The sequence below is a fragment of the Halopseudomonas nanhaiensis genome (assembly GCF_020025155.1).
GTDB lineage: Bacteria > Pseudomonadota > Gammaproteobacteria > Pseudomonadales > Pseudomonadaceae > Halopseudomonas > Halopseudomonas nanhaiensis.
Genome location: NZ_CP073751.1, coordinates 1095167 through 1151366, shown reverse-complemented (window position 1 = coordinate 1151366; position 56200 = coordinate 1095167). Strand labels below are relative to the sequence as shown.

Here is a 56200-nt window from a genome sequence, read left to right as displayed (position 1 = left end):
GGCGTCCATTGCGGCGATCAATCCCTCGACCAGAGCGTTGAAATCGGCCTCGCTGATATCGAACCCGGCGTGACTGTCCTGCATGCTGTCGCCGGTGTAGGTGCAGGGCCCGCCGCTTTCCACGCAGATCTGCTCGATAAGCTTCTCGTTGAGTCGGTCGATATCCGTTTCAGCGAAGTGGTGAACGATTCGCTCATCTTCCGAAATGTTGATCAGCAGACCCTCGACGATGCGGGTAATGCCATCCATTTCGCCGAGCTGCTCGTAGAGCGTCGTATCGCCTGCCCGCGCCGCAAGATGCCACGGCGGCGCTGGCGGCGTGGTGCAACCGGCCAGACCGGTGATGAGCGCGAATGCCAGAATCAGATTACGCATGGAGCGGCCTCAATAGGAAAACTGCGCGGAGAGGTACAGCCCGGATTGCCCATCCAGCGTGGCAATCTCGCCCAGGTCGGCCCAGGCCGCGACAAGCGCTATTCGCTTGTCCGGGAAATAGCCGATGAACACATCCTGCCAATCCGATTCACCCGCGAAGGACAGGTTGTCCGGCTTCTCCCGGTATTCCACGCCGACGGCCCAGTGCGGGTTGAGGAGCACCACCGCGCTGCCCTCTTTCAACAGTCGATGGTGGTCATGTCGATCGCCGCCGAACCCGAGCAAGCCGGTTTCGTTGGCCCGGCTGTAGCGAAGCGTGCCGTTGAGCAACAGGTTGTATCCGAACGCCTGACCCAGCATCAGCCTGCTTGCGGCCAGGTAGGCCTCGCTGTCTGCGTCGCGCTCGGCGCCGATCAGCGAGGGAATCAGGAAGTTGCGCTGGCGCTTGTGCTGCAGGCCCAGCGATACCTGAGGCAGCCGATCGTAGACCAGATCGCCGAACAGCTTGAGCTTGGCGCCGAACACATCCTGATTAAGGCTGCTGTCCGGCAATGCAGCGCGACCGGCCAACTCGCCAATATCGAGACGCTGCCGCGCGAAAGAGAGCTCCACCCGGTTGGCCCAGGCCAGGCTGACGCCGGCGGTATCCAGCCGATAATCCCCCGTATCGACACGGCTGGCGAATGCGTCACCGCCCCATTCATCGCGCGTTCCGTAGCCGGCCATGACGGCCCAGGGTACTAGGCCGCCACCGGCATTGCCTTCGATTGTCGTCGCGCCCCCGGTGGCAAGCAGCCGCCCGCCGGGTTCGGCCACGGCCGGCAGCGGCGCAACGCACAACAGACCAGCCACTATCAGTCGCTTCATGAGGTTTCCTTCGACGTCGGGGCCGTGCGCGTCTGCAGCCAGGCGAGCAAGGCGTCGGCTGCCAGCGGGCGGCTGACGAAATAGCCCTGGACTAGATCGCAGCCGTGGCTGCGCAACCAGTCCAGACTGGTCGCGTCCTCGACGCCCTCGGCAACGATGGTCAACCCCATGTTGTGGCCAAGCTCGATCGTCGAATGCACGATAATGGCGTCATCCTGGCTGGTCGCCAGCGGCAGGACGAAAGACTTGTCGATCTTCAACTCCTGCACCGGCAGGCTCTTGAGCGTGGCGAGTGACGAATAGCCCGTGCCGTAATCGTCAACAGCCAGATGGATCCCGTGGTCGCGCAGGCGACGAAGACATCGCAGACTGGTTTCCGGATCCTTCATCAACGCGCTCTCGGTGACTTCGAACGAGATGCTCGAGGCGTTCAGGCCGGCTGACTGCAGGGCAAGGATGACCCGCTCGGGAAATGCCTCGTCGTCCAGATCGTGGGCGGACAGATTCATCGCAGCTTGCAGGTGGACGCCCTGCCGTTGCCAGACGGCCAACTGATCCAGCACCGTATCGATCAACCAGCGCGTCAACAGCGAGATACTCCCGGTCTGTTCGGCCAGCAGGATGAATTCGTCCGGCGGAACGAATCCGAGCAGCGGATGATTCCAGCGCATCAGCGACTCGACCTGCTGTACACGCCCGGTCCGCAGATCCAGCTTCGGCTGATAGACGATGGACAGCTCACCCTGGGCGGCCGCGTGGCGAATGTCGCGGATCAACCGCACGCGGCGCATGAATGCCGCGTCACGCTGGGACTGGTACACCGCTGCCCGCTCCCGTCCTGAACGCGCGTCGGCGTAGGCGATGCCCGCCTGACGTATCAGCTCGTCCGGATCACTGGCGTGGCGCGGCCACTCCGTCAGGCCTGCTGCCCAATCCAGCCGCAGCGTCTGCCCATCGACGCCAACCGGTTCCCCGAGCCGTTCGAGAACAGCTTCGACGACCACAATGGCGTGTTCGAGATCCAGCCGGTCCAGAAGCAGGATGAAACCCATCCCCGGCTGGTAGGCCGGCAGTGCATCGCGTCCGACCTCGGCCTGCAGTAAGCCCGCCATCTGAACGATGATCGCCTCGAAATGCCCCTGGCCGCCCGCGTTGATCAGCTGCTCGGCCTCGGCCATGTTCAGCAGAGCCAGCGTTCCATTGCCGGACCGCTCGAGGCCGCTACGCAACGCCTCACGGATCGTCGACAGATTCGCCAGAGCGGTCAGCGGATCATGCGTGGCGCTGTAGCGAATGCGCTGCTCGCGCGTGGATATCTCCTCGCGCATCGCATCGATACTGCGCGCCAGATGGCCCAGCTCGTCGTCGCGATCCAGCGACAGGCCACTGGTGTAATCGCCAAGACCTATTTTGCGGGCGGCTGCAGCGAGCAGCGTGACCGGCTGCGCGATGCCCACCGCAAGCCACCACGCCGCCAGCGTCGACAGGGCCAGGGCTGCGAGGGTGATCAACAGCAGATTGCGTTTGAGGACGTCGAACATCGCCAGCGCCTGATCCAACGGGCTGTACAAACTCGACGTCACTGTCAGCCCGCCAGCATCGAGCAGGGTGACGCGGGTGGTCAGGTAGTCATCGGACACCTCGACGTCTGCCTGCGTAACCTCGTCGGCCAGGGGTGCGGCGGGTGTGGCCACTGAAGAAAGCAGCTCGCCGCCGCGAAAGGTGGCGAAGCGTACCGCCAGGCCGGTCAGCCGCTCCATCTCCGCGGCCACCTCGTCATCAAGGGCGAAGGCCATGGCCACCTCACCGATCGGCATGGGCGCCCGCACGACGGAGCTGACCAGAATGTATGGGCGGTCATCGATGACCGCGAGCAGCAGGCTATCCTCCAGCGCCGTGGCTGCCTGCAGCTCCGGCAACGACTGGGAGGCTATCCGTGAGGAGGCGATCAAAGCACCGTCGGCATCGAACAGCATGGCCTCGTCAGCCCCGATACGATTGGCCTGATTGATCAGGGCCGAGCCGATGGTGGGCAGATCGGCCGAGGACACCGCCGCGCGAAATCCGAAGTCGGCAATCAGCACATCAGTGGCCCCTGCAAGCTCGCGACCTCGCAGTTCCAGCAGACGCAGCAGGACCTTCGAACCGACTTCCAGCTGCTGTCGAGCCTGCCGTTCGGCTGACAGTGTGGTCGATGTGTACACCGCCAGGTAGACCGCAGATAACACCAGCGCGAACAGTGTCACCAGGGACACCAGCAGCCGGGTGCGCAGCCGCTTAGTGCGCATCATGCCCGGTGGCCTTGCGAAAACGCTGCTGAAGCGGTGACAGCAGCTTCCCGGCTTCACCAGAAGCATTCGTCACCGGCAGCTTGAGCGTGACGTGCGGCGCTGACAGATCCACCGAACCCAGGGCGCGGGGCGCGCCTTCGCCCAGAGAGGGATGCCACCAGGAGACCGCCTGGGCCCGCGCTTCGATGCCCGCAGTGTCCACCTGCCCGTCGCGGTCACTGACGCGCGCGCCCTGCTCATTGACCAGGATATGGCCGATCATGTCATCGTGGATGTTGCAGCCGAGTACCACCACGCCTGCGGTATCGAACAACACCGGTGGCGCGTCGGTCCCCTTGAACAGTTTCAGTTCGAAGCGCCTGGCAGTTGAAAACGAATAGACGTGATGGCGCACATCATCGCTGTTGGGGAAATTGACCAGCGTGCCGGGTGGGATGGACAGGACTCGAGGCGCGAAGCTGCGATCGATCTGGTCCATGACAGCGACCGGGTGTGGCGTGGCCGGTACCTCGTCGAACAGCAGCACGACGTCGGCCAGGGGAACGCCAGCCATGTCCTGTACGGAGAGTTGCGCCGCCCCCAACGCGTGCGTGGCCCACAGCGACGCGCCAAGCAAGGCGAGCCCGAATGTCCGACGATACTGCATGGCAGAAAACCTGTTCTAGTTATGAGCAAGGAACGTCACAGCAGGTAGGCGCTCGTATGCTATGCCGTTAGCATAGCGGCATCCGAATCTCTTGCGGAGGAAATTTCATGGCCGCCCAAGCCGTATCCCTGTCCGTCCTTGACCTGTGTCCCGTACCGCAGGGATCGAAGCCCGCCGACGCCCTGCACAACAGCCTGGCGCTGGCCCGGCATGCCGAGTCGACGGGTTACCGACGCTTCTGGGTCGCCGAGCACCACAACATGACCGGCATTGCCAGCGCCGCTACGTCGGTGGTGATGGGCTATCTCGCTGGCGGTACCGAACGAATCCGCATCGGTTCGGGCGGCATCATGCTGCCCAACCACGCGCCGCTGCAGATAGCCGAGCAGTTCGGCACGCTGGAATCGCTTTATCCGGGGCGGATCGATCTGGGACTCGGTCGTGCCCCCGGGACCGATCCTGCCACCGCCCAGGCGCTGCGCCGCGGCCGTGCCGACGGCGAAGATTTCCCGCACATGCTCGAGGAGCTGCGACGCCTGTTTGCCGAGCCACAGCCCGGGCAACGACTGCGCGCCGTCCCGGGCGCCGGGCTGGAGGTGCCCATCTGGTTGCTCGGCTCCTCCACGTTCAGCGCGCAGCTGTCCGGCCGCCTCGGCCTGCCGTTCGCATTCGCCGGTCAGTTCTCTCCCGATTACATGCTCGCTGCGCTGCGCACCTACCGCGACAACTTCGAGCCCTCGGCACAACTGCAGGCTCCCCATGCCATGCTGGGCATCAACGCTTATGTCGCCCCGAGCCGGGACGAAGCGCACTACCTGGCCACGTCACACCAGCAGGCCTTTCTCAAGCTGATACGCGGCAACCCCGGACCCCTGCCCCCTCCGGTCGATGACATCGAGGCGCTCTGGCAGCCCCATGAACGCCACAGCGTGATGTCGACACTAGCCGGTACGCTGGTCGGCGAGCCAGTCACCGTAGCCCAGCAGCTGGCTGATCTGATCGACCGCACCGGGGTGCAGGAGCTCATCGTAAACAGCTCGATCTACGATCAACCGATGCGCCATCGCAGCTACTCGCTGCTGATGCAGGCCATGCGGGAAATGCAGTAGGACATCCGAGCATTGGCCTGCCACCGGCCCGGCGCCCATGCGCCAGTCCTGCGTGGGCCGGTCCATGTGTGTCATGGGTGAGAGGTCTGGAGTGGCGAACCGGAACAAATATAACCCGGCCGCGTATTTACCCGGCCAGGCCTGCCTGCGTAGAATGCGCAGCACGCGGGTGTAGCTCAATGGTAGAGCAGAAGCTTCCCAAGCTTACGACGAGGGTTCGATTCCCTTCACCCGCTCCACTTCTGCTTCGCCCTCTTCGCATGTACAGTTTGTCACCCGGACTTGCAGGGACGAATGCCGATTGTGTATCGTCTGGCCTTTGGCGCGAAACGTTGGTCCTACAGGGACAACGATGCTTGAACGGGACTCAAGTCTGACGCTCGCGGCGAATTTTATCTGCAAGCGATGCCGACATGACCCGAAGTAGCGAACCATCCCCTGCGCTAGCCGCGTTACGCGATGCTACCCGCGCACTGCACGCCGACCTTGACCAGCACTCTCCGCTGGCACAGGAACATCTGCATTCTGCCAGTTATCTCGACCATGCCGCCCGGGTGCTGGGGTGGATGCGTCCGCTGGAGCAGGCCGTTTGGCTCACGCCGCTGTCTTGCGCCCTTGAGCCACAGTTGATGATCGAGAAACGCCTGGGCAAGAGCAGTTGGCTCGAGCAGGATCTGGCTGAGGGCGGCTTCTCGCCGATGCGTCTTGCCGAGATACCCCGCTGCCCGTACATCCCCGCCCCCACCAGCCAGGCCGAACTGCTCGGCATGGCCTACGTGACCGAAGGCGCCACGCTGGGCGGAGCCTTCCTCAGCAAGCGCTGGGCTGGCCGACTCGATGGTCTTTCTCTGCGTTGGTTGAAGGGCTACGGCGCTGAAACGGGCGCGCTGTGGAAATCGTTCCTCGATGTGCTGGCCGTCCATGTGGTCACAAGCTCTGATATCGCCGCTGCGCAGCACGCCGCGCAATCCACTTTCCTTTCGTTTCGTTGCTGGGTCATCGACGAAGCCCCTGAACTGCCGAGGTAACTGATGGGTTCACATGTTGTTCCAACCGTCACGCTGGACAACTGCGACAAGGAACCGATTCACATCCCAGGCGCGATTCAGCCGCATGGTGCCCTGCTCGCTCTGGATCTGCAGGGTCGCATCCTGGCCTGCAGCGACAACTTCGAGACCATCACCGGCGTCGCCCTGAGCGCGGGCGATGGCGTGCATGAAGCTCTGTTTGGTGCGACGCTCATGGAGCTGCTGGACGAAGCGCTCAGCGCGGTCGGTCCCTGGACCAACAGCGTCGAGGCACATCTGGGCGAGACCCTGTTCGATGTCATCGGGCACACCCACGACTCGGTGTGCTATCTCGAGTTCGAACCGCGCACCAGCGGGATAGCCTCCTTTACCCAGTTCGCCATGTACGCCCAGCGGATCATCAGCCGGGTCCAGTTGCGTGACGATGTCGATGTGTTACTCGACAGCGTGACCAATGAGATTCGCCGCATGACCGGGTACGATCGGGTCATGGCCTACCGCTTCCGTCCAGACCTCTCGGGCGAGGTGGTTTCCGAGGCGCGTCGCGATGATCTGGAAAGTTTTCTCGGCCAGCGCTACCCGGCCTCGGACATTCCGGCCCAGGCGCGGCGGCTGTACATACAGAACCCGATTCGCCTGATTGCGGACGTCGGCTACGTCGGCTCGCGTCTGGTTCCGAGCCTCAACCCGCTTACCGGTCATCCCTTCGACCTCAGCCACAGCACGCTGCGTAGCGTGTCGCCGATCCATTGCGAATACCTGTCGAACATGGGCGTGCAGGCGTCGATGAGCGTATCCATCGTCGTGGGCGGCAAGCTATGGGGGTTGTTCGCCTGTCACCACATGTCGCCCAAGACGCTCCCGCACCCTGTACGCATGTCCTTTCAGGTGTGTTCGCATGTGTGTAGCGCCATGGTCGAGCGCCTGGAAGCCAACCGGGAGAGCGAGCTGAGCCACCAGAGCACGGAGCGGCGCGCCGCATTGATGCGTCAGGTCCGCGAGTCCGAAGACCTGCTTTCTGCACTAGCCGATCCCGGCCTGAACGTCGCGGGTCTGATGGCCTGCGACGGTGCGGCGGTGATGATGGGTGGCAGGGTCCAGAGTATCGGCGGGGATTTTGCGTCGCTGGCTGCGCTGGTCGCGGCTCGTCTGGGGGATCGGGAAGAGGACGAGTTCGTCACCGACCGCTGGCAGCACGACGACGCTTCCGGCGACGATTCGCGTTATTGCGGCGTGGTCGCCATTCGCTTCCACCGTGCCGATGCCGGCTGGATATTCTGGTTTCGTCTCGAGGAAGTACACAAGATTCGTTGGGGCGGCAAGCCGGACAAGAGCATGTCGGTCGGCCCTTCCGGACCTCGACTGACTCCCCGCGGCTCATTCGACGCGTGGGAGGAGGTGGTCCGCGGCACGTCTGCTCCGTGGTCGGCCGGGGATCTGGCGATGGCCGGACGGCTGCGCACCGACATGGTCGAGCTGTGCCTGAATCGGGCCGGCGAGATCGACCGTATGCGCCAGCGTCTGATCGCCACCCTCGGGCATGACTTGCGTACGCCTCTGCAGTCGATCTCGATGGCCGCATCGTTGCTCTCCAACGACAGCGGACGCACCGGTGAACTGCGCGAACATATCAACTATTCGAGTAGCCGCATGGAGCGGCTGATCAGCCAGATCCTGGAGATGAGCCGGCTGCAGGCCGGGTCCGGGATTGCCGTGTATCCGGTTGCAACCAACGTATCCGAGCTGTTGCAGGGCGTGCTGCAGGAAACCAGTGTTGCCTATCCCGGCTACCCGATGGAGGTGGACATCGAGCCATCGGTCCGTGCAACCATCGACCCCGACCGTTATGCCCAGGTTGCGGTAAACCTGCTCAGCAATGCCCGCCACCACAAGAAGCTGGGTAGCTCGGTACAGATCGAGCTGACGCAGCGTGCGCAGGATGTGGTTCTGCGCATAAGCAATCAGGCCGAAACGCTCAGTCCACAACAACTGTCGACACTGTTCGTACCATTCAAGCAGCAGAACAGTTCACCCGAACGCAACCGCACGGGTCTGGGCATCGGTCTCTACATCTCGTCGGCGATCGCCGACGCGCACAGGGGACGGCTTGAAGTGGCGCAGGATCAGGGGCTGATTACCTTCAGCCTGATCCTGCCATTGCAGGCAGCGTAGCGAACGCTACGCTCGCCTCGCGGCATCAGGCCGCCATACGCTCGCACTCTTCGGCGCATTTCCGGCACGCCTCGGCGCATTCCTGACAGTGATCATGCTCGTGCTTGCCACATTCCTCGGCGCAGGCGCGGCAGATTTTCGCGCACAGCTTGCAGAACTCCTTCGCATATTCACTACCGCGTGCCATGAAGGCAGCAGCCATGGCGCACATGTCGGCGCAGTCCATGTCCAGCGCGATGCAGCGCGCCATCATCTTGACGTTGTCTTCGCGCAGACAGGCCGTGGCACAGGTCTGACAGACGATCGCGCAGTTGCTGCAGGCTTCGATGCAGGCTTGGTATTGGCTGTTCATGGTGGTCTCCTGGTGGTTGGCCATTAGGAGCCGCCGATCGCTACGGCGACTCCCTTTGGACACACCTGCACAGCGAGGTTCCAGCATCGATGATTTTTAGCCCGCCTCGGCGAACAGTCTGGGAAGCCAATACCCTGCCGCACCGAGCAGGCACCAGTCGCGCTCGCAAACAACCGGCGGGCGCTCGGGATTGACGTGAATTACCTGCGCGCCATTGTCATGCGCGAGTTTGGGCAGCTCTGCCGCCGGATAGACCATGCCGGACGTACCGATCGATACCATCAGATCGCAATGCAGCGCCGCGTTGTAGGCGCGGTTCATCGCCTCCTCCGGAAGCATCTCGCCGAACCACACCACGCCGGGCCTGAGCGGTCCGCTGCAATGATCACAGCGCGGAGGATCGAGACGACCCTGCTCATCCGGCTCACCGGAGCCGGGCAAGTGATCATGCGGTTTGTCACACTCGAAGCAGCGAGAAACAAGAAGCTCGCCGTGCAGATGGGTCACTCTGTCGCTGCCGGCCCGCTCATGCAGATTGTCGACGTTCTGCGTGACGACTTCCACGCGCGGCCTCTGTCTGGACAGTTCGGCGATCGCAACGTGCGCCGGGTTGGGCCTGGCCTGAAGCACCTTCTGGCGCCGAGCCGTATACCAGCCCCAGACCAGCGCCGGATCACGCCGAAACCCATCTGCCGTCGCCAGCTGCATGGGATCGAAACGACTCCACAGACCGTCGCACCCGGCGTCGCGAAAGGTCGCGATGCCACTTTCGGCGGAAACGCCAGCCCCGGTGAAGGCTACGACATACGATGCCTGGCGCACCGTATCGAGAAGTGATTGGGGTATCGGCTCGTCCACGCCGATCTCTTGTTGCCGCGTCATCGGTACTCCGGTTGCTACGCTCGATGGACCCAGCATAGCAACCGCAGGACTATATGATGCGCGAGAAGCGCTGATTCGAGTCGACACTCTGATACGCGTCAAACACCATGCAGATTGAACGCACCAGTAGCCTACCGGCCGGCAGCACATCGATGCCGGCGTCACCGAGACGTATCAGACCGTCACGGTCCATCTGCTGCAGCATCGGAAAACAGTCAGCGAAGTAATCGCGGAAATCGATTCCGAAGCGCTGCCCTATAGCCTCGAAGCGCAGGGTGAAGTGACATATGAGCTGGCTGATCACCGCCCGACGCAGGCGGTCATCAGCGTGACACACCAACCCGCGACGCGTCGCCAGCTGGCCGGCGTCGAGACTTTCCTGATATTGCTTGATGTCTACGGTGTTCTGGCAGAACAGGTCGCCAATCTGGCTGATCGAGGACACCCCCAGGCCCACCAGATCGCAATGGCCGTGCGTCGTGTAGCCCTGAAAATTGCGCTGCAGCTGGCCGGTTTCCTGGGCGATGCTCAGGCTGTCGTCCGGCAGGGCGAAATGGTCCATGCCGATGTAGCGGTAACCGGCCTGGATCAGTTGGGCAATGCTGTTCTCGAACATCTCGAGTTTGGCGGCTGCACTGGGCAGGTCCGCTGCGTTGATTCGCCGCTGCGGCAGGAATCGCTCCGGCAGATGCGCGTAATTGAATACCGACAACCGGTCGGGTTTGAGGGCGATGATTGCTTCGACGGTCCGCGCGAAGCCGTCCGTGGTCTGCTTGGGCAGGCCATAGATGAGATCGATATTGATCGAGCGATAGGCGAGCGCCCGCGATGCTTCCATCACCGCCTGGGTCTGCTCCAGGCTCTGCAGCCGGTTTACCGCACGCTGCACTTCCGGATCCAGATCCTGTACACCGAAGCTGGCGCGATTGAAGCCGATCTCGCGCAGCATGCCCATGGTCGACCAGTCCGCCTCGCGCGGATCGATCTCGATGCTGTAGTCGCCGATGTCGTCGTCGTGCAACCGGAAGTGCGTGCGCAACGTGGCGAGCAGGTCGCGCAGCTGATCATGGCTGAGGAACGTCGGCGTTCCACCACCGAAATGCAGCTGCTCGACCATCTGGTCGGAACCGACGTGGCGGCTGATGATCTCGATCTCGCGATACAGGCTGTCCAGATAGGGCTGCGCGCGGCTGCGATCCTTGGTGATCACCTTGTTACAGGCGCAGTAGTAACAGATGTTGGCGCAGAACGGCACGTGCACGTAGAGCGACAGATCGCGGTTGGCCGCACGGCTCTGATCCAGCGCGTGCAGCAGATGCATCGGCGCGACACCGTCGTGGAACTGGACGGCAGTCGGGTATGAGGTGTAACGCGGGCCAGCCTTGTCGTATCGGCGGATAAGGTCGGCATCCCAGCGGGGTGAATTGAACATATCGGGACGCTCCGGATAGTGGGTATGGAAACAAGCGTATCGCTCGGGACCGGGGTAGGTTTTGACTCAGGTCAAGTTCGCTCCGACGTACCTCTTTATTGCTGTCGGCTCCAGGCGGCACTTCGCTACTTGACGCCCAGCCGTCGAGCCAGCTTGTGCAGGTTGCTGGCATCGATCTCCAGCATGCGCGCGGCCCTGGCCCAGTTGCCGTCCGTTTGCTCCAGCGCCAGCCGAACCTGTTGCCGTTGACAGGCATCGGTAGCCAGGCGCAGAGGTAGGAGCTGTGGCGGGCTTTCGGGAATGATGGCCGTGGGCTCCGGGGCGCCGCCGACCGGAATGGACAGGTCAAGCTGCTCCGGTTCAAGCGTGAGCAGGGACTGCCTTGAACCGCTCTTGCCCAGCGTCTTCAATGCCGCGCGGCTGATGACATGTTCGAGCTCGCGCACGTTGCCTGGCCACCCGTAGGCGAGCAACGCCTGCTCCGCCCGGGCAGACAGGCGCAAGCTGCGCACGCCGAGTCGCGCCCGGTTGAGCTCGATGAAGTGACCGGCCAGCAACAGGATATCGGCCCCGCGCTCGCGCAACGGCGGGATCGGCACCGGGTAGACCGACAGGCGATGGTAAAGGTCTGCGCGAAAGGACCCGGCGGCCACCGCTTCGGCCAGATTGCGATTGGTCGCGGCAATGATGCGGACATCAACCTGCAACGGCTTGTCGGCGCCCAGTCGCTGGATTTCTCCATTCTGCAGCGTGCGCAGCAGCTTGGCCTGCACGCTGAGTGGCAGCTCGCCGACTTCATCGAGAAACAGCGTACCGCCGTGAGCGGCATCGAAACGTCCGCTGCGATCGACCGTGGCGCCGGAGAAAGCACCCTTGACGTGACCGAACAGCTCGCTTTCGGCAAGCGACTCGGGAAGCGCTGCGCAATTGACGTGGATCAGCGGTTTCTTGGACCTCGGGGAATGGCTGTGCACCCACCGCGCGAACACGTCCTTGCCCACGCCTGTTTCGCCTGTCAGCAGGACGGGCAACTCTGAGTCGGCGACGACACCGAGCTCTTCCATCAACCGTGTGATCGCCGCGCTGCGGCCGATAACGCCGCCCTCCTCGGCTCCGCCGATGACCGGCTTCTCATCAGCCCGCGAAAGACGCAGCGCGCGGTTTTCCTGCTCCAGGCGGGTGATCCGCACAAACGCCTCGATCAGCGGAACCAGCCGCTGCAATCTCAACCGCGCAGCCTCATCGAATGCGCCGGACTGCAGCGCGTCCAGCGTCAGCGCGCCCCACAACCGACCTTCGACATGCAGGCTCACACCCATGCAATCGTGCACCGGCAACGGCTCTCCAGGGGAGTCGTCGAGCAGCCCATCATAGGGATCAGGCAGAGGACTGTCCGGGTCGAACCAGGTCGGCTCGCGACGCGATAGCAAAGCGGCCAGCCGTGGATGGCGCGCGACTTCGAACCGCCGGCCCAGCGCATCCGACACCAGCCCTACAGCCGCCTGCGGCACCAGCGTTTCATCATGCTGTTGCAGCAGAACGACGGCACCGCAACCAAAACCTTCGCGAATGACGTTGACCAGACGCTGCAGCCGGACTGCGGTGGGCAGTTCGGCGACCAGGTCGGGCAGCAGCAGTGACTCGATCATGGTTGTTCCTACCATTTGAGGTGATTACTACCTGATTCGCCCAGGGTCGCAATGACCCTGCTGGAACGAAAATTCTTATAAAACAGTCACCTGCAGACTGGCATGAGGCTTGCTCAGAGACTCCTGAGCCCTCCTGCATACAGGTGCAATCATGCCAATCGACTATCTTCACTCGCCCCTGGGTGATCTCGCCCGGGACATTCCCGGCGCCACCCGCGTGTTCCACGACTTCCGGCTGGACTTCTGCTGCAACGGCCATCGCACGCTCGCAGAGGCCGCCAGGCTCAAGCACCTCGACCCGCAGCAGGTGGTCGACAGCCTGCATGTGCTGTGCAGTGACGCCGACGCGGACCGAGACTGGACCAGAGCAACCCCGGCCGAGCTCATCGACCACATACTGCGGCGCTTTCATGCGCGCCATCGTGAGCAACTGCCCGAGCTGATACGGCTGGCCCGCCGCGTCGAGCAGGTACACGGGGGGCGCTCCGATTGTCCGATCGGACTGGCAGATCACCTTGCCGACATGTTGCAGGAGCTGGAAAGCCACATGCTCAAGGAAGAACAGATCCTGTTCCCGATGCTTGCGCGCGGCATGACCGCCATGGCCGGCGGGCCGATCAGCGTCATGCGCTACGAGCATGAACAGCATGGTGATGCGCTGGAAGGTGTCATCGCGCTGACCAACGACATCACCCCGCCCGCAGCCGCGTGCAACACCTGGCAGGCGCTCTACCGTGGTCTGGAGGAGTTGCGCCGGGATCTTATGGAACATATCCATCTGGAAAACACCGTGCTCTTCGCGGCCGCGCTCGCTCCACCGGAGCCGGAGTCTCCCTGCTGTGGCGCCTGTTCATGATACGAACAATGCCTTGGCGCAGATGACCACCAGTACGGCGTGCATCAGCAGACTCACGTTCAGCAGATGCATGCCTTGCGGCCCGATACGATGGGTCTTGCGCAGATAGATCAGCGCCACGTAGTGCAGCACGATCAGCAGGGCGAGCGTGATCTTGACCGTCAATACCGCGGAGAAATGGCTGGAAAAAGGTTGCGCCAGCACACTGCGATACTGCCAGCCGAGCGCCAGCCCGGCGCCATAGAGCACCAACGCTACCCAGTGCACCACGCGACGGGCACGCTGGCCCAGAGCCTCTGACAATCGGGCACGCTCCTGCTCAGGCAGCTGCCGCATGACCGGTCCGAGAATGAACACCTGTACGAACAGCGTGCCGACGAACGCGATGGCGCCGAGCAGGTGCAGGGTCTTGATGAGCGAATAGGACATACCGCCTCCAGTGAAGAGGGCGCAGAATAGCCAAACAGGCCGGCCGACCCCAAGCGCGCAGGGGGAGTACCCCTAATGGCTTATTGTCTGCCCCACGCCAGCCGTCCAGCATGAAAAGCCTGCTTCGCGCCCGGTTCCTGGCGTGCTTACGAGTGAACGATGATGCAACGCGACACGCTTCCCCCTGCCCTGTTTCGTCTGGGCTTCCGTCCATTCTTCATCGCCGGTGCGCTGCTTGCGACGCTGGCCATTCCGATATGGATCGCCGCTCTGACAGGTGCGATCGCATGGCAGCCGGCCGGTGGCTGGCTGGGCTGGCACCGCCATGAAATGCTGTTTGGCTTCGCCGGCGCGATCATTGCCGGGTTTCTCCTCACTGCGGTGCAGAACTGGACGGGTGTGCCCGGACCGCGCGGTAAACCGCTGATGGCGCTTGCGGGGCTGTGGCTGGCCGCGCGAGTGGCGTGGCTGGGCAGCGCGCCAATGTGGCTGTTGCTGCCGCTGGAATTGGCCTTCCTGCCGGCGCTGGCTTTTTTCATCGGCCGCAGCCTGATCAGCGTTCGCCAGTCGCGCAACTATCCGGTGCTCGGCGTACTGGTGTTGCTGGCGGTTGCCGATCTGCTGGTCATGCTCGGCCTGACGCTGGGGGACGACAGCCTGGCGCGCCAGGGCAATCAGGGCGCGCTGTGGCTTATCGCAGCATTGATAGGCATCGTTGGCGGGCGCGTCATTCCGTTTTTCACGCGCAATGGCCTGAGCCTCGCCGCGGCCGCCGAACCACTCCCCTGGCTGGACAATCTGTTGCTCGGCGGCAGTATCCTGATCGCCCTGACGATGTTCGCCGGGCCAGCGCTGTCGCCGACTCCCTGGCTGGCATCGATCTTCATCGTTCTCGGCGTCGGCCACCTGTGTCGGCTCGCGCGCTGGTATAACCCGGGAATCTGGAAGGTACCACTGCTCTGGTCACTGCATCTGGCGTACGGCTGGCTGGCGATTGCCTGTCTGGCCATGGCGTGCTGGCATCTGGGCTGGCACATGACCTTCAGCCAGGCCACGCATCTGCTCGCGCTTGGCGGCATGAGCGGGATCATCCTCGCCATGATCGCCCGCGTCAGCCTCGGTCATACCGGGCGTCCGTTGCAGGCCCCGGCGGTGATGACGGTCGCCTTCGTCTTGATCAACCTCGCCGTACCGGTCCGGATCTGGCTGCCTGCAGTCAGTGTGCCTGGTGCGCTATGGTTGGCTGCAGCCGCCTGGACGGTCGCCTTCGGCCTGTTCGTCTGGCACTATGTGCCGATTCTCAGCCGTCCGCGGCCGGACGGTGGACCGGGTTAGGAGCCTTGCCGATGCGCCGAACCATCACCGTACTGTGCCTGTTGATGCTGTGCAGTCCACGCACCTTCGCCGACGTCACCGTAGCGGCTGCCTCGGACCTGCGACCGGCGCTGGAACAGATTCTCACGATGTGGAACACAGCCCACCCGCAGACACCGGCTCGCGCGGTCTATGGCTCATCCGGTCGTTTCGCCACGCAGATCCGCAACGGCGCGCCATTCGATCTGTACATGTCCGCCGACCTCGCCTATCCGCAAGCCCTGCATGAAGAAGGCCTGACCACAGGCGAACCGCGCCTCTATGCCACCGGCCGGCTGGTGCTGTGGTCACGCACCCCGTTCAACGGGCAGCTGTCCGACCTGGCCGATACCGATGAGCGCATTGCCATTGCCCAGCCGGACCACGCGCCGTATGGCGTGCGTGCCCGCGAGGCGCTGCAGGCCGCCGGGGTGTGGGAGCGTGTCGAATCGCGCCTGGTTTACGGTGAAAGCATCAGCCATGCCGCGCAGATGGCTCACTCCGGCGCCGCGGGGAAAGCCTTGCTTGCACTGTCGCTGGTCAATACACCTGAGCAGGAGACCGTTGGCCACTGGCAGCGCATCGACGCGACCATGCATGCGCCGTTGTACCAGGCCCTGGTGATCACCCTACATGGCGCCGACAAACCCGAGGTGGAACAACTCGCCGACTTTCTGCTGAGTGCCGAGGCGGCAGCGGTTTTGACCAGTCGTGGATTCGAGCGTCCTCCGGTGATCGGCGAGCGGGCCGGTCGCCCCGCGCCATGACGTGGCCGGTCATTGATGAGTGAACGATGCTGACCCTTAGCCCGGCTGACTGGCTGGCCATCCGCGTCACCCTTAAGCTCTGTCTTTACACCACGCTGCTGCTCATGCTCCTGGCGACACCGCTGGCTCTGTGGCTCGCTGCGGGAACGAGTCGGTTACGCTCGCTGGTGCAGGCGCTGGTCGCATTGCCCCTGGTGCTGCCGCCGACCGTGCTGGGCTTCTACCTGCTGCTCATGCTAGGGCCACACGGGTGGATTGGCAGAACGCTGGAGTCCATCGGGCTGACGCATCTGGCGTTCAGTTTCGAGGGCATTCTGATCGGCTCGGTTATCTACTCGCTCCCCTTCGCCGTACAACCGTTGCAGCAGGCGTTTCGGCAGATGGGCAGACGCCCGCATGAGGTCGCCGCTTCGCTGGGCGCCGGCCCGCTCGATCGCTTCCTGAGCATAACCCTGCCGCTGGCCCGCAACGGTTTCATCATCGCCGCCACCCTGACCTTCGCGCACACCCTGGGGGAATTCGGCGTGATCCTGATGATCGGTGGCAGCATCCCGGGCGAAACGCACGTGCTGTCCACCACCATCTATTCGCATGCCGAGGCGATGAACTACCCCGCCGCGCATCGTCTGTCGCTATTGCTGCTCGGCTGCGCGTTCGCGGTGCTGTCGGTGATCTATCTGGCAGGCAATCGCAAGCCGCCGGTCGTGCAGCCATGACGTTGCGCGTTCAGGCACGACTGCGGCGAACAGGCACCTCGCTCGAGATCGATAGCGAACTGCCCAGCACAGGCGTCACGGCCGTATTCGGCCGTTCCGGTTGCGGCAAGACCAGCCTGCTGCGCATCATCGCGGGTCTCGAGCGCGCCCCGCATGCCGTGGTGCGTTTCAACGATCAGACATGGCAGGCCGGAAACATTTTCGTCCCGCTGGAGCGCCGTCGGGTCGGTCTGGTGTTTCAGGAGTCGTCCCTGCTCCCGCACCTCGGTGTGCGCGAGAATCTGCTGTACGGCTACCAGCGCACCCCGCCCGGGCAACGCAGGATGCCGCCGGATCAGGCGATCGATCTGCTCGCCCTCGAGCCTCTGCTTGAGCGCCGAGCCGATCAGCTATCCGGGGGACAGCGCCAGCGGGTGGCCCTGGGTCGGGCCCTGTTGGCCAGTCCGAATCTGCTGCTGCTCGATGAACCGCTGTCGGCGCTCGACGCTGTAAGCAAGCGGGAAATCCTGCCGTTTCTCGAGCGCTTGGCCGGTGAGGCCGGCGTGCCGATTCTCTACGTCAGCCATGCTGCCCATGAGATCGAGCGCCTGGCCGATCAGGTAGCCCTGATGCAGGATGGCCGGATTACGGTAGTCGAGCCATTGCAACAGGCCCTGGCTCGCCCCGATTCGCCGCTGTTCAGTGATTCCGGGCCGGCGACGGTACTGCTGGGTAACCTCGAATCCGGCCCGCACCCCGACCTTCAGGTGTTCCGCTCGGGCGAGCTCGCGTTGAGGCTGCCGACTCACTCGTGCCAGTCTGCAGGCCCTGTCACCGCGCGGCTGCGTATCGGTGCCCGTGATGTAAGTCTGGCGCTGCAGCGGCCCACCGGAGTGAGCATCCTCAATCAACTGCCCTACACCATCGAGGCGGTGTACCCCGCCACGGACGGTCGGGTCATCGTCAGGGGGCGCCTGATCAGCGGCCAGCCGCTGCTCGCCGAAATCAGCAGCTGGTCAGCGCAGGACCTGGGGCTCGCCGAGGGACAGCGAATATTCGCTCTGGTCAAGGCTGTCTCACTGCTCGATCAGGTACCTCATTAGGTACCTCCATGCTGCCGCTGCGACTACCCCCGCCGTACCCCCTCCTGGGCATGGTTTGACCGAGGTCAAATCACTACGCTGACCGCAGGTTCTCTCGAGGCTGCGACCCCCATGCAACTGCCCACAGACTATCGCGATCAGGTCCTGCGTCAGCCGATGCTGTCGCTGTTCGCCGCGGATATCCAGGCGCGCATTATGGCCGAAGCGCAGTACCGCGATTATCACCCGATGGCGCTGATTTTCCGCCAGAGCGATCCGGCCGAGCGCTTTTTCATGGTGCTGCGCGGCAAGGTCAAGCTGTTTCGCATTTCGGCCGATGGCAAGGAAAAGGTCGTCGAAATCATTCAGGCAGGACAGACCTTCGCCGAGGCGGTCATGTTCCTGCAAAAACCGGTGTACCCAGTCTGCGCGGAAACCCTCGAGCCGGTGCATCTGCTCAGCTTCTCCAACCGTTTGATGCTCGAATGCCTCCAGCAGAACCCGCAGACCTGTCTGCATCTGCTCGGCCATTTGAGCGTGCGCCTGCATCAGCGCCTCGACGAGCTGGAGAACCTCACACTGCAGAACGCAACGCAGCGGTTCGCCCTGTATCTCGTCGCTCAGGTTAAGGACCGCGCGGCCGACGAAGCCGAGCTCGATCTGCTTCTACCGAAAGGGCTGATTGCCGCGCGACTGTCGATCAAGCCCGAGACCCTGTCGCGGGTCATGGCCAGCCTGCGCCAGATGGATCTGATCGAAACCTGCGGCCGCCACATACGCATTCCCAGCATGAGCCGCCTGCTCGACGAGTTTGGCGGCAACCCTGCGTGATCCGGAATTATGCCTGGCGGGCGCTGGCGAGTGCGGCGCTCGCAGTGGGCGCCATCGGCGTCGTGCTTCCGGGGCTGCCGACCGTACCCTTCGTCCTGCTTGCTGCCTGGGCCGGGGCGCGCGGCTGGCCGGACCTGGAACGACGACTGCTGGCTCATCCTCACTTCGGCCCCCTGATCACCGACTGGCGAGACAACCGCGCCGTGCCCCGACGCGCGAAGTACGGCGCGTCTGCGCTGATGACCCTCAGCGTGGTGAGTCTGTGGATCGCACCAGCGCCGCTCTGGCTGCGCTGGGTCCTTACCGGACTCCTGGCAGGGGTCGCCTGCTGGCTTTGGACCCGTCGCGAGCCGGGAACCGAAGAACGGTGATTTGTACCCTGTAGTGGTGGAAACCACCCTTCGCATGCCAAGGTACATTTCACCATGAATGCGAAATAACCTTTTATTTTCAATACTTTACAAAGTGGCATGAAGCTTGATTAGCTCCTGTCGTTATCAACGCATCACGGGAGTAATCATGAACGCCTCTGCCACCGTTGCGCCGCTTGCCGGCTTGCCAACGCCGCATTTCTACCAGCCCTGCGGCAACGAGGTATCGCTTTTCGAACATGCCGATCGTCACGCGTTGCCCGTGCTGATCAAGGGGCCGACCGGCTGCGGCAAGACCCGCTTTGTCCAGCATATGGCCGACAGATTGGGTCGCAAACTGTACACCGTAGCCTGTCACGACGACCTGACCACCGCCGATCTGGTCGGCCGTCACCTGATCGGCAGCAATGGCACGTTCTGGCAGGACGGTCCTCTCACCCGTGCGGTGCGTGAGGGCGCGATCTGCTACCTGGACGAAGTCATCGAGGCGCGCAAGGACATCACGGTCGTGCTCCATCCGCTGGCTGATGATCGCCGCATCCTGCCGCTCGACGCGACCGGCGAATGCCTGGAAGCCGCGCCTGGCTTCATGCTTGTGGTGTCCTACAACCCCGGCTACAGGAACCTGCTCAAAGGTCTCAAACCGAGCACCCGCCAGCGCTTCGTCGCAATGGCGTTCGACTACCCCCCGGCACCGGCCGAGCAGCAGATCATACGCGCCGAATCGGGACTCGATGCCGAGCGGTGTGCACAGCTGGTACGCCTTGGACACGCTCTGCGCCATCTCGGCCAGCATGACCTGGAAGAAGCCCCGTCAACACGACTGCTGATTCATGCCGCACGCATGCTCATGGCCGGACTGGATCCGATCAGCACCTGCCGCGCCTGTCTGGCTCAACCGCTATCCGATGACGCCAGTACCCAGGCGGCGATCATGGACGTGGCGCGCGCCTTCTTCCCCGATCAACCCCTACAGGGCCGTGCGCACTCTGCGCCAGCCTGACCACGTCAGCTGACACATCAGGAGAGACCATCATGTCGGAGCGCTTCACCAAGGGAATGGCTCGCAACATCTACTACGGGGGCGGCATGTTTTTCATGCTGCTTTTCATCGGGCTGACATTCGACACGGTCGTGGCTATCCCTGAACGCGAGAACCGGGATCAGCTGACCGAGGCCGTGGCCCATGGCAAGGAGATCTGGGAGAAGAACAACTGCGTCGGCTGCCATTCGCTGCTCGGCGAAGGCGCCTATTTTGCTCCCGAGCTGGGCAACGTCTTCGTACGCCGCGGCATGGGAAACGAGGAGATCTTCAAGATCTACTTCAAGGCCTGGATGGACGCCATGCCTACCGGTGCACCGGGTCGCAGGCAGATGCCCCAGTTCCACCTGACCGAGCAGGAAGCCAATGATCTGGCCGAATTCCTGATCTGGACTTCACGCATCGATACCAACGAGTGGCCGCCGAACAACGAAGGCTGATTCGCCGAACGCTGTCGGACATACACAAGGATACTGATCATGAAATACGCAACACAGGCGGTGGCGAAGCCCTACTTCGTCTTCGCCATGATTCTCTTCGTCGGGCAGATCGTTTTCGGTCTGATCCTGGGCACGCAATACATCATTGGCGACTTCCTGTTCCCGGAGATTCCGTTCAACGTGGCTCGCATGGTCCACACCAATCTGCTGATCGTCTGGTTGCTGTTCGGTTTCATGGGCGCCACCTATTACCTGGTGCCGGAAGAGGCTCAAACCGAACTGCACAGTCCGCTGCTCGGCTGGATACTGTTCTGGGTCTTCGCCGCAGCCGGTGTGCTGACAATCGTCGGCTACCTGACCGTACCCTACGCAGCGTTGGCCGAGCTGACCCGTAACGAGCTGTTCCCCACCATGGGTCGCGAATTTCTCGAGCAGCCCACCATCACCAAGATAGGCATCGTACTGGTCTGTGTCGGCTTTCTCTATAACATTGGCATGACGCTGCTCAAGGGCCGCAAGACGGTCATCACCATGATCCTGATGACCGGTCTGGTGGGCCTGGCGGTGTTCTTCCTGTTTGCCTTCTACAACCCGAAGTCGTTGACACTGGACAAGTACTTCTGGTGGTGGGTAGTGCACCTGTGGGTAGAGGGCGTCTGGGAGCTGATCCTCGGCAGCATTCTGGCGTTCGTGCTGGTCAAGACCACCGGCGTGGACCGCGAAGTCATCGAGAAGTGGCTGTACCTGATCATCGCCATGGCACTGATCAGCGGCATCCTCGGGACTGGCCACCACTTCTTCTTCATCGGCGCACCGGATTACTGGCTGTGGATCGGCTCGATCTTCTCGGCTGTCGAACCGCTGCCGTTCTTCATGATGATGGTATTTGCCATCAGCATGATCCGTCGCCGCCGCCGCGACCATCCGAACAAGGCCGCGGTGACCTGGGCGCTGGGTTGCACCATCATGGCGTTCCTCGGCGCAGGCGTGTGGGGCTTTCTGCACACTCTGGCCCCGGTCAACTACTACACCCACGGCACCCAGCTGACTGCTGCGCACGGCCACCTCGCGTTCTTCGGCGCTTACGTGATGATCGTGCTGGCGATCATCTCCTATGCCTGGCCCAAGCTGCATGGCCGCGAGGCCAACAGCCCGAAGGCGCAGGCGATCGAGATCGCATCCTGCTGGACCATGTGCATCGGCATGCTTGGCATTACTTTGCTGCTGACCGCAGCCGGCGCGGTACAGGTCTGGCTGCAACGGTTGCCGGAAACCGGTGATGCCATGGGCTACATGGCCACCCAGGACGTACTGATGACCATCTACTGGCTGCGCCTGGCGAGCGGCGTGGTATTCGGCCTCGGCGTGCTGCTCTATCTGTACAGCTTCGTCGCCGCCCGCCAGCCGCTGGCTGACGACACGCCACCGGCCGCCGCACTGGCCTGACTCGGCAGGCAACCCTGCAGGAGCCGACGCGTGCCGGCTCCTGCAACCCTTTACCAGCAAGAGATGACGACCATGGAAGAAGCCGTAGGCATCCGCTGGCACAACTTCATCACCCGCGTCGCCCGCACCGGATTCCCGGCCGCAGCCGTGCAGCTGGATACCGAGGCACCGCGCCTGGCGATGGTATTTCGCGCCTTCGGTGGCGACCCGGCCCTGTCGGTCAAACCCAGCACCGAACGCAGACTGCGCCCGCCACGGGGTTTTCTGCAGAAGATTGCCGGCACCGGTCTGAATCACGCGCTGGCCTGGCGCGACGCTGACACCGTCCGCCTGCCCGAAACGCTGGCCGTGTTTCCGACCCCACAGGCCAACCGTGACCTGTATCTGTGGTTGGTGGCGTTGGCCAGCGAGGCGCCTCAGAGCGTTGTGGAGCAATGGCTGCCCATGAACCAGCGGCTGGTAACCGCCACGCTCGATCGCTACCCAGGGCTGTTGTCGCTGTATAAGCGGCTGGCCGAAGAGGTGGTCATGCTGCGTCGCGAGCATCCGCTGAGCGGTGCGCAGGCGCGGCGCGAGGCCTGTATACAGGCCGCGCTCCTCGAACCGGGCAGTCAGACTGAACTGCCCGGCGCGCCGGGCGATCCATTGCCTGTGCCCTTGTGGCTCTATCCGGCGGACACGGTTCAGGCGCCGGTATCGCGCCGAGACGGGCCGGATGGGACGCCCAGCACGCCTGGTTCGGTGCGCCAGGGCAAGGGCCGCAAGCGCGGCGAGTACGTCGACGATGCCGAAGGACGCGACGGGCTGATCGTGTTTCGCCTGGAGAGCCTGTTTTCCTGGTCGGAATACATTCCTCTTGATCGCTGCGCCGACGACAGCGACGACGACGACGCGCAGAAGGTCGCCGATGACCTGGAGAAACTCAGCCTCTCGCGCAGCGGCCAACCGGGCGCCTCGCGGCTGCGCCTGGACATGGACCTGCCCTCCGCAGCAGAGGACGACATACCGCTTGGCGATGGCGCGCTGTTCCCGGAGTGGGACTGGCGCAAGCAGACCCTTCGCACCCGCCACTGCAGGATCATTCCCTATCTGGCGCGCAACACGCAGCCCTGCGCTCTTCCACCCCGCCTGGCACCGCTGGCGCAACGCCTGCGGTGCCAGTTCGAAGCGCTGCGTCCGCAACGGATTCGCATGAAGCGGCAAACCGCCGGCACCGAACTGGATCTGCAGGCCTGCGTGCACTTCGCCACCGACCGCGTGCTAGGTCGCGCCACGGCCCAGCCGGCGATCTGGCAGAGCGAGCGGCCGGCGCACCGTGACCTCGCTTGCCTGGTTCTCGCCGACCTGTCTCTGTCGACCGAAGCCTGGGCGGACAATGAACATCAGGTCATCGAGGTCATACGTGATGGCCTGCATCTGTTCGGCGAGGCGCTGGATGCCGGAGATGACGCCTTTGCCATGTACGGCTTTTCCTCCCGACGCCGCGACCACGTGCGTTTCAATCTCATCAAGAATTTTGCCGAGCCCTGGGGCGACCCGGTACGCGGCCGCATACAGGATCTCAGACCGGGGTACTACACCCGCATGGGCGCAGCCATACGCCAGGCCACCGAGATACTCAAGGACCAGCCCGCCGAGCAACGCCTGTTGCTGATGCTGACCGACGGCAAGCCGAATGATCTGGATATCTATGAAGGTCGTTACGGTATGGAAGACACCCGGCATGCGCTGGTGGAAGCCCGGCGTGCCGGCGTCGAGCCGTTCTGCGTGACCATCGACCAGCAGGCGTCGGATTATCTGCCCTACCTGTTCGGGCAGCAGCGCTACCAGTTGATCCATCAGGCCAGCGAACTGCCCGAGCTGTTGCCGAAGCTGTACCTGCTGTTAACCGGACGCACGCCATGAACCAGACACCCCGAGCCTACCTGTCGCGCCGTGCTGCCGCCGAACCTCGCCTGCCGGGTGATCTGGCCATGTGGATTTTCATCCTCGCCGAATTATTGGTGTTCGGCATCCTGATCATCGCCATGGCCCATGCGCGACAGCGGGGGCCGGACATGTTCAGCGCCGGCGTTGCCACGCTGCATCCGGTGGCAGGGCTGGCCAATACGCTGCTCCTGCTTACCGGCAGTTACTTCGTCGCCCGCGGGGTAGCTGGCGCGGCCTCCCCGACGCCCCGTATCAGCCGCTGCTTCGTTCTCGGTGCGCTGTGCGGTGCAGCCTATGTGCTCGTCAAGATCAGCGAATACGTGCTGTTGTTTCGCGCGGGCTACAACCTGCGGACCGACACCTTCTATTTCTTCTACTTCTTCACCACGTTCTTCCACCTGGCCCATGTGCTGCTAGGCATGGTCATCCTGCTGTGCGTAGCTCACCGTAGCCGCGCAGGCGCCTATACGCAGCCCGGCCAGGCATTGTCGGCACGTGAATCGGCGGCAAGCTACTGGCATATGGTCGATCTGGTGTGGCTGGTGCTATTCCCCCTATTGTATGTCCTGCCATGAGGGAACAATGAAACGACGTCTTCGTATCGTCTGGCTGGCTCTGCTGATACTGACACTTGTCGGGTGGTGGCTTGGACACAGCGCGACCGGCGCCGGCCTGGAGCTGGCCATACTCGCACTCACTGTGCTGAAAGGTCAGTGGCTGATCGACCGGTTCATGGACCTGCGCCACGCCCCGAGCCTGTTCCGGCTGCTGGTCAGTGGCTGGTTGATCGCAGTGATCAGCGCGGTGGGACTGTTGAGTCTGTGATGCCAGCAGCAGGCCTGTCGGCCTGGCTGGCGCGTTCTGCTCAGGCAATGCTCACTGGCGCTCGCATTCAAGGACCGCGATAGGGCCGCCTTCGGTGTACTTGCCGGGCACCTTCATGACTACGCGACTATTTGGCTCCAGCAGTTCGGTTGGCGTGCGCTCGTGCTGCTCCGGCAGCGCGGTGAACTCGCACAGCACGCGTTCGTTGCTGTTGTTGGTGACAGTGACTGCCGGCGTGCCTGTCAGATCGACCTTTTCACTGGACACACCCTCAACACCCAACGGCTCCCACTGGATATCGAGTCCGTTGAATTCGGTGACGATCTCGATGGACTGGCTCGCATCCTGGCTGGCCAGGACGACCGGCGCGACAAGCACGATACCGACCGCGCATAGTAGACGTTTCATCTCGTTCCCCTGCATGGCTTGCGTTACAGGTTGGAGGAACATGAGGTTCGGAAGTTCGCTCGCACGGTGCGAGCACCATGCAAACGCCGCTCAGCCGCCGCTGGCGTTCATGAACCGCAGCACCTGCACGTCGCCGTTGGAGGCAAACTCATGGCGTGCGGGCTTGCGTTGCAGAGCACCGTGGAGTGCCTTGAGCAGTGGCTCGTCAGTGGTGGGATGGCGGCGTACCAGCGCGCGCATGTCGATGGAGTTCTCGTGCCCCAGGCACAGCAGCAGACGCCCTTCGGCGGTCATGCGCACGCGGTTGCAGGTCGAGCAGAAATTGTGTGAATGCGGAGAAATGAAGCCTACGCGGCTGTCCGGATGGCCTTCGATCCGCGCGTAACGCGCCGGGCCGCCCGTATTCTCTGTGCTGTCGATCAGGTTGTAGCGCTGGCCGATCAGCGTACGCACCTCATCGCTGGAGCAGAACGCTTCTCCGCGGGACCGGCCGACATGGCCGAGGGGCATTTCTTCAATGAAGCTGATGTCCAGTCCGCGCTGAACCGCGTAGTCGACCAGATCGGGCACTTCATCGGCGTTACGCCCCTTCATGACCACGACATTCAGTTTGACCGAAGCGAAGCCAGCGCGGCGGGCGGCCTCGATGCCGTCCAGAACCTGATGCAGATCCCCGGTGCGGGTAATCGCGCGGAATTTGACCGGGTTCAGACTATCCAGGCTGATGTTGAGCCGCTTGACGCCGGCATCGGCCAGTGGTTGTGCCAGCTTGACCAGTTGCGAGCCGTTGGTGGTCATGACCAGTTCCCTGAGGCCCGGCAATGCGGCGATATCCTGGCACAGGCCGACGATGCCGCGGCGTACCAGCGGCTCACCGCCGGTGAGGCGGATCTTCTTCACGCCCTGCTCGACGAACAGTTTTGCCAGGCGGGCAATTTCCTCGAGGCCGAGAATCTGCTGCCGCGGCAAAAAGGTCATTTCCTCGGCCATGCAATACACACAGCGAAAGTCGCAGCGATCGGTCACCGACATGCGCAGGTAATCGACGCGCCGGCCCAGTCCGTCCAGCAGTTGTGTCTCGGCCATGGCCTGTGCTCCCGTTATTGCATCAGCGGAGAAGTCGCTCCGCGCAGGACGATACCGTCTATGTCTGCTTCACCAATGAGGGTTTCGAGATACTGTACCACGGCCTTGTTCCACACCCGGTCGGACAAATCCGCGGCAATCGCCTCGCGCACCATCTCGAAGGGCAGCCTGCGCCCTTCGATGCGCATGTCGACGTGGACTACATGAAAGCCGTAACGCGATTCAAGCGGTTGCCCGGCAAGGCCTTCAGGTAGACGCATCAGCTGCCGTTCGAACTCCGGTACCGTCTGCCCTACACTGATCTGCCCCAACTCCCCGCCCTGCTCCTTCGACGGACAGGCCGAGTGCCTGCGGGCCAGTTCGGCGAAGCGATCAGGCCAGCGCCTGAGCTCGTCTATGACGGCCAACGCCTGTTCGCGCAGGTGGCTGCGAGCAACCACGTCATCCGGCGCGGCGGCAAACAGGATATGCCGCAGGGCGACCAGCGGGGCGCTGGTGAACCGCTCCGGATTGGCTTCGTACACCTGTCGCAGGCTCGCATCGTCAGCCGCAGGCAGTTTCACTTCGGTCTCGATCAGCGTGCGGATCAACGCCTCCTCATCGCTTTCGTCCGATCCAGGACGGGCCTCTATATTCAACTCCGCTGCGCGCTGCTCGAGCAACTCGCGAATCACCAGTGCCTGCGCGGCGAGGTACACGGCGTCATCGCGGCTGTCCGCGGGGTGATACTGCATTTCATGGGCGATGTCGCGCGGGTCGAGATCGACCCCGTTGATGCGCACCCGCGGCCACTCGGGCTTTTCGCTGGTAGCGATGATGGCTGCACTGTTCATGTTCATGTCCTCGCTAGGATGGCGCGCCAGGATCAATCCTGACGCGGAGCCTCGGTAACCGGCTGTGTGCCCATGCCGCCGACCGCTGCACCAGGACCGACTGCCGGAGCCGGCCTGACTGGAGCGGAAGGACGGGATGGCTGATACGCGGCTCTGCTGCTGGTCGCGGAGCGCGCTTTGGTGCGCACGCCGCTCTTGAGTCGGACGATCTGATAGCGGCGCCCCAGATACCACACCGGCGCACTGACTACGTGAACCAGACGGGTGAAGGGGAACAACACGAACAGGGTGATCCCGAGAAACACGTGCAGTTTGTAGGCCAGACCCACCGGCTCGATGCTCGCTGCGGCCAGCACGGGCTGGAAAGTCACTATCTGCTGCGCCCAGTTGGCCAGCAGTACCATCTGCGAGCCGTCCATGTGCGCGGTGGAGACATAGATAGTGAACAACCCCAGCAGCAACTGCACCAGCAGCACCCACAGAATCACGATGTCGGAGGTGCTGGACTGCGCACGCACACGCGGGTCGGTCATCCGTCTCCAGATCAGCATCGACAGCCCGACCAGGCACAGCAGACCAAAGAAGCCACCGACCAGCATCGCCATTAGCTGCTTGTGCTCGTAGCTGAGCCAGCGGTGATAGACCGCTGACGGCGTCAGCAGCCCGACAAAATGGCCGGCCAGGACAGCGATGATGCCCACATGAAACAGGTTGCTGGCCAGACGCATATTGCGGTTGGCCATCAGCTGGCTGGAGCCGGCCTTCCAGGTGTACTGCGAGAGATCGAAGCGCGCCCAGCTGCCGATGATCAGCACGGCCAGCGCCATGTAGGGATACACCCCGAACAGCATGAGATTGATATTGGACATGATGGTCTCCTATGCCCGGCGCGCTGGCTGGGCATTGTCGTTGAAATCAACCCAGTGAACCGGCACCGCGACGTCCTCACGGGCCCGGACGTTCGCCGGACGGGTACCACAGGCGGCAGTGCTGTCGCCGTTGAGGAAGGTCACCTGCTCTTCCTCCCATTCCTTGTCCAGCGCTTCCAGGCTGTTGTCCGGCTGTTCCGCGGCAATCTGCGCACGCACGTCTTCCATGACACGGGACGGCTCGCAACCGGCTATCTGCAGCAGAGCGGTGAAGCAGGCGGCGTAGTCGGATGAGCGCTCGGTCAGACGCGAGGCCAGCAGAGCGAGCAGATGGGCGACATCGGCCAGACCTTCGCGCGCCTCGATCGATTCGCGGGTAGCCAGATACTCCAGATACAGCGGAATGTAATCGGGCAGCTCGCGGACGCCGATGGCGAATCCGGCGGCGTCGTACTGCGCCATCAGATCGACCATGGCCTGGCCGCGATCGCGCGACTCGCCATGCACATGCTCGAACAGCAGCAGCGACAGGTAGCGGCCGCGCTCGAACAGCTCGGTGTAGTGCTCCTGCACATCGAGCACATCCGACCCGGCCAGCTGGTCGAGCAGGCCGGTCAGCGCCTGGCGTTGCTCGGGACTGATCTCGCGCGCCGCGGCGATGGCTGCGCGTAGCTCATCCTCAGCGGCGAGGAGTTCGGCGGTCGGATAATCGAGTAACAGTGAAATCACCTTGAGAATCTGCATGATCAGTCCTCCCACAGTTGTACGGTTTGCAGCACGTCGCGGCGATTGGCCTTCTTCGCGCCAAACATGTTGGTGTCGGAGCTGCCCGAGCAGCCGCTGCCGAAGCTGAAACCGCAACCGTTACGCTCGGCGAACACTTCGCTCATGGCTTCTTCGCGGTGTGCGGTCGGGATCACGAAACGGTCTTCGTAGTTGGCGATCGCCAGGTAGCGATACATGTCCTCGGCCAGCGCACGGGTCAGACCCACGTCTTCCAGGACCTTGAGGTTTTCCACCCCGTCGACCTGCTGCGAGCGCTTGTAAACCCGCATCGCCAGCAGGCGCTTGAGGGCCAGCTTGACCGGCTCCTCGTCGCCTGCGGTGAGCAGGTTGGCCAGGTAACGCAGTGGAATGCGCAGGCTGTCCACGTCAGGCAGGATGCCGTTCATGGCGACCTTCCCCGCTTCGGCGGCGTTCTGAATCGGCGACAGCGGCGGCACATACCACACCATCGGCAGCGTGCGATATTCCGGATGGAGCGGCAGCGCCAGCTTCCAGTCCACCGCCAGCTTGTAGACGGGCGACTGCTGCGCCGCCTCGATCACCGACATCGGCACGCCATCTTCCAGTGCCTGGCGGATCACCTCAGGATCATTCGGATCGAGGAACAGGCTCAGCTGGCCTTCGTAGAGATCCTGCTCACTGGGCAGGCTCGCTACCTCGTGGATGCGGTCGGCGTCATACAGAAGCACCCCGAGGTAACGGATGCGACCTACGCAGGTTTCCGAACACACCGTCGGCATGCCCGCTTCGATGCGCGGATAACAGAAGATGCACTTCTCGGACTTGCCGCTCTTCCAGTTGAAGTAGATTTTCTTGTACGGGCAGCCGCTGATGCACATGCGCCAGCCGCGGCACTTCTCCTGGTCGATCAGGACGATGCCGTCTTCCTCACGCTTGTAGATCGCACCGCTCGGACAGGCCGCCGCACAGGTCGGATTCAGGCAGTGCTCGCAGAGCCGCGGCAGATACATCATGAAGGTGTTTTCGTACTCCCCGTAGATGTCCGCCTGCACCTGATCGAAGTTCTTGTCCTTGCGCCGCTTGGCGAATTCGGTACCGAGGATCTCTTCCCAGTTCGGGCCCCACTCGATCTTCTCCATGCGCTTGCCGGAAATCGCCGAGCGCGGCCGCGCGGTTGGTTGATGCGCCACCTCCGGTGAGGTGTGCAGGTTCTGGTAATCGAAGTCGAACGGCTCGTAGTAGTCGTCGATGGTCGGCATGTCCGGGTTGGCGAAGATGTTCGCCAGCACGCGGAACTTGCCGCCGATGCGCGGGTTGATCGAGCCATCCTTGTTGCGTACCCAGCCGCCCTTCCACTTGGTCTGGTTTTCCCAGTCCTTCGGGTAGCCGATGCCGGGCTTGGTCTCGACGTTGTTGAACCAGGCGTATTCCATGCCTTCGCGGCTGGTCCAGACGTTCTTGCAGGTGACCGAACAGGTATGGCAGCCAATGCACTTGTCCAGATTCAGTACCATGCCCACTTGTGAACGAATTTTCATGGCTGTTTCCTCACTCGATATCCTGTGGCAGTGGCTGGGGCAACGCATCGCCACCCAGACCGCCGTGTTCTGTACCATCCAGCCAGTCGATCCTGTCCATCTTGCGCACCACGACGAATTCGTCGCGGTTGCAACCGACCGTGCCGTAGTAGTTGAAGCCCCAGCTCTGCTGGGCGTATCCGCCAATCATGTGGGTCGGCTTGAGCACCACGCGGGTTACCGAGTTGTGGTGGCCACCGCGGGTTTTGGTGGTTTCGGCACCCGGCATGTTCACGATGCGTTCCTGAGCGTGGTACATCATCACCATGCCTTCCTTGACCCGCTGGCTGACCACCGCCCGGGCGACCAGCGCGCCGTTGGCGTTGAAGCACTCGACCCAGTCGTTGTCCTCGATGCCGGCCTTCTGCGCGTCGATTTCCGACAGCCAGATGATCGGGCCACCGCGGCTCAGCGTGAGCATGATCAGGTTGTCCGAGTAGGTGCTGTGGATGCCCCACTTCTGGTGCGGGGTGATCCAGTTCAGCACGATCTCGGTATGGCCATTGGGCTTCTTGCCCTTGACATAATCGATGGTGCGGGTGTTGATCGGCGGCCGGTAGCTCATCAGCTGCTCACCGAAGGCCTGCATCCACGGGTGGTCCTGGAAGAACTGCTGGCGGCCGGTGACGGTGCGCCACGGAATCAGCTCGTGAACGTTGGTGTAGCCGGCGTTGTAGCTGACGTGCTCGTCTTCCAGACCCGACCAGGTCGGACTCGAGATGATCTTGCGCGGCTGGGCCTGGATGTCGCGGAAGCGGATCGACTCGTGCTCCTTGCCCACTGCCAGGTGGCTGTGGTCGCGACCGGTGAACTTCGACAGTGCAGCCCAGGCCTTGACCGCCACGTGGCCGTTGGTCTCAGGTGCCAGCGAGAGGATCACCTCGGCCGCGTCAATCGCCGACTCGATACGCGGCCGTCCGAGGCTCACGCCCTCCTCCAGCACTTCATGGTTGAGCTTGCCGAGGAACTCGACCTCGTGCTCGGTGTTCCAGATGATGCCTTTACCGCCGTTGCCCAGCTTGTCCAGCAGCGGGCCTAGCGAGGTGAACTTCCTGTACACGTTCGGGTAGTCGCGCTCGACCACCACCATGTTCGGGCAGTTCTTGCCGGGCTGCGGTGCTTCGCCTGCGGTTTTCCAGTCGGTGCCACCGAATGGCTGGGCCAGTTCGCCAGGGCTGTCGTGCAGCAGCGGCATGGTCACCAGGTCCTGTTCGACACCCAGCTGGCCCTGCGCGACTTCCGAGAACTTTCTGGCGATCGACTTGTAGATGTCCCAGTCGCTGCGCGCTTCCCAGGCCGGATCGATGGCTGCCGACAGCGGGTGAATGAACGGGTGCATGTCGGACGTGTTCATGTCGTCCTTCTCGTACCAGGTCGCGGTCGGCAGAACGATGTCCGAGTAAACGCAGGTCGAGGACATGCGAAAATCCAGCGTGGTAACCAGGTCGATCTTGCCGATCGCGCCTTCATCGACCCACTCGGCCTCGCTCGGCTTGACGCCGCCACGCTTGCCCAGATCCTCGTTCATCACGCCATGTTTTGGCGTGCCCAGCAGGTACTTGAGCATGTACTCGTGGCCCTTGCCGGAGCTGCCAAGCAGGTTCGAGCGCCAGATGAACATGTTGCGCGGAAAGTTGGCCGGGTTGTCTGGCTGTTCGCAGGCGAACTTCAAGGTGCCGTCGGCCAGCGACTGGGTCACATAGTCGACCGGCGACATGCCGGCTGCTGCAGCATCGCGGGTGATCTGCAGCGGATTGCGGTTGAGCTGCGGTGCGCTGGGAAGCCAGCCACCGCGCTCGGCGCGGATGTTGTAGTCGAGCATGTGCTCGGGAAATTGCGACTTGTCGGCGAGCGGTGAGAGGATCTCGTGCATGCTCATCTTTTCATGCCGCCACTGCGAGCTGTGGTTGTAGAAGAAGCTGGTTCCGTTCATCTGCCGGGATGGGCGACTCCAGTCCAGACCGAACGCCAGCGGCAGCCAGCCGCACTGCGGGCGCAGTTTCTCCTGACCAACGTAATGCGCCCAGCCACCACCGGTCTGGCCTACGCAACCACACAACATCAGCATGTTGATCAGGCCGCGGTAGTTCATGTCCATGTGATACCAGTGGTTCATCGCCGCCCCGACGATGATCATCGACCGGCCCCTGGTCTTGTCGGCGTTGTCAGCGAACTCCCGAGCCACCTGGATGACCTTCTCGCGTGACACGCCGGTGATCGCTTCCTGCCACGCCGGTGTACCGGGCACGCTGGCATCGTCGTAGCTGGTGGCAACATGCTCGCCACCCAGGCCGCGGTCGATACCCAGGCCCGCGGCCTGAATGTCGAACACGGTGGCTACGCGGGCGATACGTCCGTCGCCCAGGGCCAGCGCGCGGCTCGGCACCCGGCGGTACTGAATCGCCTCGCCTTCGACATGCTGGAAGTGATCATGCAGCTGGCCGCCGAAGTACGGGAAGGCCACATCCACTGCTTCGTTCTCGGCAATCTGCGTCAGGCGCAGTTCGACGTCGCGGCCTTCACCGCCCTCGCGCGCTTCGATGTTCCACTTGCCGCTCTCGCCCCAGCGATAGCCGATCGAACCCAGCGGCGAGACCAGCTGATCGGTGAGTGAATCGATGGCGACGGTTTTCCATTCGGGATTGTTTTCCTGGCCCAGATCGCCGGCGAGATCCGAGGCACGCACGAAGCGTGTCGGCTTGTAGCCCTTGTCGGTCTCTTCAAGGAGTACCAGCATCGGCAGGTCGGTATAGCGACGCACATAATCGGTGAAGTAGGCGCTCGGCTTCTCAAGGTGAAATTCCTTGAAGATCACGTGATTGAACGCCTGCGCCAGCGCCGCATCGGTGCCCTGCTTGGGGTTCAGCCAGAGGTCGGTGAGCTTGGCGACTTCCGAGTAGTCCGGCGTGATGGAAACGGTCTTGGTGCCCTTGTAGCGGACCTCGGTAAAGAAGTGCGCGTCAGGCGTACGGGTCTGCGGAACGTTGGAGCCCCAGGCGATGATGTAGTTGGAGTTGTACCAGTCAGCCGATTCCGGCACGTCGGTCTGCTCGCCCCACACCTGCGGCGATGCCGGCGGCAGGTCGCAGTACCAGTCATAGAAGCTCAGGCATACGCCACCGATCAGCGAGAGGTAACGGCTGCCGGCGGCATAACTGACCATCGACATGGCCGGGATCGGCGAAAAGCCGACAACGCGGTCCGGGCCGTACTGCTTGATGGTGTAGACGTTGGCAGCGGCGATGATCTCGGTCACTTCGTCCCAGCTCGAGCGGATGAAACCGCCCAGGCCGCGCTTACTCTTGTAGGAGGTCGCCTTGGCCTGGTCCTCGACGATGCTGGCCCAGGCCTCGACCGGGTTGGCATGGATCGCACGGGCCTCACGCCACAGCTTCAGCAGCGGCTTGCGCACCTTGGGATACTTCAGACGGTTGGCACTGTAGATGTACCAGCTATAGCTCGCCCCACGCGGGCAGCCGCGCGGCTCGTGGTTGGGCAGGTCCGGGCGGGTGCGCGGATAGTCGGTCTGCTGGGTTTCCCAGGTGATCAGGCCGTTCTTCACGTAGATCTTCCACGAGCAGGAGCCGGTGCAGTTCACGCCGTGGGTGGAACGGACGATCTTGTCGTACTGCCAGCGGTTGCGGTAGACGTTCTCCCAGTCACGCGATTCGATGCGAGTCTCGCCGTGTCCGTCGGCAAACTCGTCCTGCTTGCGGTTGAAGAAGCGCATTTGATCGAGCAGATGGCTCATGGTGTTTCTCCTCATTCGATCTGGTCTGTGCCAGACCGGCTACACGTCGGTTCGGGTGGCGCCGCAGTCCGGCGCCGGGATTCGGTTAAGGGTCAGGCGGCGGTGCGTTGCTGCGCCTCCAGCTCGCGGTCGACGGAAGACACGTAGTACTCCTCGGAAAACGCGCCCTCGGGTTCCTTCAGCCAGAGCAGGCACAGGGCGAAGCTGATGAAGGCGCCGGCGGCGATCACCATGAAGAACTGGCTGGGGGTAACGAAGGTGTAGAGGGTGAGGTAGCAGACCGCACCGACATTGCCGTAGGCGCCGGCCATGCCCGAGATCTGACCGGTGACCCGGCGCTTGATCGACGGAATGATGCCGAAGGTTGCGCCCTCGGCGCCCTGCACGAACATCGAGCAGGCCACGGTGATCGCCACAGCGATGATCAGCGGCCACTTCTCGTTCATCAGGCCCATGAAGAAGAAGCCGACCGCGATCCCGAGCATGTAGGCCAGCATGACGAAGCGGCGATTGCCGAGCCGATCGGAAACCAGTCCGCCCATGGGGCGCGCCACCAGATTGACGAAGGCGAAGGACGCGGCGATCAGGCCGGCGCTGGTGGCGGTCAGACCCCAGGTCATCTCGAAGAACATCGGCAGCATGGACACCACAGCCAGCTCCGCACCGAAGTTGGCGAAGTAGGTAGTGTTCAGCGCCGCCACGCTATTGAAGGGGTACTTGTCGTCGTCCGGCACGCCCTTTTTCAGGATCGGCACATTGACGCGCAGAATCTGCACGATCTGGTAGACCACGACTGCTGCAATCGCTGCATAGCAGATCACTGCGCCGGTCTCGGACAGGTAACCCATGTTCTGCACCCGCCAGACCAGAATTGCCAGCACGCCGATCATGGGAATGGTCCAGGCAATCAGCTTGACCATATCGGCCCAGGTGCTGACTTCCAGCGCCGCCGCCTTGTTCGGCTTGTGCTGCACGCTGCCGGCCGGGCCGTCAGTCAGGGCGAACCAGTAGAACACCCCGTAGGCCGCCATGATGATGGCCGACGCAGCGATAGCCCAGCGCCAGCCGTCGTCGCCGCCGAAGGCATGGATGGCAATCGCCGGCAGGGTCATCGCCGCGGCGGCCGAACCGAAGTTGCCCCAGCCAGCGTAGAAGCCTTCGGCAAAGCCGATGTCCCTGGGCTTGAACCACATCGCAGTCATGTGAATGCCGACGACGAAGCTTGCGCCTACCGAGCTCAATACCAAACGTGAGACCAGCAGCTGCACCCGGGTATCGCCGAAGGCGAAGAACAGCGCCGGCAGCGCCATGACCACCAGCAACACCGAGAACACCCGGCGCGGACCGAAACGGTCGAGTGCCATGCCGACGACGATCCGCGCCGGGATGGTCAGCGCCACGTTGGCGATGGCAAACAGCTTGATGTCATCCGGTGTCAGCCAGTTCAGGCTCTTGAGCATGCTCGAGGCCAGCGGCGCCATGCCGAACCAGACGAAAAAGCTGATGTAGAACGCCAGCCAGGTCAGGTGCAGTGCCCTGATCTCCGGTCTTTTCCACTGAAACACTTCCGAAACTTTCATGATCGATGCTCCTTGTTCCGGTTATGGGCAGGCCTGGATCAGCACCGGGCACGGGGCCCGACGCGCCAGGAATGCACTGACGCTGCCGAAGGTCATGTAATCGAGTTCGTCGACCAGCAGATTCAGCGAGCGGGATATGAAGCCGCCATCGGGCTCGTGACTGTGGCGGGCGATCACCAGCAGGTCCGGTTTCTTGTGCTCAGCTGCCTTGAGAATCATCTTGCGAGCATCACCTTCAGCGACGATGACTTCCGCATCCAGGCCCTGCTCCCCGACCAGAGCGGCCGCTTCGCGCAGGAACTGCTGGAACTCGCTCTTCTGCCGTTCATGCAGCGCAGGGCTGGCACTGCTGGTATCCAGCGAGCCTTCCACCACGCCGACCAGCACGATCAACGGATTGAGCGGGCGAAACATGTCGACGGTTTTCTGCAGCGCGGTCCGCGCGTTGCGCGAGTTGTCATAGGCGATCATGATTTTCATGGCGCGCTCCTCAGGGGTTCTTCACGTAGGCGCCGCGGCGCAGATAAAACCACCAGTTCAGGACCAGACACAGCGCGTAGAACACCGCGAAACCGTACATGGCCGCCTCCGGTGTCCCGGCCTTGACCTGCTCACCAATCACGATGGGCGCAACGAACGAGCCGAAGGCAGCGACTGCCGAGGTCCAGCCGAGCACCGGGCCGGCTTTCTCGCGGTCATAGATCACGCCGATGGTGCGGAAGGTGGATCCGTTGCCGATGCCACTGGCGGCGAACAGCACCAGAAACAGCACCAGGAACAGGAAGAAGTACTGCTCCGGCTGGCTGGAGTTGTAAGCCAGCTGCATGACGTAGCCGGCAGCCACCGAAGCGACGACCATGACCACGGAGATGATCTGGGTGACGATCGAACCGCCGACCTTGTCAGAGATCCAGCCGCCCAGCGGACGGATCAGCGCGCCGATGAAGGGGCCGATCCAGGCGTAGGTCAGCGCGCTGGGGCCGTTGGGATTGGCCACGCGTACCACGTCGCCATTGGCGCCCACTTCGCTGGTGAAACCGAAGATCACCGAGATCGACAGCGGCAGTGCCATGGAAAAACCGATGAAGGAGCCGAAGGTGAGCATGTACAGCACGCTCATCGACCAGGTGTGCTTGTCGCCGAATATGCTGAACTGGCGCTTGATGTGCGGCTTGATGCTGCCCGGCAGCGCGCGCAGCAGACCGAGCGTGGTGCCCATGGCCAGAACCATGGCGACCCACATGTTGATGACGCCGAGGCCCATCGGCCGGGGCAGATACAGATAAAGAGTCACGCCCGCGGCGAGGAAGCCGACTCCGTACAGGCCCAGCACCTTGCCGAAGGCACCCAGCGAGTGACCCGGATTCGGCGTGATGGCCAGCAGATTGTTCAGACCACGCCATCCGATCACGGTAAGCGGGACCAGGAACACCAGCCACACCCAGCCGGCGTTCTGCACCCAGGTCTCGGTGCCGGCGGCGATCCGACCGATCAGCGTGCCGCTATCCTGCGCCAGCACCATCGAGCCACCGGCGAAGGCACCGAATACTCCGGCGGTCATCACCAGCGGTATCAGAATCTGCATGGTGGTTACGCCGAAGTTGCCCAGCCCGGCGTTGAGCCCCAGTGCCAATCCCTGCTGATGCTTGGGAAAGAAGCTGGAGATATTGCTCATCGAGCAGGCGAAGTTGCCGCCACCAATGCCGGAGAGAAACGCCAGCAATTGGAAAACCCACAGCGGAGTCTCCTGACTCTGCAGGGCGAGGCCGGCCCCGGCAGCCGGAATCATGAGCAACGCGGTAGTGAGAAAGATCGTGTTGCGGCCGCCGGCAATGCGAATCATGAAAGACGCAGGAATCCGCAGCGTGGCGCCGGTCAGGCCGGCGATGGCGGTCAGCGTGAACAGCTCGGCCGGAGCGAATGGAAAGCCGAGGTTGATCATCTGCACCGTGACGATGCCCCACATCAACCAGATGGCAAAGCCCATCGCCAGGCTTGGGATGGAAATCCACAGGTTGCGGTTGGCGATCTTCTTGCCGATGGCATCCCAGAAGATCGGGTCTTCTACATCCCACTTGTTGATATTGGTCATGGCGCGTCCGTCCTCTGCAAGCACAATCCCGGATAGCGAAGGCACCGGGAGATGACTGCACGCTATCGAGCACGACGCGGAGCTTATTTGATCCAGATCAACGTGGAACCGGGGCCGATTGACATCAAATGCACCCAATACCTCTTTTTGAATACTCAGAAAATCGCTTCTAAAATCCTTATGCTTCAGACACTTGACCGACTTATTCGAGCATGCCGCACGTATCGGGATATATTTCCGGGCTTTAGGGGGTACCCTGATACGGACGTGGGATGCACCGGCGAAAGCGGGCACAATGCGGAGATGAACAAACAGGCGCGAGCATCAACAGCGAACAACGAGTCGGGCCAATTGGTCCCGCGGCACTCGATCGTCTTCAACACGCTGGTCGCGTTCGTGGTGATCATCAGCGTCACGCTGCTCAGCATGCTCGGCAATCTGTACATGGCCGATGCGCTGGAGGGTGACGCCGAGGCGATCAACCAGGCGGGCAGTTTGCGCATGCTCACCTGGCGGCTGGCAACCAGCGCGGAATACGAGCCGCGCGAGGTAACCGAACGCCAGCTCGACCGGCTGGAGGCCACGCTGAACTCGCGGACACTGGAGACGGTGCTCGACCGCCATGGCGAGCTGGAAGCGATCCACGAGCAGATCGTCAGACGCTGGAGCCAGTCCCTGCGGCCGCTATTGAACGAGCCGGCCGACCTGGCTCGCTACCGTGCCGAGGCGCCGGCGTTCGTCGAGGAGCTGGATAACCTCGTGCATTGGCTACAACGGTCTTCGGAGAGCAAGCTGGAAGTGGTGCGCGCACTGCAGGTCGGCACCTTGTTCGTCATCGTGGTGATCGCGTTCATCCTCATCTACGGACTGCATAACAATCTGGCCACGCCGCTGCGCAGCCTGACGCAGCTGGCACGGCAGATCGGTCGCGGCAATTTCGCGGGTTCGGTGGAGATTCCGGGCGATACCGAGCTGAGCCTGCTGGCGCGGACTCTCAATCAGATGAACGCCGAGCTAGCCGAACTCTACGGGCAGATGGAACAGAAGGTCGCCACCAAGACCGCCCGACTGCGACGTAGTAACGAGTCACTGCAGCTGTTGTTCGACACCGCGCGCCTGCTCTACAGCCAGGCGGATGAACCTGAGGTGCTCATGGGGCAGATGCTCGGTGAAGTCCAGCGCATCCTGGACGTCGGCCCCATTTCGCTGTGCCTGAACCGCAGCGCCGGCGTCGGCAGCCATACCTCGATGACCTCGCTCGGATTGTCTCCCCCGGAGTACTGCAAGTTGCCCAACTGCGGCGATTGTCCGGTCAATAGTGAAGGCTCGCTGCTGCCCAGCGGCAATCGGCTGATCAGCTTCGATCTGACGGCGGGCGATGCTGAACTCGGCAACCTGCGAATCGAGCAACCGCTGCAGGCGCCGCTTGAACCCTGGCAGAGCCAGTTGCTGGAAACCCTCGCCGACCTGTTCGCCGCCTCGCTCAGTCTGGCCCAGATGGGTCAGCAGCAGGCGCGTTTCGCATTGATGGAAGAACGCGCGGTCATTGCACGGGAACTGCACGACTCGCTGGCCCAGGCGCTCTCAGCCCAGAAGCTGCAGCTGGCACGACTCAAGCGGCAGGTCAGCCAGGGCAAGAACACCGACGAGCTGATGCAGACACTGGGCCAGGTCGATCACGGTCTCAATGCGGCCTACCGGCAGTTGCGCGAATTGCTTACCACCTTCCGGATCAAGGTCGATCAACCCGGCCTGCACCCTGCGCTGATGGCGACGGTCGACGAGTTCAGCCAGCATTCCGGACTGGAGATTCATTTTGACTATCAGCTCGAACATGCTCCGCTCAAGCCCAACGAGGAAGTACATTGCCTGCAGATCGTCCGTGAGGCACTGAGCAACGTCGTCAAGCATGCACGGGCCTGCCACTGCTGGCTGAGTTTCGACCAGGATGCGCAGGGCACCATTCACGTCAGGATCGAAGACGACGGCCTGGGTATCGACACCGTCGAGAGTCCTGCCGGACATTATGGCCTGACCATTCTGCGTGAGCGCGCCAACAGCCTCAACGGCACGATCCGGATCGGACCGCGGGCGGGCGGCGGCACGCTGGTCTACCTGCGCTTTCCGCCGGCCTACCGGCACATTCCACTGACACAGGAGAACGTCAGCCATGACTGAGCTGGACATCACCCGCATCCTTCTGGTCGACGACCATCCGATGATGCGACGCGGTTTGCGCGATCTGCTCGAACTCGAGCCAGACCTGGAGCCGGTGGGCGAAGCAGGTAGCGGACCGGACGCGATCCGACTGGCAAGTGAGCTGGAGCCCGACCTGATCCTGCTCGACCTGAACATGCCGGGCATGGACGGGCTGGAAACCCTCAAGCGGTTGCGCGACGACGAAGTCGACGCGCGCATCATCATGTTCACCGTTTCGGACGACCAGAGTCACGTGCTCGAAGCCCTGCGCAACGGCGCGGACGGTTACCTGCTCAAGGACATGGATGCCGAACATCTGGTCGCGCAGATCCGGCAGGCCGCGCAAGGCAAGCTGGCGTTGAGTCCGGAGCTGACCATGGTGCTGGCCGAGGCGATCCGTGAGCGACCTAAAACCTCGACCCAGGTGCAGGCATCGAGCCTGACCAAGCGCGAAAAGGATGTGCTGCGGTGGATCGCGAAGGGTCAGAGCAACAAGATGATCGCGCGCAAGCTGGACATCACCGAAGGCACCGTGAAAGTTCACGTAAAGCGGCTTCTGAACAAGCTTGGCATGCGTTCGCGAACCGAGGCAGCGGTCTGGGTAGTCGAAAATCAGCTGCTCTGATCCGATGATCCGGCGCCTGCCTGCTGCGGCTGGGCGGCGTCCTTTTCGACCAGCTTCACCAGGCCGGCGTACAGCTCGTCAGCCTGTTGCGCCGAGCAGTCCTCACCGAAACGCTTGCGTACGCCGTGGTCACTCAGGGTCACATGCTCGTCCGGGCTGACGCCGGCCTGATTCAGGCAGGCCAGCGCGCAATGCAACTTGCAGCCGTCGATGGCGATGATACGGCGGCCGGACCGGGCGATGCGCAGCAGCGCCGGAACCCCGCCGCCGACGCCGGCGATACAGGACATTTCCGCTACCCCTGCCCGGTCCAGCCGAATGGCGATGGTGTTGGCCAGCTGCGCGACATTTGAACAGCCTGAGCAGGCATAGACGAGTGGTTGCGAGTGGTTGTTCATGGGGCCTCCTTGACAGGCCCCAGTATCAGCAGCGATTCAGCCGGTCGCCTTGACGCTCATCAAGCCATCCGGATCTGCCGCAGCCGCCCCCAGCCAGCGAACGGCCTGCCACAGGCGGGGCGGTAAAAGCTCGGGATCGAGGCTGTCGATGAGGTTTTTCACGGCCAGGCCAAGCTCGGTATCGCCCTCTATCACCAGTCGCCGGCGGAAAAACAGGGTGTCAGGATCCTCCTGCCGGCTGACCATCAGCAGGAAGTCTCGCCAGCGTCCGCGAATAATCACATCCGCCGGTGCCGTTTCAGCGAGCCTCAGGCCGCTACCATCGCGGGTAAGGTTCCAGGCCAGCTCGAGTTCCTCCACTTCGAGACGCAACCAGCGGCCATAGAGCACATCGAACTGACCGTCCGCCAGCGGCTGGGCGAAGATCTTCGCCACCGCGCGTTCCAGCACCATCTTTTGCAGGCTGAACGGTACATGGCGGCCCAGCGGCAGGACAGGCTCGGCCATGCGCAGCGCCAGTTTCGCGGGTGTCAGCACAGGCCCACCTCCTCGACTCGCATCATGCCCGGGCGGCCATGCCAATAGCCGTTGCAACCATCCACCGCGAGCGGCGGCGGTTCACCTCGGCGCAGGCGGTCGAACTGATCGACGATCAGGCCCATACCGTTCAGACGCGGGCTCAGGCGCAGCGCAGTGACGCCCATTGCGTGCAGTCGGGGATACTCGGCCGAGAGGTTGGTCACCCCTCCGGACATGGTCTGGATGCCATTGATCGTGAAGAGCGGCTGTCCCTCCTGACTGGTCAGCGGCAACCCTTCCGGATAGTGCTGGCAGATGAACTGGCAGTCATCCTTCGGCCTGTTCTCCGCACGCGCAGTGAAGCAGCGAGCCGAATAGGCCAGAGGCAGATAGCCCCAGGCGAATATTTCGATTTCCGGCAGACTCAGCCCGCTTTGCCGCGCCTGAACGATGACATTTCGAATCAGCGCCTCGGAACATTCCACCGGGGGCGTCCAGCGCTGCATGCCGCAACGGGCAAGTTCGTCGACGGCATGGGCGTTGTAGACATTCAGCGAAGGGCCACCAACGAAGGGCAGGTTCTTCTGGCGCAGATACTGGACCGCAGCCATGTCGTTCGCCTCGACCAGAAATTCACCGTTGTCGCACAAGCGGCGCAGGCTGGACAGCTCGGACTGGGCTTCGATGAGCGCCAGGCCCGACAATACGATCTGCGCACCACTGGCGTTGTGCAGATCCCGTCCGAGATCGAGCCAGTCCGCCAGCGACAGCGCCCGCCGCTTGGAACACACGGTCTCGCCCAGATAGACGCGGTCCAGCGGTTGCTCCGCCATGTCAGCGTAAAACTGCAGGATTTGAGGCCGGGACCAGAAGAACAGGATCGGACCAAGAGTAAGCTGCATGCTGAGCTCCTATTGCCAGGCCCGATGGTAGGCACCGAGGGTGGTCTGACTGCCTTCGGAAAGGCCGGCGAGGACCCGGTTCCAGGCCGGATCGATGGCAAAGCCCTCGGGTTGGCGAGCGAACCGATCCAGCGCCTGCCGCCAGACGCCTGTTACTCGTTCCACATAGGCCGGGCTGCGCTGGCGACCCTCGATCTTCACGGCGGCTACGCCGATCTCGGCCAGTTGCGGAATCAGGTCCAGGGTATTGAGGCTGGTCGGCTCCTCCAGCGCGTGGAAACGCTTGCCGTTGACCATGAAGCGACCCTTGCAGAGGGTCGGATATCCGGCCGACTCGCCTTCAACGTAGCGGTCGATCAACACCTCGTTGAGGCGCACGCTGAGCGCTTCCGGCTCCTGCGCCCAGCGCACGGCGCTGGCCGGCGAGCAGACGCCGCACAGATTCGGTGATTCGCCCGTCACATAGGAGGAAAGATGGCAACGCCCTTCGGCCATGATGCACAGACTGCCGAAGGCGAATACCTCAACCGGCACAGGGCTGCCCTGCGCCACCTGACGCACCTGGTTGAGCGACAGCACGCGTGGCAGGACGGCACGGCGGATGCCGTACCGCTCGTGATAGAAGCCAAGCGCCGCCGCATTGGTCGCCGACCCCTGCACCGAGAGATGCAGTGCGAGATCGGGATGGCGGCGGCTGGCATAGGCGAGCACCCCGGGATCCGCGGCGATCAGCGCATCGACACCAAGATCGGCCGCCTGATCGACCGCGCGCTGCCAGCGCGACCAGCCGTCTGGCAAGGCGTAGGTATTCACCGCGATGTACAGCTGCCTGCCGCGCTGTCGGATCAGTTCGAGTCCGCTGTGCAGCTGCGTGTCGGTAAAGTTGAGGCCGGCGAAGTGCCGGGCGTTGGTGTCATCACGAAACCCCGTGTAGACGGCATCGGCGCCCTGCGCCACCGCCGCTTTCAACGCAGGCAGGCTACCTGCCGGACAGACCAGTTGCATGAGCGCTCCTTACTAGCAATGCACTCAAGCACTGTGCGGCAATCGCTGAGCTGGCGCCTTGATATCGATCAATGCATCAAATCGGACAGCGGCCAGAAGCGTACCGGCGCGCCAGCATCGAACGTCCCGTGCGGGTCGATATCCACCAGACCATCAGCCCAGCTTGCCGCCGCGAGCATGGCCGACCCCTGCTGAGCGTGCAGCATTACGACGCTACCCTCGGCTCCGCCCGTCAGACTTGCACGCAGGAATTGTCGCCGTGGACGCGGTCGGTGCCAGTCGAAGCCGGCAGGCAATACGATCGGCTGCGGCATTTTCTGCGTGCGCCCCATCGCCGCCCATACCCATGGCCTGGCTACCATCAACGCGGTGATCAGGGCGGCCACCGGGTTGCCCGGCAAGCCGATCCACGGTGTGCCGCCAACCTCCCCGAACGCCAGAGGCTTGCCGGGCTGGATTGCCAGGCGCCATAAATGCAGCCGGCCGAGTTCGCGCACGGCATGCTTGATGTGATCCTCCTCGCCGACCGACACCCCGCCGGAGGTGATCACGAGATCCGCCTGACCAGCGAGCTCGGCCAGGCGGATGCGCGTTGTTTCAGCCTGATCCGGCAGCTTCTCGGCGCTGACGATCGCGCAGCCCCATCCGGTCAGTAGTGCTTGCAGCAGCGGCTGGTTGGCGTTGTGAATCTGGCCCGGCCCAAGCGTTTCACCCGGCTCGCGCAGCTCATCGCCACTGCTCACCAGCGCAACCCGCAAACGCTTGTACACCGGCACGCAGGCGATACCGCGACTGGCTAGCAAGCCTATGTCCACCGGCCGCAAACGAGTGCCCGCGCACAGCAACAGGTCCCCTTCCCGCATCTCCTCGCCACGGCGGCGAACGTGACTGCCTGTTCCGACCGACTCGACCCACAGCTGTCCATCGGTAACCCTGCAGTCTTCCTGTGCGATCACAGTATCGGCGCCAGCCGGTAGCGGCGCACCAGTAAATATTCGCACGGCATGCTCCGGCGGCAAGGCGCCCGCCACTTCGCCCGCCGCCACCCGGCCGGCCAGCGGAAGAGGTATCCCAGCCCGCCAGTCAGCGGCCCTCAACGCATAGCCATCCATTGCGCTGTTGTCCCAGGCGGGAACGTCGACGGGCGAGTACAAGGTGTCCGCGAGCACCCGGCCGGCAGCGCCGGCTAGCTGCACTGTTTCCGATGAGGGCAGCGGCGGCAACCTCGCGAGCATCTGCTCGAGCGCATCCTCGATCCGCATCAGCGGTTCATCGGGGCAGTCGCAGCCTTTCATCCGCGACTCCCGCACGCACACTGATCGCCACCGCACCCGGTTGCGGCGCCAGGTTCCCGAGGCCGCTTCTTCAGGTGGGGCACCGCATTGCACGGCCGCGTACGGCTATCAAGCTGCTCAAGCAGAATCTGGTCCCAGGCCAACCGGCAGGCGCCGGGTGAGCCAGGCAGACAGCAGATCAGCGTGCCGTTGGCGAAGCCGGCGAGCGCGCGGGACTGGATTGTCGAGGTGCCGATATCAGCCAGGGAGAGGCTACGAAACAACTCGCCGAATCCGTCCATGGTCCGATCAAACAAGGGCGCAATGGCCTGCGGGGTATTGTCCCGCACGGTGAAACCGGTGCCGCCAGTGAGCAGGATGACCTGCACCTGCGGATCGACGATCCACTGCGAAACGACCGCGCGCAGATGGTAGACATCATCGATCACCAGACGACGATCGGCCAGCTGATGCCCGGCATGCTGCAAGGCGTCCACCAGGGTCTGGCCCGAGGTATCGGTATCGAAGGTGCGCGTGTCGCTGACAGTGAGCACGGCGATGGAAAGCGGGACAAAGCGGGGATCGAACGAATGGGCCATGATGAGCTCCTGCGGCATTTTCTAAAGCTTGCCGCCGGAGCCCGGTCCGGCCTATTACTCCTAGGAGGTAAGGACCCGGGACATCGGAGGGACTAGCGCCACCGCTCGGCGGCGCTGGAATCGGCGTCGCGGGCATCGACCCAGCGCGGTCCGTCCGGGGTCTCTTCCTGCTTCCAGAATGGCGCGCGCGTTTTCAAGTAATCGATGATGAAGTGACACGCCTCGAAGGCGGCTTGCCGATGCGCTGAACAGACACCAACGAAAACGATCGGCTCGCCGGGCTCGAGTTTGCCGACCCGATGCAGCACATCCGCACTGATCAGCGGCCAGCGCTCCCTGGCTTCATCGACAATCGTCTGCAGGGACTTTTCGGTCATGCCCGGATAGTGCTCGAGCAACATGCCGGCGACGTCCTGGCCGTCATTGAAGTCCCGCACGTAGCCGACGAAGCCAACCACCGCGCCCACACCAAGGTGTTCGGCATGCAGTGCGTTGAGCATCTGCCCCGCATCGAACGCTTCAGTCTGGACGCGAATGGTCATGTCAGCCTCCCGTGACTGGCGGAAAAAAGGCGATTTCGTCGCCGTCCCGCACCGGCTCGTCCAGCGCACACATTTCCTGATTCCGCGCGCACATCAGCCGTGATTCGTTCAGAACGGCCCAGGCATCGCCCCGCGCGGCGAGCTGATCACGTACCTCCCTCACGGTACTCAATGAATCACTCCAGGGGAGCTGTTCCTGGCCGGTGCCGAGGGTTTCGCGGTAGCGGGCAAAGTACTGAAGCATGATCATGGCTGGTCCTCCACGCGGTAGTGCCCGCTCTTGCCACCGGTTTTTTCGAGCAGACGCGTGGCCTCGATGACCATGCCCTTGTCCACGGCCTTGCACATATCGTAGAGCGTGAGCGCGGCCACGCTCGCGGCGGTCAGCGCTTCCATTTCCACACCGGTCTGGCCGGCCAGTTTGCAGCGCGCGCGAATGCGTACGGCGTCAGGGTGCTCGGCCGTCAGCTCGACTTTTACCGAGGTCAACATCAGCGGATGACACAACGGAATCAGTTCCCAGGTGCGCTTGGCCGCCTGGATGCCAGCAATGCGCGCCACGGCGAAAACATCGCCCTTGGGATGGCCGCCGCTTTGGATCAGGTCGAGTGTTTCCGGCCGCATGCGCACCAGGCTTTCCGCCACCGCTTCGCGCGATGACACGGCCTTGTCGGTCACATCGACCATATTCGCCTGCCCCTGGGCATCGAGATGAGTAAGCATGAGGTGTCCTGAACGATTTGCGTGGCGTTACTCTACCGCAAGCGTAGTCGTCGGGCAGTACCTCTGGCGGGAGACCTTGCTTCGTTACACAACCTCATAAGTGTTTTGATTAAATTGTGTGCCAAGCCTGAACGAAGCGGCACCGCACGCCGACACGCAGCAACGTCCATGTAACTCGGCGATCGCATCCATGCGATCGACGGTCGGCTTAGCCGTACCACTTCGCTCAGGCTAAAACTCCGAGCCGCTCTTGAGAAAAGTCCAAGCAACTCCGGCGTAATCGAGTCCTCGCATGCGGTAGGGTGGAGCAAGTCTCTGCCGCATGGATGCGGCAATGAAGCCCCCATGGATGGGTTCACGGCGTCTTGCGGAACCCTGCCACCTGCGAGGGCGGTGTACGCCAATTTCGAAGCACCGGCATTCTCCGGCGCAAACATCAAACAAGCACTGACTCCCCGGTACGCAACATGTCAGCCGGAGTGAGATAAACACTGCTCTGCCCCCTCCGCTCGCTCGCACCATCGAACTCCATGCGTGCAACGCTGCGCAAATGAACCTCGTCCGGACCGTCGGCGATACGCAGGGCGCGTGCGGCGATCCACAAGTCAGCGAGGGGCGTGTCGGGTGTGAGGCCCATTGCGCCGAATACCTGCATTGCCCGGTCGACAACGTTGCCGAGCATCTGCGGCACCACCGCCTTGATCATGGCGATTTCACGGCGGGCCCCACGAGCTCCGACCTCATCGATCATCCAGGCGGTCTTCAGGACCAGCAGGCGGGCCTGCTCGATCTCCATGCGCGACCGGGCGATCCACTCGGAAATGCTGCCGTGCTGGTGCAGGTAACGTCCGAAAGTGCGCCGCTCCTGCGCACGATCAACCATCAACTCCAGCGCCAACTCAGCCATGCCGATTGCGCGCATGCAGTGATGCACCCGACCCGGCCCGAGCCGGGCTTGCGCCATCATGAAGCCGTCGCCTTCAGCGCCGAGCAGATTGCTGGCGGGGACGCGTACATTGCGAAACAGCAGTTCGCTGTGCCCTTCCGGTGCAATGTGGTTCATTACCGGGATGTTGCGTACGACCTCCAGCCCGGGCGTATTCATCGGTACGAGGATCATGCTCTGCTGGCGGTGCCGGTCCGCGTCCGAATCGGTCTTGCCCATGACGATGAGCAACGCACAGTCCGGGTGGGACGCGTTGGTGATGAACCACTTGCGCCCGTTGATGACGTAGTCGTCGCCCTCGCGGCGGATCAGCGTCTGAATGTTCGAGGCGTCTGACGATGCCACATCCGGTTCGGTCATGGCGAAGGCCGAGCGGATCTCGCCGTGCAGCAGCGGCTGAAGCCAACGCTCGCGCTGAGGGGCGGTGGCGAACATGTGCAGCAACTCCATGTTGCCGGTGTCGGGGGCGTTGCAGTTGAACACCTCCGATGCCCAGCTGACCCGGCCCATCGCCTCGGCCAGGGGCGCGTATTCGAGGTTGGTCAATCGGGTGCCGGGCTCGTCGTCGCGCAATGCGGGAAGAAACAGATTCCACAGACCCTCCTCGCGGGCCAGCGCCTTGAGATCGTCCATGAAGGAGACGGGGTAGACGCCTGCTGCCACCTCCCGCTGCCATTGCGCGATGCGCGGAACAATGTGGTCCTGCGTGAATGCCTGCACGCTGGCGAGCAACTGCCGGGTTCTGGGGGAGTAGGTGAAATCCATGACACGACCCTCGATCAGAATGGGAACCGCCGGGTAGCGTGACCATCAGACATACACAGGCGGCAATCAGAGACTATGCTCGGTCGACCGCCCTGAATAGCTTGTAGCCCGTACTGAATAGAGCCGATTCATGGACTGGATTAAGAATTTGATCTGGATCAATCACATTGATTTTCGTTGAATAGTCGGCAAGCGGAACCATATAGCGAAAAGCTATTTGTGCCTTAGCTGGAATATATTTCAACGATGGCGATTCAGGCACTAACATGGTCGCTGTCTTAGGTAATCAACCCACCGACTCACCAACAAGGAGTTCTCATGTACATCAATACTGAAGTCAAGCCATTCCAGGCCACCGCGTTCCATAACGGTAACTTCATTGAAGTGAGCGACGCTGACCTGAAGGGCAAGTGGTCCGTATTCTTCTTCTATCCGGCCGACTTCACCTTCGTGTGCCCGACCGAACTGGGTGACGTGGCTGACCATTACGAAGAATTCAAGAAGCTGGGCGTCGAGATCTACTCGGTCTCCACCGATACCCACTTCACCCACAAGGCCTGGCACGATTCCTCCGAGACCATCGGCAAGATCCAGTACCCGATGATCGGTGACCCGACTGGCACTATCACCCGCAACTTCGGTGTGATGCGTGAAAACCAGGGTCTGGCTGACCGCGGCACCTTCGTTGTCGATCCCGATGGCATCATCCAGGCCATCGAAATCACCGCCGAAGGCATCGGCCGTGACGCTCAGGATCTGCTGCGCAAGGTCAAGGCTGCCCAGTACGTAGCAGCCCACCCGGGCGAAGTCTGCCCCGCCAAGTGGAAGGAAGGCGAAGCCACTCTCGCTCCTTCGCTGGACCTGGTAGGCAAGATCTAAGCTGTAGTGAACACCCGGCCCGCCGTGATGCCTGTGGCATCCGGTCTGGCGGGCCGGGTTTTTTTCGCCCGGAATTCCACGAATTGATAGAGGACGGACACGTATGTTGGACGCGAATCTGAAGAAGCAACTCGACACCTACCTGCAGAATATCGTTAATCCGATCAAGATCAGCGTGTCCGCCGACGACAGCGCCAAGTCGCGCGAACTGCTGGATCTCGCCGGCGAGATCACCGGCATGTCGGCCAAGATCGACATGACGCGTGCCGATGACGCGCGCATTCCAAGCATGGCAATCGGGCCGGACAATGGCGAAGCACCCCGTGTGCGCTTCGCAGGTCTGCCGATGGGCCACGAATTCACGTCGCTGGTACTGGCGCTGTTGCAGGCCGGCGGACATCCTTCCAAGGCTGATGCCGCTCTTCAGGAGCAGATTCGCAACCTGGAAGGCGAGTTTCATTTCGAAACCTATATCTCGCTGTCGTGCCAGAACTGTCCGGATGTAGTCCAGGCGTTGAACCTGATGGCAGTCCTGAACCCGAACATCACTCACACGATGATCGACGGTGCCCTGTTCCAGAGTGAAGTCGAAGAGCGCCAGATCATGGCCGTGCCGTCGGTGTACTTGAACGGCAGCCCCTTCGGGCAGGGACGCATGACACTCGCGGAAATCGTCAACAAGGTCGATTCAGGTGCCGCCCGCCGCAAGGCAGCAGAGCTGACGCAGAAGGCGCCGTTCGACGTACTGGTGATCGGCGGCGGCCCCGCCGGCGCAGCTGCTGCGATCTATGCAGCGCGCAAAGGCATCCGTACCGGCATTGTGGCCGAGCGCTTCGGTGGACAGGTCATGGATACCGTCGGCATCGAGAACTTCATTTCGGTGCCCTACACCGAAGGTCCGAAGCTGGTCGCCAATCTCGAGCAGCATGTGAAAGATTATGAAGTCGATCTGATGACCGAGCAGAAGGCGTCCAAACTGACCAGCGGCGATTTCATCGAGCTGGAACTTGAAAGCGGTGCGGTGCTGACCAGCCGCTCGGTGATTCTTGCTACCGGCGCCCGGTGGCGCGAGATGAACGTGCCTGGCGAGCAGGAATACCGCGGCAAGGGCGTTGCCTACTGCCCCCACTGTGACGGCCCGCTGTTCAAGGGCAAGCGTGTAGCGGTAATCGGCGGTGGCAATTCGGGTATCGAAGCTGCCATCGACCTGGCCGGTATCGTTGAGCATGTCACTGTGCTGGAATTCGCCGACACCCTGCGTGCGGACGAAGTACTGCAGCGCAAGGCGCGCTCGATGAAGAACATCGACATCATCAAGAACGCCCAGACCACCGAAGTACGTGGCGATGGCAACAAGGTGGTGGGCTTGAACTACACCGACCGCGAGTCTGGCGAGAGCAAGCAGGTCGATGTGGCGGGTATCTTTGTGCAGATCGGTCTGATCCCCAACACCGACTGGCTCAAGGGTGGTGAGGTCAAGCTGTCGCGCTTCGGCGAGATCGAAGTCGACGCCCGCGGCGCCACCTCGGTACCGGGCGTATTCGCCGCTGGGGACGTAGCCACCGTGCCGTACAAGCAGATCGTCATTGCCATGGGCTCGGGCTCCACTGCCGCACTGAGCGCCTTCGATTATCTGATCCGCACTCCGCTGCCTGCCGCGGTAGCTGGTCAGCATCTCGAGCGTGAAACGGTTGGCTCGGCCGAGTACAGCTAAGGTCCAGGCTGCAAAATGAAAAACCGCACCCCAGGGTGCGGTTTTTTTGTGCAGCGCCAGATCAGATGCGGAAGCGATTGACCAGGTCGTTGAGCTCCACTGCCAGACGGGAGAGCTCACGGCTGGAGCTGCTGGTCTGCTCCGCGCCAGCCGCTGACTGGGTCGACAGGTCGCGGATGTTGACCAGGTTGCGATCCACTTCACGGGCGACAGCAGCCTGCTCCTCCGAGGCACTGGCGATCACCAGGTTACGTTCGTTGATCTGTACGATCGCCGAGGTGATCCGGGTCAGCGCTTCGCCCGCGGCAGTCGCCTGCTCCAGGGTACTACCAGCCATGGTCTTGCTGATACCCATCGCCTCGACTGCGCGCTCGGTACCTTGCTGGATGGTGCCGATCATCTCTTCGATTTCGGTCGTCGACTGCTGAGTGCGATGAGCCAGAGCGCGAACCTCATCTGCCACCACCGCAAAGCCTCGGCCCTGTTCTCCGGCGCGCGCTGCTTCGATAGCTGCGTTGAGCGCCAGCAGGTTGGTCTGCTCGGCAATGGCGCGGATCACGTCCAGAACGCGGCTGATGTTCTGCGCCTTGTCGGCCAGTTCCTGGACTTCGGTGGCGGTTGACTGGATGGTGCCGGAAAGCTTGTCGATGCTGGTCACGGTGCGGCTGACCTGCTGCTGCCCTTCGCCAGCAATCTGCGAGGTCTCCTTCGACTGCTCCGAGGTGGAAACCGCATTGCGTGCCACCTCTTCCACCGCAGCGGTCATCTCGTTGACAGCCGTGGCCGCCTGCTGGACTTCATCATTCTGACGTTGCAGACCGCGGCTGGCGTCTTCAGTCACCGCGTTGAGCTCTTCGGCTGCAGCGGCAAGCTGGTTCGACGAGTTGGCAATACCCTGAATGGTGTTGCGCAGTTGGAGCTGCATGGTAGCCAGCGCTTGCAACAGCCGGGCTGATTCGTCCTTGCCGACGCTCTTGATGGTGCGGGTCAGATCCCCGGCGGCGACTACCTCACTAGCTTCGACCGCTTCGCGTATCGGAGCAACGATACTGCGGGTGATGAGATACGCCAGAGCGATGGTTAGCAGCACGGCGGCTATGATGAATGCCACCGTCTGGCGAAACGCGGCTGCGTAAACGTCCAGTGCACGCCGTGCAGCGGTATCCGCCCCTTCCGCGACCTTGCGCTCCAGATCAATCAGGGCCGCGGTCACGGTACTGGCAATGGGATTCAGGCGCTCAGTCAGCATCGCTTCCGCTTCGACGTCACGACCATCTGCAGCGAGCTGGACTATCTGCTCCTGAACAGCCATGTACTGTACACGCCCCTGCCGATAGACATCGAACGCCCGTTGCATTGTCGGATCGTCAGTCAACGAATCAAACGCGTTTTCTGCTTCGATGAGGTTTTTCTGCAGGTTCGCGAGTTCTTCACGCAACGGCCCGATATCGGCGGGGTTGGTTGCCATGATCACGCGCATCGTATAAATCCGAAAACGCAGGTAGTTCTGGTTGAAAGCGCCGATCTGCTGCATACCCGGAACCCAGGTTTCCTCGAGCAAAACGACGTCATCGCGGATTTCGCCCATTTCTCGGGTTGCTAGCATGCCGAGCAACACCACGATGAGCGCGATCACTGCAAAGCCTGCAGCCAGTCTGGTTGCAATGGAAAAGTTTCTAAGATTCATGGATATACCTGGCTGGGATTGTTCGTCTGACCAGCCAATTAATCGGCGCCAGAAAGGCAAACTTGATGGGGCCGATAAAAAATATCGATCAGCGGCTCAATCGGCCAGCCACAACTTCTCCAGGCCGGTAAAACCCCACTGCTCCGGCGACTCACGCGAGACGATGACTTCCTTCACCGCCGGCTGGGAGAGATCCAGCAGCTTGGCCGGCAGCGCCTGACGCAGCTTGATCGAATAGAACACGCTCAGCTTGGGCGTAAGCAGCGAGTTTTCCGACTGCTCGACGACGACGGCCAGGCGATCCGAACTCAGGCGCACCAGGGAGCCCACCGGGTAGATGCCCAGCATCTGCATGAACAGGCGCAGCAGTGTCGCGTCGAAGTGGCCCTTCCAGCTGGTCATCTGACTGAGCGATTCCGCCGGGTCCCAACCGCTCTTGTACGGCCTGTTAGAGGTAATGGCGTCGTAGACGTCGCAAATTGCGCCCATTCGGGCCAGCAACGGAATATCGTCGCCGGCCAGCTTGTTCGGATACCCTGACCCGTCGACCTTCTCATGATGGTAGAGGCAGACGTCGAGCACGTCGGCAGGGAGTTCGGGCCAGGGCTGTAACAGCCGGTACCCCTCGACGGGATGCGTACGCATGATCGCGAACTCGGCTTCTGTAAGCCGACCCGGTTTATTGAGGATATCTGCTGGCATGGCCGCCTTGCCCAGATCATGCAGCAAGCCGGCAAGCCCGGCACGTCGCACCTGATCGTCATCAAAATCGCACTTTCGCGCGAGCCCGATCATCAGCGCCGCGACCGCAACCGAGTGCAGATAGGTGTACTCGTCGCGCCGCTTGAACCGCGCGAGGCTGATCAGTGCGTGGGGATTGCGCGCAATCGAAGCGGACATGTCGTCCATCAGCTCGACCAGCCCGTCAGCGGCGATGGCGCGGCCCATGCGCACGTCAGTGAACATATCTATGACCGCGCGCTTGCCCTTCTGCACGATGCGTCTGGCGCGCTGCATTTCATCCGCCACGCTGCAGGCTGAGAGGGAACGCTCCGTCGCTGCGGCAGGCGCCGGTTCGGGCTCGTCTAAGCAGCCGGCGTTTTCCATTCCCGAGTCCTGCACAGCACAGGTGTCCGTTTCGCTGACAGGCGGTTCTGCCAGATCGACTCCCTTGGCGGTATCGATGATGAGTTCGCGAACATGGCTGTCGAGAATCTTCTGCAGCATCTTCTGATCCTTGATCAGAAAACGGCGGGACCAGAACGGGTGATGCAACCACGAGCCGCAAAACTCGTGCACATACATGCCAACGCGCGCTTGGCGGGTGAGAATCGTTTTGAGCATGGGGATACACCAGGCGGCAATATTAGCGTGCCATCACCGAAGATAAGCCATTAAACACCAGTGCAGCCGTTTTGAATACGGGGGGGGCGCAATGGCGGCCGGCCTATCCGTCAGTCGTCGTTTTCGGTATGGACCGCCGAGAAGTCCGTGCCGGACTCCTCGTTCAGGCTGGCGGGATCGAAGCGTGCGAGGCAGCCGCCACCAAGAACCGGTGGCAGCCCCGCTGCGCCTGCACCCAGCGGGTCCCAGCGCTGTTCGTCGTCTTCGAAGTCGTTCATTTCGGAGCGCCCTGAAGATTGAACGAGTTGACTGCCCGCAGCACGTCGCGCCGGCTGATCTGGCCGACCAGCCGCCCTCCGTCAAGCACCGGCAGCCGACGGATTCCCCGGCTGACGAACTGCTCGGCGGCCTTGATGATGTCCGCGTCGGCTTCGATGGTGTCGACCACAGTGGACATCACTTCTCCAACACGGACACTGGCTTCCTCGAAGTAACTGCCGGTAAGAATACCCTTGAGGCAATCGCTTTCGGACAGCATCCCTACCAGTTGCTTGTCCGCATTGACCACCGGTCCGCCGGATATGCGCTGGCGCACCAGCGTTTCTATGGCCTTGGCCAGGTCGGTTTCCGGGGAAAAGCAGATCAGGTCACCCGTCATGTATTCACGTACTTTCACTATCTTGAGCATGTGAACCTCCTTCGCTCGCGAAGGGCTCGGCGCACTCAATCTCTGCTAGCTGAAGACAACCGTCTTGTTGTCGTGAACCAGAACCCTGTCCTCCAAGTGATAGCGCAAACCGCGGGAAAGCACCATTTTTTCGACGTCCTTCCCGAGTCGAACCATGTCATCCGCGTTATGTCGGTGAGTAATGCGAACCACGTCCTGCTCGATAATCGGACCGGCATCCAGTTCTTCGGTCACATAATGGCAGGTCGCGCCGATCAGTTTAACGCCGCGCTGCGCTGCCTGGTGGTATGGGCGGGCACCGACGAACGACGGCAGAAAACTATGATGAATGTTGATCACACGGCTGGCGTATCGCTGGCAGAGTTCTGGCGGCAGTATTTGCATGTAGCGCGCCAGCACGATGCAGTCGGCCTGCTGAACTTCGATCAGGCGCGTCACTTCAGCAAAGGCAGGGGCCTTGTTTTGCGGATCGACCGGAACATGATGAAAAGCGATACCGTGCCACTCGACCATACTGCGCAGATCGTCGTGGTTGGATATGACACTGGTGATATCGCAATCAAGTTCCCCGCTGTGCCACCGATGCAGCAGATCAGCGAGACAATGTGATTCGCGACTGGCCATCAACACAACTTTCTTGCGCTCGGCAGAATCACTGACACGCCAGTCCATGGCGAATTCGGCGGCAATCGGGGCAAACGCCGTGCGCAGGCCATCTGCATCAAAAGGTAATGAGTCCGCGCGAATTTCATGACGCATGAAGAACCAGCCGGAAAGATTGTCCGAGTGGTGGTTCGCCTCGGTAATCCAGCCGTTGTAGGCTGCCAATACATTACTGACTTTCGCAACAATGCCGACCCTGTCAGGACAGGCAATTACCAGACGAAAAGTGCGCATCTACACAACTCCAGGGATGGCCGAACCAAGCCGGCCGAAAAAAGCCGCATTCTACTCGGTGGTGAATACAAAAGCAGCTACGGCCTCGCGTACAAACTTGATTCTTTCGACTAAATGAGCAGTAAGTCACTGCCTCATCTTGTTTAAGTTAGCCCGATAAATTAGTATCTCCGACACCGCAAAACTAATTGCTCAAGCAAGGTATAAACACATGTCAATGTTGCAGGAATACCGTCAGATCGAAGAACGCATTCGTGAACTTTCCCAGCGCCTCGAGTCGCTCTCCAACGACGAGAAACTGAAGAAGGAAATCGAGTTCGAGAAGCAGCTTCGCGACCTGATGGCGCAATACGGGAAAAGCCCGCGTGAAGTCGCCGCGATTCTCGAACCGGAAAACAAGGCTTCGGCCAAGGCACCCCGTACTGCAGGCGGAAAGCGTGCTCGCAAGGTCAAGCAGTACAAGAATCCGAATACGGGTGAAGTCATCGAAACCAAGGGTGGCAACCACAAGACCTTGAAAGCGTGGAAAGAGCAGTACGGCGCTGAAAAGGTTGAATCCTGGATGTCGATCGTCGGCTGATTCACACCTTGCCAGAGCAGCGAAACCCCGCCCGCGTGATGCCGGCGGGGTTTTTCTTTATTGGGCTGCCGTAAGAGTCGCTCCGAGTTTCCGGGCGAGGCT

General features: G+C 62.4%; 56 protein-coding genes and 1 tRNA gene (2 of these 57 cut by a window edge). 22 read left to right on the top strand and 35 right to left on the bottom strand.

The window, feature by feature from the left end; genetic code table 11:
- The 4 genes in view from KEM63_RS05255 to KEM63_RS05240 are tightly spaced (at most 9 nt apart) and all read right to left on the bottom strand, a layout consistent with a single transcriptional unit that may run on beyond the window.
- Positions 1-375 carry the 5' portion of a group I truncated hemoglobin gene (locus KEM63_RS05255; protein WP_223655150.1) on the bottom strand. It extends 78 nt beyond the left edge of the window, so the window shows 375 of its 453 coding nt (coding positions 1-375); it begins with the start codon at positions 373-375; the stop codon falls past the left edge of the window.
- Between the two features lie 9 nt (positions 376-384).
- Positions 385-1242, bottom strand: a complete 858-nt coding sequence (locus KEM63_RS05250; protein ID WP_223655149.1) for a DUF3034 family protein — start codon at positions 1240-1242, stop codon at positions 385-387.
- The gene (locus KEM63_RS05245) at positions 1239-3533 is read right to left on the bottom strand and encodes a putative bifunctional diguanylate cyclase/phosphodiesterase (RefSeq protein WP_223655148.1); all 2295 of its coding nucleotides are present in this window, start codon (positions 3531-3533) and stop codon (positions 1239-1241) included. The genes KEM63_RS05250 and KEM63_RS05245 overlap by 4 nt, the downstream gene beginning before the upstream one ends.
- Complete coding sequence (locus KEM63_RS05240) at positions 3520-4179, bottom strand: methylamine utilization protein (protein ID WP_223655147.1); 660 nt, start codon at positions 4177-4179, stop codon at positions 3520-3522. The genes KEM63_RS05245 and KEM63_RS05240 overlap by 14 nt, the downstream gene beginning before the upstream one ends.
- Before the next feature lie 107 nt (positions 4180-4286).
- On the opposite strand from KEM63_RS05240, the gene KEM63_RS05235 reads away from it, so the two are divergent.
- The 4 genes from KEM63_RS05235 to KEM63_RS05220 all read left to right on the top strand — a co-directional run bounded on the left by KEM63_RS05235 (position 4287) and on the right by KEM63_RS05220 (position 8488).
- Positions 4287-5288 carry an LLM class flavin-dependent oxidoreductase gene (locus tag KEM63_RS05235; protein WP_223655146.1) on the top strand — a complete coding sequence of 334 codons (1002 nt, stop codon included), beginning with the start codon at positions 4287-4289 and terminating at the stop codon, positions 5286-5288.
- A 165-nt stretch (positions 5289-5453) separates the two neighbouring features.
- A tRNA-Gly gene (locus tag KEM63_RS05230) sits at positions 5454-5527 on the top strand.
- A 174-nt stretch (positions 5528-5701) separates the two neighbouring features.
- On the top strand, positions 5702-6316 hold the full coding sequence (locus KEM63_RS05225) for a biliverdin-producing heme oxygenase (protein ID WP_223655145.1): 615 nt from the start codon (positions 5702-5704) through the stop codon (positions 6314-6316).
- 3 nt (positions 6317-6319) lie between these two features.
- Positions 6320-8488 (top strand): GAF domain-containing protein, encoded by a 2169-nt coding sequence (locus KEM63_RS05220; protein ID WP_223655144.1) that lies wholly within the window; start codon positions 6320-6322, stop codon positions 8486-8488.
- Positions 8489-8513: 25 nt separating this feature from the next.
- Here KEM63_RS05220 and KEM63_RS05215 read toward each other — a convergent pair whose 3' ends face one another.
- From KEM63_RS05215 to norR, 4 genes are all read right to left on the bottom strand, one after another.
- Positions 8514-8840 carry a four-helix bundle copper-binding protein gene (locus KEM63_RS05215; RefSeq protein ID WP_223655143.1) on the bottom strand — a complete coding sequence of 109 codons (327 nt, stop codon included), beginning with the start codon at positions 8838-8840 and terminating at the stop codon, positions 8514-8516.
- Between the two features lie 96 nt (positions 8841-8936).
- Positions 8937-9722, bottom strand: a complete 786-nt coding sequence (locus tag KEM63_RS05210) for an SIR2 family NAD-dependent protein deacylase (RefSeq protein ID WP_223655142.1) — start codon at positions 9720-9722, stop codon at positions 8937-8939.
- A gap of 49 nt (positions 9723-9771) precedes the next feature.
- Positions 9772-11154: an oxygen-independent coproporphyrinogen III oxidase gene (gene hemN, locus KEM63_RS05205; RefSeq protein ID WP_223655141.1), complete on the bottom strand. Its 1383-nt coding sequence runs from the start codon at positions 11152-11154 to the stop codon at positions 9772-9774.
- A gap of 125 nt (positions 11155-11279) precedes the next feature.
- Positions 11280-12803 (bottom strand): nitric oxide reductase transcriptional regulator NorR, encoded by a 1524-nt coding sequence (gene norR / locus KEM63_RS05200; RefSeq protein WP_223655140.1) that lies wholly within the window; start codon positions 12801-12803, stop codon positions 11280-11282.
- A gap of 151 nt (positions 12804-12954) precedes the next feature.
- Between norR and ytfE the strand changes: the two genes are divergently transcribed.
- Complete coding sequence (ytfE, locus tag KEM63_RS05195; RefSeq protein WP_223655139.1) at positions 12955-13659, top strand: iron-sulfur cluster repair protein YtfE; 705 nt, start codon at positions 12955-12957, stop codon at positions 13657-13659.
- Here ytfE and KEM63_RS05190 read toward each other — a convergent pair.
- On the bottom strand, positions 13654-14088 hold the full coding sequence (locus tag KEM63_RS05190; RefSeq protein ID WP_223655138.1) for a hypothetical protein: 435 nt from the start codon (positions 14086-14088) through the stop codon (positions 13654-13656). The two genes, ytfE and KEM63_RS05190, sit on opposite strands and share 6 nt — an antisense overlap.
- A 159-nt stretch (positions 14089-14247) precedes the next feature.
- On the opposite strand from KEM63_RS05190, the gene KEM63_RS05185 reads away from it, so the two are divergent.
- The 12 genes from KEM63_RS05185 (at position 14248) to KEM63_RS05130 (ending at position 24869) form a co-directional block, all read left to right on the top strand.
- The gene (locus KEM63_RS05185; RefSeq protein WP_223655137.1) at positions 14248-15423 is read left to right on the top strand and encodes an NnrS family protein; all 1176 of its coding nucleotides are present in this window, start codon (positions 14248-14250) and stop codon (positions 15421-15423) included.
- 11 nt (positions 15424-15434) lie between these two features.
- Positions 15435-16208, top strand: coding sequence for a molybdate ABC transporter substrate-binding protein (gene modA, locus KEM63_RS05180; protein ID WP_223655136.1), 774 nt, complete (start codon positions 15435-15437; stop codon positions 16206-16208).
- A 29-nt stretch (positions 16209-16237) separates the two neighbouring features.
- A complete protein-coding gene (gene modB / locus KEM63_RS05175; RefSeq protein WP_223655820.1) occupies positions 16238-16924 on the top strand; it encodes a molybdate ABC transporter permease subunit in 687 nt (228 codons plus the stop codon).
- Positions 16921-18006 (top strand): molybdenum ABC transporter ATP-binding protein, encoded by a 1086-nt coding sequence (modC, locus tag KEM63_RS05170; RefSeq protein ID WP_223655135.1) that lies wholly within the window; start codon positions 16921-16923, stop codon positions 18004-18006. Before modB ends, modC begins: the two co-directional genes overlap by 4 nt.
- 111 nt (positions 18007-18117) lie before the next feature.
- A complete protein-coding gene (locus KEM63_RS05165; RefSeq protein WP_223655134.1) occupies positions 18118-18816 on the top strand; it encodes a Crp/Fnr family transcriptional regulator in 699 nt (232 codons plus the stop codon).
- Positions 18813-19187, top strand: coding sequence for a YbaN family protein (locus KEM63_RS05160; protein ID WP_223655133.1), 375 nt, complete (start codon positions 18813-18815; stop codon positions 19185-19187). Before KEM63_RS05165 ends, KEM63_RS05160 begins: the two co-directional genes overlap by 4 nt.
- Before the next feature lie 148 nt (positions 19188-19335).
- On the top strand, positions 19336-20190 hold the full coding sequence (locus KEM63_RS05155) for a CbbQ/NirQ/NorQ/GpvN family protein (RefSeq protein WP_223655132.1): 855 nt from the start codon (positions 19336-19338) through the stop codon (positions 20188-20190).
- A gap of 32 nt (positions 20191-20222) precedes the next feature.
- A complete protein-coding gene (locus KEM63_RS05150) occupies positions 20223-20669 on the top strand; it encodes a c-type cytochrome (RefSeq protein WP_223655131.1) in 447 nt (148 codons plus the stop codon).
- Between the two features lie 39 nt (positions 20670-20708).
- Entirely contained in the window at positions 20709-22115 is a 1407-nt protein-coding gene (locus KEM63_RS05145; protein ID WP_223655130.1) for a cbb3-type cytochrome c oxidase subunit I, read from the top strand.
- 30 nt (positions 22116-22145) lie between these two features.
- A complete protein-coding gene (locus tag KEM63_RS05140; RefSeq protein ID WP_223655129.1) occupies positions 22146-24020 on the top strand; it encodes a nitric oxide reductase activation protein NorD in 1875 nt (624 codons plus the stop codon).
- The gene (locus tag KEM63_RS05135) at positions 24017-24619 is read left to right on the top strand and encodes a cytochrome c oxidase subunit 3 (protein WP_223655128.1); all 603 of its coding nucleotides are present in this window, start codon (positions 24017-24019) and stop codon (positions 24617-24619) included. The genes KEM63_RS05140 and KEM63_RS05135 overlap by 4 nt, the downstream gene beginning before the upstream one ends.
- A gap of 7 nt (positions 24620-24626) precedes the next feature.
- Positions 24627-24869 carry a cytochrome C oxidase subunit IV family protein gene (locus KEM63_RS05130; RefSeq protein WP_223655127.1) on the top strand — a complete coding sequence of 81 codons (243 nt, stop codon included), beginning with the start codon at positions 24627-24629 and terminating at the stop codon, positions 24867-24869.
- A gap of 51 nt (positions 24870-24920) precedes the next feature.
- On the opposite strand, the gene KEM63_RS05125 is transcribed toward KEM63_RS05130, so the two are convergent.
- The 10 genes from KEM63_RS05125 to KEM63_RS05080 all read right to left on the bottom strand — a co-directional run bounded on the left by KEM63_RS05125 (position 24921) and on the right by KEM63_RS05080 (position 37812).
- A complete protein-coding gene (locus tag KEM63_RS05125) occupies positions 24921-25277 on the bottom strand; it encodes a hypothetical protein (RefSeq protein ID WP_223655126.1) in 357 nt (118 codons plus the stop codon).
- Positions 25278-25367: 90 nt separating this feature from the next.
- Positions 25368-26363 carry a GTP 3',8-cyclase MoaA gene (moaA, locus tag KEM63_RS05120; protein ID WP_223655125.1) on the bottom strand — a complete coding sequence of 332 codons (996 nt, stop codon included), beginning with the start codon at positions 26361-26363 and terminating at the stop codon, positions 25368-25370.
- Positions 26364-26377: 14 nt separating this feature from the next.
- Positions 26378-27196: a peptidylprolyl isomerase gene (locus KEM63_RS05115; RefSeq protein WP_223655124.1), complete on the bottom strand. Its 819-nt coding sequence runs from the start codon at positions 27194-27196 to the stop codon at positions 26378-26380.
- A 32-nt stretch (positions 27197-27228) separates the two neighbouring features.
- Positions 27229-28065, bottom strand: a complete 837-nt coding sequence (gene narI / locus KEM63_RS05110) for a respiratory nitrate reductase subunit gamma (RefSeq protein WP_223655123.1) — start codon at positions 28063-28065, stop codon at positions 27229-27231.
- A 9-nt stretch (positions 28066-28074) separates the two neighbouring features.
- Positions 28075-28809, bottom strand: a complete 735-nt coding sequence (gene narJ / locus KEM63_RS05105) for a nitrate reductase molybdenum cofactor assembly chaperone (protein ID WP_223655122.1) — start codon at positions 28807-28809, stop codon at positions 28075-28077.
- A 2-nt stretch (positions 28810-28811) separates the two neighbouring features.
- The gene (gene narH, locus KEM63_RS05100; protein WP_223655121.1) at positions 28812-30350 is read right to left on the bottom strand and encodes a nitrate reductase subunit beta; all 1539 of its coding nucleotides are present in this window, start codon (positions 30348-30350) and stop codon (positions 28812-28814) included.
- 10 nt (positions 30351-30360) lie between these two features.
- Positions 30361-34140, bottom strand: a complete 3780-nt coding sequence (locus KEM63_RS05095; protein ID WP_223655120.1) for a nitrate reductase subunit alpha — start codon at positions 34138-34140, stop codon at positions 30361-30363.
- A 92-nt stretch (positions 34141-34232) separates the two neighbouring features.
- On the bottom strand, positions 34233-35720 hold the full coding sequence (locus KEM63_RS05090) for an MFS transporter (RefSeq protein ID WP_223655119.1): 1488 nt from the start codon (positions 35718-35720) through the stop codon (positions 34233-34235).
- Positions 35721-35741: 21 nt separating this feature from the next.
- Complete coding sequence (locus KEM63_RS05085) at positions 35742-36200, bottom strand: universal stress protein (protein ID WP_223655118.1); 459 nt, start codon at positions 36198-36200, stop codon at positions 35742-35744.
- Between the two features lie 10 nt (positions 36201-36210).
- Complete coding sequence (locus KEM63_RS05080) at positions 36211-37812, bottom strand: MFS transporter (RefSeq protein WP_223655117.1); 1602 nt, start codon at positions 37810-37812, stop codon at positions 36211-36213.
- 303 nt (positions 37813-38115) lie between these two features.
- Here KEM63_RS05080 and KEM63_RS05075 point away from each other — a divergent pair, with 303 nt between their 5' ends.
- Both KEM63_RS05075 and narL read left to right on the top strand, forming a co-directional pair.
- Positions 38116-39990 (top strand): histidine kinase, encoded by a 1875-nt coding sequence (locus KEM63_RS05075; RefSeq protein ID WP_423747852.1) that lies wholly within the window; start codon positions 38116-38118, stop codon positions 39988-39990.
- Positions 39983-40636, top strand: coding sequence for a two-component system response regulator NarL (gene narL / locus KEM63_RS05070; RefSeq protein ID WP_223655115.1), 654 nt, complete (start codon positions 39983-39985; stop codon positions 40634-40636). Before KEM63_RS05075 ends, narL begins: the two co-directional genes overlap by 8 nt.
- Here narL and KEM63_RS05065 read toward each other — a convergent pair.
- The 10 genes from KEM63_RS05065 to KEM63_RS05020 all read right to left on the bottom strand — a co-directional run bounded on the left by KEM63_RS05065 (position 40624) and on the right by KEM63_RS05020 (position 48309).
- Positions 40624-41034: a putative zinc-binding protein gene (locus KEM63_RS05065; RefSeq protein ID WP_223655114.1), complete on the bottom strand. Its 411-nt coding sequence runs from the start codon at positions 41032-41034 to the stop codon at positions 40624-40626. The two genes, narL and KEM63_RS05065, sit on opposite strands and share 13 nt — an antisense overlap.
- Positions 41035-41070: 36 nt before the next feature.
- Positions 41071-41571, bottom strand: coding sequence for a ubiquinone anaerobic biosynthesis accessory factor UbiT (ubiT, locus tag KEM63_RS05060; protein ID WP_223655113.1), 501 nt, complete (start codon positions 41569-41571; stop codon positions 41071-41073).
- Positions 41565-42455, bottom strand: a complete 891-nt coding sequence (locus tag KEM63_RS05055) for a U32 family peptidase (RefSeq protein WP_223655112.1) — start codon at positions 42453-42455, stop codon at positions 41565-41567. The genes ubiT and KEM63_RS05055 overlap by 7 nt, the downstream gene beginning before the upstream one ends.
- 9 nt (positions 42456-42464) lie before the next feature.
- Positions 42465-43460 (bottom strand): ubiquinone anaerobic biosynthesis protein UbiU, encoded by a 996-nt coding sequence (gene ubiU / locus KEM63_RS05050; protein WP_223655111.1) that lies wholly within the window; start codon positions 43458-43460, stop codon positions 42465-42467.
- 68 nt (positions 43461-43528) lie between these two features.
- Complete coding sequence (locus KEM63_RS05045; protein WP_223655110.1) at positions 43529-44755, bottom strand: molybdopterin molybdotransferase MoeA; 1227 nt, start codon at positions 44753-44755, stop codon at positions 43529-43531.
- Positions 44752-45333, bottom strand: a complete 582-nt coding sequence (gene moaB / locus KEM63_RS05040) for a molybdenum cofactor biosynthesis protein B (protein WP_223655109.1) — start codon at positions 45331-45333, stop codon at positions 44752-44754. Before moaB ends, KEM63_RS05045 begins: the two co-directional genes overlap by 4 nt.
- A 92-nt stretch (positions 45334-45425) precedes the next feature.
- Positions 45426-45875 (bottom strand): molybdopterin synthase catalytic subunit MoaE, encoded by a 450-nt coding sequence (gene moaE, locus KEM63_RS05035; RefSeq protein ID WP_223655108.1) that lies wholly within the window; start codon positions 45873-45875, stop codon positions 45426-45428.
- Position 45876: 1 nt separating this feature from the next.
- Positions 45877-46125, bottom strand: coding sequence for a molybdopterin converting factor subunit 1 (gene moaD / locus KEM63_RS05030; RefSeq protein ID WP_223655107.1), 249 nt, complete (start codon positions 46123-46125; stop codon positions 45877-45879).
- Positions 46122-46598, bottom strand: a complete 477-nt coding sequence (gene moaC / locus KEM63_RS05025) for a cyclic pyranopterin monophosphate synthase MoaC (protein WP_223655106.1) — start codon at positions 46596-46598, stop codon at positions 46122-46124. Before moaC ends, moaD begins: the two co-directional genes overlap by 4 nt.
- 436 nt (positions 46599-47034) lie before the next feature.
- The gene (locus KEM63_RS05020; protein ID WP_223655105.1) at positions 47035-48309 is read right to left on the bottom strand and encodes an acyl-CoA dehydrogenase family protein; all 1275 of its coding nucleotides are present in this window, start codon (positions 48307-48309) and stop codon (positions 47035-47037) included.
- Positions 48310-48627: 318 nt separating this feature from the next.
- On the opposite strand from KEM63_RS05020, the gene ahpC reads away from it, so the two are divergent.
- Together ahpC and ahpF are read left to right on the top strand one after the other, a co-directional pair.
- Entirely contained in the window at positions 48628-49188 is a 561-nt protein-coding gene (ahpC, locus tag KEM63_RS05015; protein ID WP_223655104.1) for an alkyl hydroperoxide reductase subunit C, read from the top strand.
- Between the two features lie 103 nt (positions 49189-49291).
- Positions 49292-50902, top strand: coding sequence for an alkyl hydroperoxide reductase subunit F (gene ahpF / locus KEM63_RS05010; protein WP_223655103.1), 1611 nt, complete (start codon positions 49292-49294; stop codon positions 50900-50902).
- Positions 50903-50963: 61 nt separating this feature from the next.
- Here ahpF and KEM63_RS05005 read toward each other — a convergent pair whose 3' ends face one another.
- The 5 genes from KEM63_RS05005 to purU form a co-directional block, all read right to left on the bottom strand.
- Positions 50964-52589, bottom strand: coding sequence for a methyl-accepting chemotaxis protein (locus KEM63_RS05005; RefSeq protein WP_223655102.1), 1626 nt, complete (start codon positions 52587-52589; stop codon positions 50964-50966).
- A gap of 96 nt (positions 52590-52685) precedes the next feature.
- Complete coding sequence (locus KEM63_RS05000; RefSeq protein WP_223655101.1) at positions 52686-53933, bottom strand: cyclic di-GMP phosphodiesterase; 1248 nt, start codon at positions 53931-53933, stop codon at positions 52686-52688.
- A gap of 110 nt (positions 53934-54043) precedes the next feature.
- On the bottom strand, positions 54044-54211 hold the full coding sequence (locus KEM63_RS04995; RefSeq protein WP_223655100.1) for a hypothetical protein: 168 nt from the start codon (positions 54209-54211) through the stop codon (positions 54044-54046).
- Positions 54208-54621: a CBS domain-containing protein gene (locus tag KEM63_RS04990; RefSeq protein WP_223655099.1), complete on the bottom strand. Its 414-nt coding sequence runs from the start codon at positions 54619-54621 to the stop codon at positions 54208-54210. The genes KEM63_RS04995 and KEM63_RS04990 overlap by 4 nt, the downstream gene beginning before the upstream one ends.
- 45 nt (positions 54622-54666) lie before the next feature.
- Positions 54667-55518 carry a formyltetrahydrofolate deformylase gene (purU, locus tag KEM63_RS04985; RefSeq protein ID WP_223655098.1) on the bottom strand — a complete coding sequence of 284 codons (852 nt, stop codon included), beginning with the start codon at positions 55516-55518 and terminating at the stop codon, positions 54667-54669.
- 211 nt (positions 55519-55729) lie between these two features.
- Here purU and KEM63_RS04980 point away from each other — a divergent pair, with 211 nt between their 5' ends.
- On the top strand, positions 55730-56098 hold the full coding sequence (locus tag KEM63_RS04980; RefSeq protein WP_223655097.1) for a histone-like nucleoid-structuring protein, MvaT/MvaU family: 369 nt from the start codon (positions 55730-55732) through the stop codon (positions 56096-56098).
- Positions 56099-56155: 57 nt separating this feature from the next.
- Here KEM63_RS04980 and sbcB read toward each other — a convergent pair whose 3' ends face one another.
- Positions 56156-56200, bottom strand: the final stretch of a protein-coding gene (gene sbcB, locus KEM63_RS04975; RefSeq protein WP_223655096.1) for an exodeoxyribonuclease I. 1416 nt of this gene lie beyond the right edge of the window; 45 of the gene's 1461 nt are visible here — the last part of the coding sequence; its start codon lies beyond the right edge, outside the window — the gene reads right to left on this strand; it ends in the stop codon at positions 56156-56158.

Coding starts and splice junctions, on each gene's coding strand:
- KEM63_RS05055 (WP_223655112.1), bottom strand. CDS start 42,455: ATGCAGCTTACTCTTGGTCCGATCCTGTTCTTCTGGTCCCGGCCTCAA.
- KEM63_RS05190 (WP_223655138.1), bottom strand. CDS start 14,088: ATGTCCTATTCGCTCATCAAGACCCTGCACCTGCTCGGCGCCATCGCG.
- narH (WP_223655121.1), bottom strand. CDS start 30,350: ATGAAAATTCGTTCACAAGTGGGCATGGTACTGAATCTGGACAAGTGC.
- KEM63_RS05235 (WP_223655146.1), top strand. CDS start 4,287: ATGGCCGCCCAAGCCGTATCCCTGTCCGTCCTTGACCTGTGTCCCGTA.
- KEM63_RS05000 (WP_223655101.1), bottom strand. CDS start 53,933: ATGCTCAAAACGATTCTCACCCGCCAAGCGCGCGTTGGCATGTATGTG.
- ahpC (WP_223655104.1), top strand. CDS start 48,628: ATGTACATCAATACTGAAGTCAAGCCATTCCAGGCCACCGCGTTCCAT.
- KEM63_RS05075 (WP_423747852.1), top strand. CDS start 38,116: ATGAACAAACAGGCGCGAGCATCAACAGCGAACAACGAGTCGGGCCAA.
- KEM63_RS05150 (WP_223655131.1), top strand. CDS start 20,223: ATGTCGGAGCGCTTCACCAAGGGAATGGCTCGCAACATCTACTACGGG.
- KEM63_RS05005 (WP_223655102.1), bottom strand. CDS start 52,589: ATGAATCTTAGAAACTTTTCCATTGCAACCAGACTGGCTGCAGGCTTT.
- KEM63_RS05225 (WP_223655145.1), top strand. CDS start 5,702: ATGACCCGAAGTAGCGAACCATCCCCTGCGCTAGCCGCGTTACGCGAT.
- KEM63_RS05090 (WP_223655119.1), bottom strand. CDS start 35,720: ATGAAAGTTTCGGAAGTGTTTCAGTGGAAAAGACCGGAGATCAGGGCA.
- narJ (WP_223655122.1), bottom strand. CDS start 28,809: ATGCAGATTCTCAAGGTGATTTCACTGTTACTCGATTATCCGACCGCC.
- KEM63_RS04995 (WP_223655100.1), bottom strand. CDS start 54,211: ATGAACGACTTCGAAGACGACGAACAGCGCTGGGACCCGCTGGGTGCA.
- KEM63_RS05245 (WP_223655148.1), bottom strand. CDS start 3,533: ATGATGCGCACTAAGCGGCTGCGCACCCGGCTGCTGGTGTCCCTGGTG.
- narI (WP_223655123.1), bottom strand. CDS start 28,065: ATGTCCAATATCAATCTCATGCTGTTCGGGGTGTATCCCTACATGGCG.
- moaB (WP_223655109.1), bottom strand. CDS start 45,333: ATGGCCCATTCGTTCGATCCCCGCTTTGTCCCGCTTTCCATCGCCGTG.
- ahpF (WP_223655103.1), top strand. CDS start 49,292: ATGTTGGACGCGAATCTGAAGAAGCAACTCGACACCTACCTGCAGAAT.
- modA (WP_223655136.1), top strand. CDS start 15,435: ATGCGCCGAACCATCACCGTACTGTGCCTGTTGATGCTGTGCAGTCCA.
- KEM63_RS05130 (WP_223655127.1), top strand. CDS start 24,627: ATGAAACGACGTCTTCGTATCGTCTGGCTGGCTCTGCTGATACTGACA.
- KEM63_RS05045 (WP_223655110.1), bottom strand. CDS start 44,755: ATGAAAGGCTGCGACTGCCCCGATGAACCGCTGATGCGGATCGAGGAT.
- KEM63_RS05165 (WP_223655134.1), top strand. CDS start 18,118: ATGCAACTGCCCACAGACTATCGCGATCAGGTCCTGCGTCAGCCGATG.
- hemN (WP_223655141.1), bottom strand. CDS start 11,154: ATGTTCAATTCACCCCGCTGGGATGCCGACCTTATCCGCCGATACGAC.
- KEM63_RS05215 (WP_223655143.1), bottom strand. CDS start 8,840: ATGAACAGCCAATACCAAGCCTGCATCGAAGCCTGCAGCAACTGCGCG.
- KEM63_RS05125 (WP_223655126.1), bottom strand. CDS start 25,277: ATGAAACGTCTACTATGCGCGGTCGGTATCGTGCTTGTCGCGCCGGTC.
- KEM63_RS05095 (WP_223655120.1), bottom strand. CDS start 34,140: ATGAGCCATCTGCTCGATCAAATGCGCTTCTTCAACCGCAAGCAGGAC.
- ytfE (WP_223655139.1), top strand. CDS start 12,955: ATGCCAATCGACTATCTTCACTCGCCCCTGGGTGATCTCGCCCGGGAC.
- KEM63_RS05135 (WP_223655128.1), top strand. CDS start 24,017: ATGAACCAGACACCCCGAGCCTACCTGTCGCGCCGTGCTGCCGCCGAA.
- moaD (WP_223655107.1), bottom strand. CDS start 46,125: ATGATCATGCTTCAGTACTTTGCCCGCTACCGCGAAACCCTCGGCACC.
- KEM63_RS05155 (WP_223655132.1), top strand. CDS start 19,336: ATGAACGCCTCTGCCACCGTTGCGCCGCTTGCCGGCTTGCCAACGCCG.
- KEM63_RS05020 (WP_223655105.1), bottom strand. CDS start 48,309: ATGGATTTCACCTACTCCCCCAGAACCCGGCAGTTGCTCGCCAGCGTG.
- KEM63_RS05145 (WP_223655130.1), top strand. CDS start 20,709: ATGAAATACGCAACACAGGCGGTGGCGAAGCCCTACTTCGTCTTCGCC.
- moaC (WP_223655106.1), bottom strand. CDS start 46,598: ATGCTTACTCATCTCGATGCCCAGGGGCAGGCGAATATGGTCGATGTG.
- KEM63_RS05185 (WP_223655137.1), top strand. CDS start 14,248: ATGATGCAACGCGACACGCTTCCCCCTGCCCTGTTTCGTCTGGGCTTC.
- KEM63_RS05250 (WP_223655149.1), bottom strand. CDS start 1,242: ATGAAGCGACTGATAGTGGCTGGTCTGTTGTGCGTTGCGCCGCTGCCG.
- KEM63_RS04980 (WP_223655097.1), top strand. CDS start 55,730: ATGTCAATGTTGCAGGAATACCGTCAGATCGAAGAACGCATTCGTGAA.
- KEM63_RS04990 (WP_223655099.1), bottom strand. CDS start 54,621: ATGCTCAAGATAGTGAAAGTACGTGAATACATGACGGGTGACCTGATC.
- KEM63_RS05080 (WP_223655117.1), bottom strand. CDS start 37,812: ATGACCAATATCAACAAGTGGGATGTAGAAGACCCGATCTTCTGGGAT.
- KEM63_RS05065 (WP_223655114.1), bottom strand. CDS start 41,034: ATGAACAACCACTCGCAACCACTCGTCTATGCCTGCTCAGGCTGTTCA.
- KEM63_RS05210 (WP_223655142.1), bottom strand. CDS start 9,722: ATGACGCGGCAACAAGAGATCGGCGTGGACGAGCCGATACCCCAATCA.
- KEM63_RS05220 (WP_223655144.1), top strand. CDS start 6,320: ATGGGTTCACATGTTGTTCCAACCGTCACGCTGGACAACTGCGACAAG.
- KEM63_RS05085 (WP_223655118.1), bottom strand. CDS start 36,200: ATGAAAATCATGATCGCCTATGACAACTCGCGCAACGCGCGGACCGCG.
- moaE (WP_223655108.1), bottom strand. CDS start 45,875: ATGACCATTCGCGTCCAGACTGAAGCGTTCGATGCGGGGCAGATGCTC.
- purU (WP_223655098.1), bottom strand. CDS start 55,518: ATGCGCACTTTTCGTCTGGTAATTGCCTGTCCTGACAGGGTCGGCATT.
- moaA (WP_223655125.1), bottom strand. CDS start 26,363: ATGGCCGAGACACAACTGCTGGACGGACTGGGCCGGCGCGTCGATTAC.
- KEM63_RS05115 (WP_223655124.1), bottom strand. CDS start 27,196: ATGAACAGTGCAGCCATCATCGCTACCAGCGAAAAGCCCGAGTGGCCG.
- modC (WP_223655135.1), top strand. CDS start 16,921: ATGACGTTGCGCGTTCAGGCACGACTGCGGCGAACAGGCACCTCGCTC.
- KEM63_RS05240 (WP_223655147.1), bottom strand. CDS start 4,179: ATGCAGTATCGTCGGACATTCGGGCTCGCCTTGCTTGGCGCGTCGCTG.
- norR (WP_223655140.1), bottom strand. CDS start 12,803: ATGATCGAGTCACTGCTGCTGCCCGACCTGGTCGCCGAACTGCCCACC.
- narL (WP_223655115.1), top strand. CDS start 39,983: ATGACTGAGCTGGACATCACCCGCATCCTTCTGGTCGACGACCATCCG.
- ubiU (WP_223655111.1), bottom strand. CDS start 43,460: ATGCAACTGGTCTGTCCGGCAGGTAGCCTGCCTGCGTTGAAAGCGGCG.